The sequence below is a fragment of the Shewanella sp. YQ_9 genome, from assembly GCF_043103185.1.
GTDB classification, from domain to species: domain Bacteria; phylum Pseudomonadota; class Gammaproteobacteria; order Enterobacterales; family Shewanellaceae; genus Shewanella; species Shewanella algae.
The window spans coordinates 171,101-228,771 of record NZ_JBICJO010000033.1 but is presented as its reverse complement, the minus strand read 5'-3'; the positions used below and the strand labels follow the sequence as shown (position 1 = coordinate 228,771).

General features: G+C 53.5%; 42 protein-coding genes (1 of these 42 cut by a window edge). 28 read left to right on the top strand and 14 right to left on the bottom strand.

Annotation, left to right across the window (positions count from 1 at the left end; genetic code table 11):
- A protein-coding gene (locus ACF8D4_RS10435; protein ID WP_028781265.1) for an Ig-like domain-containing protein crosses the window boundary here: on the top strand, positions 1–2,200 show its 3' portion. 233 nt of this gene lie to the left of the window's left edge; 2,200 of the gene's 2,433 nt are visible here — the last part of the coding sequence; its start codon lies beyond the left edge, outside the window; its stop codon occupies positions 2,198–2,200.
- Positions 2,201–2,343: 143 nt separating this feature from the next.
- Here the strand turns inward: ACF8D4_RS10435 and astB are convergent, their stop codons facing one another.
- Positions 2,344–3,678 carry an N-succinylarginine dihydrolase gene (gene astB / locus ACF8D4_RS10430; RefSeq protein WP_025888740.1) on the bottom strand — a complete coding sequence of 445 codons (1,335 nt, stop codon included), beginning with the start codon at positions 3,676–3,678 and terminating at the stop codon, positions 2,344–2,346.
- 336 nt (positions 3,679–4,014) lie between these two features.
- Between astB and topA the strand changes: the two genes are divergently transcribed.
- The gene (gene topA, locus ACF8D4_RS10425; RefSeq protein WP_025011036.1) at positions 4,015–6,654 is read left to right on the top strand and encodes a type I DNA topoisomerase; all 2,640 of its coding nucleotides are present in this window, start codon (positions 4,015–4,017) and stop codon (positions 6,652–6,654) included.
- A 272-nt stretch (positions 6,655–6,926) separates the two neighbouring features.
- Here topA and ACF8D4_RS10420 read toward each other — a convergent pair whose 3' ends face one another.
- Positions 6,927–7,706 carry a hypothetical protein gene (locus ACF8D4_RS10420; protein ID WP_025011035.1) on the bottom strand — a complete coding sequence of 260 codons (780 nt, stop codon included), beginning with the start codon at positions 7,704–7,706 and terminating at the stop codon, positions 6,927–6,929.
- A 228-nt stretch (positions 7,707–7,934) separates the two neighbouring features.
- Between ACF8D4_RS10420 and cysB the strand changes: the two genes are divergently transcribed.
- Both cysB and ACF8D4_RS10410 read left to right on the top strand, forming a co-directional pair.
- Positions 7,935–8,909, top strand: a complete 975-nt coding sequence (gene cysB, locus ACF8D4_RS10415; protein ID WP_208124890.1) for an HTH-type transcriptional regulator CysB — start codon at positions 7,935–7,937, stop codon at positions 8,907–8,909.
- 218 nt (positions 8,910–9,127) lie between these two features.
- The gene (locus ACF8D4_RS10410; protein WP_392464359.1) at positions 9,128–10,393 is read left to right on the top strand and encodes a radical SAM protein; all 1,266 of its coding nucleotides are present in this window, start codon (positions 9,128–9,130) and stop codon (positions 10,391–10,393) included.
- Positions 10,394–10,548: 155 nt separating this feature from the next.
- Here ACF8D4_RS10410 and ACF8D4_RS10405 read toward each other — a convergent pair whose 3' ends face one another.
- Complete coding sequence (locus ACF8D4_RS10405; protein ID WP_345871847.1) at positions 10,549–11,925, bottom strand: L-serine ammonia-lyase; 1,377 nt, start codon at positions 11,923–11,925, stop codon at positions 10,549–10,551.
- Positions 11,926–12,224: 299 nt separating this feature from the next.
- Between ACF8D4_RS10405 and nagZ the strand changes: the two genes are divergently transcribed.
- The 3 genes from nagZ to ACF8D4_RS10390 all read left to right on the top strand — a co-directional run bounded on the left by nagZ (position 12,225) and on the right by ACF8D4_RS10390 (position 14,464).
- On the top strand, positions 12,225–13,241 hold the full coding sequence (gene nagZ / locus ACF8D4_RS10400) for a beta-N-acetylhexosaminidase (protein ID WP_345871845.1): 1,017 nt from the start codon (positions 12,225–12,227) through the stop codon (positions 13,239–13,241).
- A gap of 83 nt (positions 13,242–13,324) precedes the next feature.
- The gene (ycfP, locus tag ACF8D4_RS10395; RefSeq protein ID WP_392464357.1) at positions 13,325–13,885 is read left to right on the top strand and encodes an alpha/beta hydrolase YcfP; all 561 of its coding nucleotides are present in this window, start codon (positions 13,325–13,327) and stop codon (positions 13,883–13,885) included.
- A gap of 306 nt (positions 13,886–14,191) precedes the next feature.
- The gene (locus ACF8D4_RS10390) at positions 14,192–14,464 is read left to right on the top strand and encodes an acylphosphatase (protein ID WP_025011030.1); all 273 of its coding nucleotides are present in this window, start codon (positions 14,192–14,194) and stop codon (positions 14,462–14,464) included.
- Here ACF8D4_RS10390 and ACF8D4_RS10385 read toward each other — a convergent pair whose 3' ends face one another.
- The 3 genes from ACF8D4_RS10385 to ACF8D4_RS10375 are packed head-to-tail and all read right to left on the bottom strand — an operon-like array spanning position 14,465 to position 19,697.
- Positions 14,465–15,583, bottom strand: coding sequence for a CsiV family protein (locus ACF8D4_RS10385; RefSeq protein ID WP_392464355.1), 1,119 nt, complete (start codon positions 15,581–15,583; stop codon positions 14,465–14,467).
- Positions 15,583–19,047 (bottom strand): transcription-repair coupling factor, encoded by a 3,465-nt coding sequence (gene mfd / locus ACF8D4_RS10380; protein WP_392464353.1) that lies wholly within the window; start codon positions 19,045–19,047, stop codon positions 15,583–15,585. Before mfd ends, ACF8D4_RS10385 begins: the two co-directional genes overlap by 1 nt.
- Positions 19,048–19,100: 53 nt before the next feature.
- On the bottom strand, positions 19,101–19,697 hold the full coding sequence (locus ACF8D4_RS10375; RefSeq protein WP_236574391.1) for a hypothetical protein: 597 nt from the start codon (positions 19,695–19,697) through the stop codon (positions 19,101–19,103).
- A 96-nt stretch (positions 19,698–19,793) separates the two neighbouring features.
- Between ACF8D4_RS10375 and ACF8D4_RS10370 the strand changes: the two genes are divergently transcribed.
- From ACF8D4_RS10370 to lolE, 3 genes are read left to right on the top strand one after another with little or no spacing between them, the layout of a single operon-like run.
- Positions 19,794–21,026 (top strand): lipoprotein-releasing ABC transporter permease subunit, encoded by a 1,233-nt coding sequence (locus tag ACF8D4_RS10370; protein WP_039035104.1) that lies wholly within the window; start codon positions 19,794–19,796, stop codon positions 21,024–21,026.
- Positions 21,019–21,735 (top strand): lipoprotein-releasing ABC transporter ATP-binding protein LolD, encoded by a 717-nt coding sequence (lolD, locus tag ACF8D4_RS10365; protein WP_208135917.1) that lies wholly within the window; start codon positions 21,019–21,021, stop codon positions 21,733–21,735. The genes ACF8D4_RS10370 and lolD overlap by 8 nt, the downstream gene beginning before the upstream one ends.
- Positions 21,732–22,991 carry a lipoprotein-releasing ABC transporter permease subunit LolE gene (gene lolE, locus ACF8D4_RS10360; RefSeq protein WP_071237555.1) on the top strand — a complete coding sequence of 420 codons (1,260 nt, stop codon included), beginning with the start codon at positions 21,732–21,734 and terminating at the stop codon, positions 22,989–22,991. Before lolD ends, lolE begins: the two co-directional genes overlap by 4 nt.
- 166 nt (positions 22,992–23,157) lie before the next feature.
- Here lolE and ACF8D4_RS10355 read toward each other — a convergent pair whose 3' ends face one another.
- Positions 23,158–23,664: a DUF2062 domain-containing protein gene (locus ACF8D4_RS10355; RefSeq protein WP_025011025.1), complete on the bottom strand. Its 507-nt coding sequence runs from the start codon at positions 23,662–23,664 to the stop codon at positions 23,158–23,160.
- A gap of 29 nt (positions 23,665–23,693) precedes the next feature.
- Here ACF8D4_RS10355 and ACF8D4_RS10350 point away from each other — a divergent pair, with 29 nt between their 5' ends.
- The 5 genes from ACF8D4_RS10350 to ACF8D4_RS10330 all read left to right on the top strand — a co-directional run bounded on the left by ACF8D4_RS10350 (position 23,694) and on the right by ACF8D4_RS10330 (position 30,134).
- Complete coding sequence (locus ACF8D4_RS10350) at positions 23,694–26,093, top strand: DNA internalization-related competence protein ComEC/Rec2 (RefSeq protein WP_338326903.1); 2,400 nt, start codon at positions 23,694–23,696, stop codon at positions 26,091–26,093.
- A gap of 33 nt (positions 26,094–26,126) precedes the next feature.
- The gene (msbA, locus tag ACF8D4_RS10345) at positions 26,127–27,926 is read left to right on the top strand and encodes a lipid A export permease/ATP-binding protein MsbA (protein WP_392464351.1); all 1,800 of its coding nucleotides are present in this window, start codon (positions 26,127–26,129) and stop codon (positions 27,924–27,926) included.
- Positions 27,927–28,955, top strand: a complete 1,029-nt coding sequence (gene lpxK, locus ACF8D4_RS10340) for a tetraacyldisaccharide 4'-kinase (protein WP_028780480.1) — start codon at positions 27,927–27,929, stop codon at positions 28,953–28,955. It begins immediately after the preceding gene.
- A complete protein-coding gene (locus tag ACF8D4_RS10335) occupies positions 28,945–29,124 on the top strand; it encodes a Trm112 family protein (RefSeq protein ID WP_025011023.1) in 180 nt (59 codons plus the stop codon). Before lpxK ends, ACF8D4_RS10335 begins: the two co-directional genes overlap by 11 nt.
- A 284-nt stretch (positions 29,125–29,408) precedes the next feature.
- Positions 29,409–30,134 carry a phosphotransferase gene (locus ACF8D4_RS10330; protein ID WP_028780479.1) on the top strand — a complete coding sequence of 242 codons (726 nt, stop codon included), beginning with the start codon at positions 29,409–29,411 and terminating at the stop codon, positions 30,132–30,134.
- Between the two features lie 40 nt (positions 30,135–30,174).
- On the opposite strand, the gene ACF8D4_RS10325 is transcribed toward ACF8D4_RS10330, so the two are convergent.
- The 5 genes from ACF8D4_RS10325 to ACF8D4_RS10305 all read right to left on the bottom strand — a co-directional run bounded on the left by ACF8D4_RS10325 (position 30,175) and on the right by ACF8D4_RS10305 (position 40,466).
- Positions 30,175–31,059, bottom strand: coding sequence for an MBL fold metallo-hydrolase (locus tag ACF8D4_RS10325; protein WP_208124886.1), 885 nt, complete (start codon positions 31,057–31,059; stop codon positions 30,175–30,177).
- Between the two features lie 109 nt (positions 31,060–31,168).
- On the bottom strand, positions 31,169–34,240 hold the full coding sequence (locus ACF8D4_RS10320; RefSeq protein ID WP_144224638.1) for an efflux RND transporter permease subunit: 3,072 nt from the start codon (positions 34,238–34,240) through the stop codon (positions 31,169–31,171).
- A complete protein-coding gene (locus tag ACF8D4_RS10315) occupies positions 34,237–37,485 on the bottom strand; it encodes an efflux RND transporter permease subunit (RefSeq protein WP_392464348.1) in 3,249 nt (1,082 codons plus the stop codon). Before ACF8D4_RS10315 ends, ACF8D4_RS10320 begins: the two co-directional genes overlap by 4 nt.
- Positions 37,486–37,506: 21 nt before the next feature.
- The gene (locus ACF8D4_RS10310) at positions 37,507–38,562 is read right to left on the bottom strand and encodes an efflux RND transporter periplasmic adaptor subunit (RefSeq protein ID WP_109247412.1); all 1,056 of its coding nucleotides are present in this window, start codon (positions 38,560–38,562) and stop codon (positions 37,507–37,509) included.
- A 617-nt stretch (positions 38,563–39,179) separates the two neighbouring features.
- Positions 39,180–40,466 (bottom strand): citrate synthase, encoded by a 1,287-nt coding sequence (locus ACF8D4_RS10305; protein ID WP_025011018.1) that lies wholly within the window; start codon positions 40,464–40,466, stop codon positions 39,180–39,182.
- A gap of 412 nt (positions 40,467–40,878) precedes the next feature.
- Between ACF8D4_RS10305 and sdhC the strand changes: the two genes are divergently transcribed.
- The 10 genes from sdhC (at position 40,879) to ACF8D4_RS10255 (ending at position 51,763) form a co-directional block, all read left to right on the top strand.
- Positions 40,879–41,274: a succinate dehydrogenase cytochrome b556 subunit gene (sdhC, locus tag ACF8D4_RS10300; protein ID WP_025011017.1), complete on the top strand. Its 396-nt coding sequence runs from the start codon at positions 40,879–40,881 to the stop codon at positions 41,272–41,274.
- Positions 41,268–41,615: a succinate dehydrogenase, hydrophobic membrane anchor protein gene (gene sdhD / locus ACF8D4_RS10295; protein WP_025011016.1), complete on the top strand. Its 348-nt coding sequence runs from the start codon at positions 41,268–41,270 to the stop codon at positions 41,613–41,615. Before sdhC ends, sdhD begins: the two co-directional genes overlap by 7 nt.
- A complete protein-coding gene (gene sdhA / locus ACF8D4_RS10290; RefSeq protein WP_044734768.1) occupies positions 41,616–43,382 on the top strand; it encodes a succinate dehydrogenase flavoprotein subunit in 1,767 nt (588 codons plus the stop codon).
- Positions 43,383–43,394: 12 nt separating this feature from the next.
- Entirely contained in the window at positions 43,395–44,102 is a 708-nt protein-coding gene (locus ACF8D4_RS10285) for a succinate dehydrogenase iron-sulfur subunit (protein WP_025011014.1), read from the top strand.
- Positions 44,103–44,296: 194 nt separating this feature from the next.
- On the top strand, positions 44,297–47,119 hold the full coding sequence (gene sucA, locus ACF8D4_RS10280) for a 2-oxoglutarate dehydrogenase E1 component (protein ID WP_025011013.1): 2,823 nt from the start codon (positions 44,297–44,299) through the stop codon (positions 47,117–47,119).
- Positions 47,120–47,149: 30 nt separating this feature from the next.
- Entirely contained in the window at positions 47,150–48,346 is a 1,197-nt protein-coding gene (gene odhB / locus ACF8D4_RS10275) for a 2-oxoglutarate dehydrogenase complex dihydrolipoyllysine-residue succinyltransferase (RefSeq protein ID WP_392464345.1), read from the top strand.
- Positions 48,347–48,423: 77 nt separating this feature from the next.
- Positions 48,424–49,590 carry an ADP-forming succinate--CoA ligase subunit beta gene (gene sucC / locus ACF8D4_RS10270; RefSeq protein ID WP_025888715.1) on the top strand — a complete coding sequence of 389 codons (1,167 nt, stop codon included), beginning with the start codon at positions 48,424–48,426 and terminating at the stop codon, positions 49,588–49,590.
- Positions 49,590–50,462, top strand: coding sequence for a succinate--CoA ligase subunit alpha (gene sucD / locus ACF8D4_RS10265; protein WP_025011011.1), 873 nt, complete (start codon positions 49,590–49,592; stop codon positions 50,460–50,462). The genes sucC and sucD overlap by 1 nt, the downstream gene beginning before the upstream one ends.
- A 513-nt stretch (positions 50,463–50,975) precedes the next feature.
- The gene (gene rnk, locus ACF8D4_RS10260; protein WP_025011010.1) at positions 50,976–51,389 is read left to right on the top strand and encodes a nucleoside diphosphate kinase regulator; all 414 of its coding nucleotides are present in this window, start codon (positions 50,976–50,978) and stop codon (positions 51,387–51,389) included.
- A gap of 92 nt (positions 51,390–51,481) precedes the next feature.
- Entirely contained in the window at positions 51,482–51,763 is a 282-nt protein-coding gene (locus ACF8D4_RS10255) for a hypothetical protein (protein WP_025890086.1), read from the top strand.
- Between the two features lie 54 nt (positions 51,764–51,817).
- On the opposite strand, the gene fur is transcribed toward ACF8D4_RS10255, so the two are convergent.
- Positions 51,818–52,249, bottom strand: a complete 432-nt coding sequence (fur, locus tag ACF8D4_RS10250) for a ferric iron uptake transcriptional regulator (protein WP_025011008.1) — start codon at positions 52,247–52,249, stop codon at positions 51,818–51,820.
- 261 nt (positions 52,250–52,510) lie between these two features.
- On the opposite strand from fur, the gene cobB reads away from it, so the two are divergent.
- The 3 genes from cobB to ACF8D4_RS10235 all read left to right on the top strand — a co-directional run bounded on the left by cobB (position 52,511) and on the right by ACF8D4_RS10235 (position 56,193).
- The gene (gene cobB, locus ACF8D4_RS10245) at positions 52,511–53,245 is read left to right on the top strand and encodes a Sir2 family NAD+-dependent deacetylase (RefSeq protein WP_025890087.1); all 735 of its coding nucleotides are present in this window, start codon (positions 52,511–52,513) and stop codon (positions 53,243–53,245) included.
- 131 nt (positions 53,246–53,376) lie between these two features.
- Complete coding sequence (locus ACF8D4_RS10240) at positions 53,377–53,802, top strand: AAA family ATPase (RefSeq protein ID WP_243880763.1); 426 nt, start codon at positions 53,377–53,379, stop codon at positions 53,800–53,802.
- 357 nt (positions 53,803–54,159) lie between these two features.
- Positions 54,160–56,193, top strand: a complete 2,034-nt coding sequence (locus ACF8D4_RS10235; RefSeq protein ID WP_392464341.1) for a cytochrome C — start codon at positions 54,160–54,162, stop codon at positions 56,191–56,193.
- 102 nt (positions 56,194–56,295) lie between these two features.
- On the opposite strand, the gene bioA is transcribed toward ACF8D4_RS10235, so the two are convergent.
- Positions 56,296–57,612, bottom strand: a complete 1,317-nt coding sequence (gene bioA / locus ACF8D4_RS10230; RefSeq protein ID WP_392464340.1) for an adenosylmethionine--8-amino-7-oxononanoate transaminase — start codon at positions 57,610–57,612, stop codon at positions 56,296–56,298.
- Between the last annotated feature and the right edge of the window lie 59 nt (positions 57,613–57,671).

Below are 57,671 nucleotides of genomic sequence, written 5' to 3'. Positions count from 1 at the left end.
TACCCTAAGTAACGAAAACCTGGGCACCTTCAACCCAGCCATAGGCACAGCCCTGACTGATGCAGATGGCAAAGCCGTGATTTCGCTGGCAACGTCCAACATTGCCGGTGCCGGTACTGTTAGTGCTGCAATCAGCTCAGGAGAGTCTGCCTCGGTCGGTTTCACTATGAAAGGTGATGGCGGTCAAGCCGGAGGTGGCGCGCAAGTCACCTTAACTCTTACTGACGTTGATGGTAATACGACAGACAGCATTACCAGCACATCTCCCGGTATTCTTGTTGCCACAGTAACCGGCCTGTCAAAACCGGCCATAGTGACATTCGATGCCTCTTTGGGCGATCTCCCGATAAAAACTGCGATTACGGATGCCAACGGTAAGGCCAGCGTCAGTATTTATGCAGGAAGTACTCCAGGCGCCAGTTCTGCCACCGCCTCGTTGGCAACCGGTGAAAAGGCTGAGCATGTCTTTGTGATCGGTGCTTCAGATGTACAGATGGGGAGTGGTGATCCTTTTGTTTCCGGAAAAGCAGCAGTGAGTGCAGCGACTCTATCGGCGGGGGGTACCGCTACGATTTCGGTAATGTTGCAAGATAGCCAAGGTAAGCCGTTTACTGAACCTGTCGATGTGAGTTTTTCATCAACCTGTTCCAAAAAGACTTCTCCTGAAGCCGTAATTAGTAGCCCTGTAACGGCCATTAATGGCCTGGCGACCAGTACTTATCTGGCCAAAGGATGTGTCGGTGACGATAACATCACGGTTTCTGCCGATGTTGGTGGCAAAAACCTGTCTGCTACAGGGGTTGTGAAAATATTGGCAGCCGACGCCGGAAGCATAGTGTTTGTTGATGCTTCCCCTGAGAATATCGGTATCAAGGGTACAGGTTCGGATGAGTCCTCTATTATTCGCTTTAAGGTGTTGGATACCAATGGTAATGCTGTTGCCAACAAGGCTGTCAGTTTCAGCCTTAATACCGATGTAGGTGGTTTGAGTCTCAACCCGGCAACGGCGACAACCAATAACGAAGGGATAGTACAGACAGTTGTAAATTCGGGCACGGTAGCAACTACCGTTCGGGTGACGGCTGACATAGATGGGACCTCTCCGCTGATCTCCAGTCAGTCCAGTGTCTTGGTTATCTCTACCGGTAAACCGGATCAGGACTCCTTCTCGCTTTCGGCTGAAACCCTCAATGCCGAGGGATGGGATGTAGATGGCACGGCAGTGAAAGTAACTGCTCGTCTGGCCGATGCTTTCAATAACCCGGTTCCGGACGGCACGGCGGTTTACTTTACAACAGAGGGGGGCGCAATTACTCCTTCGTGTACCACCACAGGTGGTGTTTGCTCAGTGACTTGGACCAGCCAGAACGCTCGCCCTGAAGGCCAATTACTGGTCGATAACAGCGGCTCCCGTAACCCCATTGCGGAGCTTTCTGCAACCGGTGGCAACTTCTATGGCCAAAAGTATGGTGGCCGCGCAACCATCACAGCTACAGCCAACGGTGAGGAGTCTTTCCCGGATACCAATGGTAACGGCCGTTTTGACGCATCTGAAGTCGCTGCATTCCAAGGTACTGATGTCAGTGGCCAACCTTATGATCTGGCAGAGGCCTTTGTTGATCACAATGAAGATGGATTGTTCAATCCTCAGCAAGCCGGTGGTGAAATTGGCGGTGAGAATGAGGAACTGATCGACTTCGACAGCGATGGCGTATTTGACTCGGCCGATGGCAAATACAATGGTGTATTGTGCTCTATCCCCGCCCATGACGCTTGTGCCGATGGCATTAGTCATTCTCAATCCATCAACGTACGTTCCAGCTTGGTGATGGTAATGTCTGGCAGCACGGCTTATGCCACCGACCCAGCCGACATCCGCATCATTGATCGTGACGGCGATAATCTGGGAGGTGACATTGATATCAACGGTAAATCGAGTGCGACAGTCCAGTTCACTATTTCTGACCTGCATAATCAGCAAATGCCATCCGGAAGCGTGGTGACCTTTACGACATCTGCCGGTTCGGTAGCCAGTTCAGGAAGCTATACTTGGCCCAGCTCCAATCACAACGGTGGCCGTCAATTCAGCGTAACCTTGAAGGGGGCAGATGAACCAGATTCAGGTTCCTTCATTGTTAAGGTCAAAACTCCTGGTGGTGCAGAAACCGAAGTCGTTAACTTGAAGGTCAATATTTATTGATAAAATCAAGTGACCCAAAAGGCGCCATCGGCGCCTTTTTTATCAAGAGTGTTTGTACATGTCGATTGGTCTATAACGACTTGAAATACGTGCTATCTACAAAAAGACCACTCATTTGAGTGGTCTTTTCATTAAGAAGTTGCCTATCTCTGAAACTGATAGACACTACCGAGCTTCATTATCTGGGTCAGCTCATCCAGCGCGGTGCGAGACTCGACTATCAATTGTGGGTCGGCCAAGTCTGCGGGTAACAAGCGGTCGCGGTAGTGTTTGTCCACCCAGGCGTTGAGGCGAGTAAACAGGTTATCGTCGAGCAGTACATGCTGATTGATGGCTGCCAACTCGGCATCATTCATGGCGACCCTCAGACGAAGGCAAGCCGGGCCACCACCGTTTTGCATGCTTTGTTTAACATCAAAGTATTCAACTTTCTGAATCGGAGTATCCAGAGTCAGCAGTTCATCGAGGTAGGCCTTTACCGCAGGGTTCTCGGCACAATCGGTTGGCGCTATGATGACCATTTTGCCGTCACTCATACTCAAAAGTTGTGTGTTGAACAGGTAAGATTTGACCGCATCCTGAATACTGACTTTGGCGGTCGGTACTTCAATGAAATGGATATCACCTTCCAGCTTGGCCCGGATCTCGGCCAGCTTGGCCTTGGTATCGACAAAGGCTTGCTCGTGATGAAAAAGCACATTGCGGTTACCGACAGCAATCACATCATTGTGGAATACGCCTTGATCTATCACCTCAGGATTTTGTTGAATAAAGACAGTATTGTCTTCATCGAGACGATGTAAACGGGCGATAGCCTTTGAGGCTTCCAGCGTTTGTCTGGCGGGAAACTTCTTCGGCTTTATGGCCTGAGGGTTGGTAGCTTCCTGGCCGTAAACAAAGACTTCGACTCCGGCATGACCATATTCCTGACACAGGCGGGTGTGGTTGGCAGCGCCTTCATCACCAAAACTGCTGTGTTCCGGCAGGTGCTGGTGGTGTACAAAATAGCGACTGTCACTGAAAATGGCCTTGAGAATGTTGCCTGTGGTTTGCGGCTCGATTGAGCGATGCAATTTATCCACCAGGTTGGCCGGGGTAAAGTGCACGCGGCCATCATGGGTATCGGCGCTCGGGGATACGGTTGCTGCATTGGCGGTCCACATGCTGGAAGCGCTGCAACAGGCTCTTAGAACCGCCGGTGCCTGCTCGGCGGCCTTCTGCAGTACTTCTTTATCGGTACCGCTAAAACCTATCCTTCGCAGCGTATGCAGATCGGGGCGTTCTTGCGGTGCCAGCATGCCCTGGATCATCCCCATGTCGGCCAGCGCCTTGGCTTTTTGTAATCCCTGCTTGGCCGCAGCCTTGGGGTTGGCTGCCTGGGCAGCATTGTTCAGGGAGGCGACATTGCCGAACGACAGGCCAGCATAGTTGTGGGTGGGTCCCACCAATCCGTCAAAATTCGCTTCAAAATGCTTCATTGCTTGTCCTTTTGGGGTATTTGAGGTTGTTATAGGGGCCCAATCCAGGCCCTGGACTGGCCCCAGTATACTTGAGCTCCTAGGCTTAACAAGTCGCCCCACAGGGTGGCAAAAGTGCTTTTTCATCACAAATGCATAACTATTACTTGCTTGCAGTGAAATAATGAAATATTAGTTTTTAATTACGCAATATTATTTTGTACAAATTTTTAACCCTGCTTAAAAATTGAGTCGCCGGTACACATAAAAGAGGGATTAACTTGAAAGTCCGAGGACAACCCTCTATATATGGTGCCAATTTTCACCGTTCTGAGATCGTTTGGCGCAAATCACACTATGGGTAAATCGCTAGTTATTGTCGAATCGCCGGCCAAAGCCAAGACTATCAACAAATATCTTGGTAAAGAATTCATCGTTAAGTCGAGTGTGGGTCACATACGTGACTTGCCGACTTCCTCCTCCGCCGACGCCAACGGCAAGGCAAAAAGCGCAGCCGAAGTGCGTAAGATGTCACCTGAAGAAAAGGCCAAGTACAAGAAGGTGAAAGAGAAAAAGGCTCTGGTTGCCCGTATGGGGGTTGATCCTGAGCACGGCTGGAAAGCCAACTACCAAATTCTGCCTGGTAAGGAGAAGGTGGTAAAAGAACTGCAAGCGCTGGCCGATTCCGCCGATGAAATCTATCTCGCGACGGATTTGGATAGAGAAGGGGAAGCGATTGCCTGGCATCTGCAGCAGGTGATAGGCGGCGACAATTCCCGTTATAAGCGGGTGGTGTTCAACGAGATCACCAAGAGTGCCATCCAGGATGCCTTCAGCAAACCCAGCGATCTCGACAACAATATGGTCAACGCTCAGCAGGCTCGACGTTTCCTCGATCGGGTAGTGGGCTTTATGGTTTCGCCGCTGCTGTGGAAAAAGGTTGCCAGAGGCCTCTCTGCCGGACGGGTTCAGTCGGTAGCCGTGCGTTTGGTGGTTGAGCGGGAAGCCGAAATTAAAGCCTTCGTGCCTGAAGAGTTCTGGGATCTGCACGCCCAGTTGGCGACCGCTACCGATGATGCTCTGACCATGCAAGTGGTCAAGCAAAACGGCAAGGCATTTGAGCCGGTCAATCAAGCCCAGGCGCTGGCTGCTGTGGCAGCACTGCAATCGGCCAGTTATGAGGTGATCGGCCGCGAAGACAAGGCCACTCAAAGCAAGCCCAGCGCTCCCTTTATCACCTCGACACTGCAGCAGGCCGCCAGTACCCGTCTCGGTTTTGGGGTGAAGAAGACCATGATGATGGCCCAGCGTCTCTATGAGGCGGGTCATATCACTTATATGCGTACCGACTCTACCAATCTGAGCCAGGAAGCGCTGGATAACGTCAGAGCCATGATTGCCAAAGAGTTCGGCGACAAGTACCTGCCGGATGCGCCTATTCGTTATGGCAGCAAAGAGGGCGCGCAAGAGGCTCACGAAGCGATTCGACCTTCAGATGTCTCTGTACACGCTGCGTCACTGACCGACATGGAGCGTGACGCTCAGCGGCTCTATGAGCTTATTTGGCGCCAGTTTGTTGCCTGTCAGATGACTCCGGCTCAATATGATGCCACTCGACTCACGGTCAAGGCCGGTGAGTTTGAGCTGAAGGCCAGTGGTCGCACCCTGAAATTCGATGGTTGGACCCGGGTACAATCTGCGGTCAAACGCAAGAATGAAGATGAAGTCACCCTGCCATATCTGGCGGAGGGCGATAAACTGGATCTGAAACAACTGGATCCCAAACAGCACTTTACCAAGCCACCGGCGCGCTACAGCGAAGCCTCTCTGGTTAAAGAATTGGAAAAGCGCGGCATAGGTCGCCCTTCCACTTATGCCACTATTATTTCCACCATCCAGGATCGGGGCTATGTGAAGGTGGAAAACCGCCGTTTCTACGCCGAAAAGATGGGGGAAATTGTCAGTGAACGTCTGGTGGAAAACTTTGCCAACCTGATGAACTATGACTTTACCGCCGGAATGGAGCAGACCCTGGATAACGTTGCTCAGGGGCAACTCGACTGGAAACAGGTGCTTGATGGCTTCTACAAAGACTTCACCAAGCAGTTGCAACATGCCGAGCTGCCACCGGAAGAGGGTGGTATGCGCCCCAACCAGATGGTGCTGACAGACATAGCCTGTCCTACTTGTGGGCGCCCCATGGGGATCCGTACAGGCACTACAGGCGTGTTCCTGGGATGTTCCGGCTACGAATTGCCCCCGAAAGAGCGTTGTAAGACCACGCTGAACCTGACTCCGGGTGAAGAAGCGATCAGCGAGAGCGAAGATGCCGAAACCGAGGCGCTCAGGGCCAAGCATCGCTGTGGCATCTGTGGCACCGCCATGGACAGCTACCTGTTGGATGAAACCCGCAAGTTGCATGTTTGCGGTAACAATCCTGCCTGCCCGGGTTATGAAGTCGAGAAGGGACAGTTCAAACTCAAGGGTTACGAAGGCCCGGTCATTGAATGTGACCGCTGTGGCAGCGATATGGAGCTGAAGAACGGCCGTTTCGGTAAGTATTTTGGCTGCACCAACAGCGAGTGCAAGAATACCCGTAAACTGCTCAAGAATGGCGAAGTGGCGCCACCCAAGGAAGATCCTATTCCATTGCCCGAGCTCAAGTGCAGCAAGTCAGACGCTCATTTCGTCTTGCGTGATGGTGCCTCGGGTATCTTCCTGGCCGCCAGCACGTTCCCGAGATCCCGTGAAACTCGGGCACCACTGGTCTCCGAGCTGGTGGAGTACCGCGAGTTGCTGTGGCCCAAATATCAGTTCCTGGCCGATGCGCCGGTGAAAGATGATGAAGGTAATCCGACTCTGGTGAAGTTCAGCCGCAAGACTAAAGAGCAGTACGTGGCCAGCGAAGTTGATGGTAAGGCAACCGGCTGGGTCGCCCACTATCGCGATGGCAAGTGGTTTGCTGAAAACAGCAAGAAAAAGAAAGCCAAGAGCTAAGCTCAACTGAATACTTGAGCCAATAACGCCCTGCAATTGCAGGGCGTTATTGTTTGTGAAAGTGTAAGTTGACCCTAAACGGGCTGTATCGGCAGCCTGGATTATTCGGAATAAATTAATCGAGATAGAATTGGCTGAGAGAACTTTGGGGATGAGTTACTTGGCTGGCAGAGTTCACTTGGCTAGGCAAAACCGACAGCAGCAACAAAAAGCACCCAAGAGGTGCTTTTTGTTGGAGTTTACCGGTAGTAGCTTAAGCTCAAGTTGACGGCTTACCACTTCTTCTTAGGCTGGAACAACACATCGATATCATCTTCATCATTTTTCTGTTTGGGGGCGCTGGGCTGAGCCATCTTTTGCGCGCCCATGATTTCATCGAGCAGTTGCTTGGCTTCATCCACTTTTCGGGCAATAAAGGGATCATTCGGAGTTTGTGCCTTGATGGTATGCAGGGTACTGAGTGCCTTGGTGACCATCTGCCTCGATGAGCCGTATTGTTTCATGTAACTGGCGGCGCGGGCGCGTGACAGCATGCTCTCCACATTGATCCTGAGTTGCAGGCTGTCAATGCGTCCTTCTTCAGCGGCAAATACTGTGGGATCGACTTTGCCCTTGTTATGCTCGGCGCGCAAAATCGCCTTGAGCTTTTTCAAGGTCTGTACCAGCACCAATACCTGACGATCGTTGTCAGGCAGGCGAAAGTTTTCAATGGCCGGTGTTTGAGGGCCGCTGCTTTGCAGATTGTTGATCAGCGCCTCAAGATCAGTCAGCCTCCGCTCATAATCCCCTTTCTGATTGGCTTTGCTCAGGGTAACGGCGATTCTTGCCGCATCCTGAATACGCTTGTAGAGCACCAAAACCATTTGTGAAGAGCAAGGGAACATGCCGGTATTGGAGAGGACTTCTTCGGTTTCGTCCAAAATAGCCCGTTGGCGAGCCAGCTCGGTACGACGTTCGGCCTCGGCTCGCTCTTTTTGTTGCTGAATAACATTGATGCCGATCACCAGCAGAAGAAGCGCGCCAATCAGCACCAGTACAAGAGTAAATGCCATAGCCTTTCCGTAAATTTTATAATTCTGTTAATGCTACAATAAATCAATAAACTAGCCTAGTTATCTTAGTCCAGCATGAGGTATCTGTCCTGAAGATAGTTCGCATTCGTGGCTATATTCCTGTTTGATTTAGTTATTGCTTTATACTATAACCATTGATTATAGATGTCCGGCATTACAACATTCAAATTCTGCTCCTGAATGGGGCAGGAATTCAAGGATCTAAAGATGAAACTGCAACAGCTCAGATATATTGCAGAAGTGGTCAATCACAACCTCAATGTTTCCGCTACCGCCGAAAACCTTTATACCTCTCAGCCAGGGATCAGTAAGCAGGTACGCATGCTGGAAGATGAACTGGGGATCCAGATCTTCGGTCGCAGCGGTAAACACTTGACCCATGTGACACCGGCCGGCGAGCAGGTCATCAAAATCGCCAATGATATTCTCGGTAAAGTCGAAAGTATCAAGAAAGTGGCCGAAGAGTACACCAAGCCGGATCAGGGGGAACTGAATATTGCCACCACAGATACTCAGGCCCGCTATGCTTTGCCGCAAATTATCCGCCAGTTTATTGAACGTTATCCCAAGGTAAATCTGCATATGCATCAGGGCACGCCATCGCAGATAAGCGAAGCGGCTGCTCGCGGGGACGCCGATTTTGCCATCGCCACCGAGGCGATGCATCTCTATTCCGACCTGATTATGTTGCCTTGTTACCACTGGAATCGTTCTGTGGTGGTATCCAGAGATCACCCTCTGGCCAGCCGCAGTCAGATCAGCATTGAAGAGCTGGCGCGCTTCCCCTTGGTCACTTATGTGTTCGGTTTTGACAAGGCCTCGGAAATTGAGCGTGGTTTCCATGGTGCCGGGCTTGAGCCCAGAGTTGTCTTCAGTGCCACCAGTGCCGATGTGCTCAAGACTTATGTCAGATTGGGTCTCGGGGTGGGTGTAATAGCTTCCATGGCGATTGATCCAGTGATTGACAAGGATCTGGTGGCTATAGACGCCAGTCATCTGTTTGCTCACAGTACCACTAAGATAGGCTTTAGAAAGGGCAGCTTCCTGCGTAGTTATATGTATGACTTTATTGAACGATTTGCGCCGCACCTGACAAGGGATGTGGTGGAAAAGGCGGTTACATTGCGTGATGCGCAGTTGATAGAGCAGATGTTCGCCGATGTCGAACTGCCGCTGCGCTGAGACCACTGCTTAACAGAACCGTCCACAAGTTGGGCGGTTTTTTATGCAGTTACAAGGTTGGAGAAGTAACTGCGATCATTGCACCTTGGGGATTTTTTGACGTTCTCACTAAGCTCTTGGGTAAATTTCAGGAGCCGCTTCACAGTCTGTTGATCTGAATCAAAATTATGGTAATGATATTTATTATCATTTAAGTCTGTCGTTCAACGGACTTTCCGATGATTTTCACTCCCTCCATGACGGGGATCGCCAGCCCATCCCCCTTGCAGTTTGCTTTTAGCCCAAAACGTGCGCCCCATTCCCATGGCGGAGTCAGAGTTGAAGCTCAGCTTGATGCCGGCCAATGGCACGAGCTTTGGCAGCAAACCTCGACCAGCAGCCAGCGTGCTCTTTATCTGCACATCCCTTTTTGCCGAAAACGCTGTAGTTTCTGTAACTTTTTTGAAAATGGCGCCAAGCCGCAAAGAATAGCCGATTATGTTGAAGCCTTGAGCGCTGAGCTGCGCCGCGCCGGCCAAAATCCACTGGTGCAAAGCAGGCCTTTCCAGGCCGTCTACATAGGTGGCGGCACGCCGAGCGACATGACGGCCAGCCAAATCGCACTTCTGCTGCTTTCACTGACTGATTTCCCCTTGAGTGATGATGCGGAAATCACCCTGGAGGGGCGTCTCAACGGTTTTGGCGACGATAAATGGCAGGCGGCACTCAATGGTGGGGTTAATCGCTTTTCATTCGGGGTGCAGAGCTTTGATACCCAGGTGCGCCTTGCCGCGGGGCGTCTGGACTCAAGGGAAAAGGTCATAGAGCGTCTACAGCAACTCAGCCGCCGAAATGATGCACCTGTTATTGCCGATATTATCTTTGGCTTGCCCTGGCAAGATGAGCGGGTGTGGCAGCAGGATATTGCCGATGTGATTGAAAGCGGCATTCACGGAGTGGATCTGTATCAGCTGATAACCTTGAGTGGCAGCCGTATTCAGCGCCAGCAGCAGAGTGAGGCTGAAGCGCCGCGTGCTGACAGTGCTACTCGCGCGCGGATGTACGCTTATGGTGCCAAGACTCTTGAGGCCGGCGCCGAGATCATTCCCTTTGGTGCCGGTGCCGGCGGTAACATTCTCGGGTATGGCATCATGTATGGCCGTGAGCTTTCGGCCTGGCAGCAGGCGCTGAAGCTAGGGATCCGGCCACCGGCCCATATTACAGCGCCTGTGCCCAAAGGATTTGCCGGCACGATTAAGGGCGCTCTGGACTCAGGCTCCCTGGCATTTTCTCTACTGCCTGACAGTCTGGTCGGTCACTTGATGCCGCTGTTTTTACGTTGGCAAAGCCATGGTTTGGCCGAGCTCAGTCAAACGGCTTTGAAGTTGTCTCTGGCGGGGCGTTTTTGGAATGTCAGTATGCAGTCGGGCTTGTTTGAATACCTTGAGCGCAACCCGCCGGCGGAATATCCATCTGTTACACAGGAACGGGAAAATTGTGCTTAAGGTCTGCAAGCGATCAGAAAAAGAGGGTTACGGGCATAGGAAATCCTGTAAACAGGGGAGGCAGTAATGAGGCGTTGCCTGAGCAACGCCTCATATGAGCTTTGGTGAACGAATCTACTCTTACTATCCCCTGAGTCAGCGCAGGGCTGCACCAATCAACATTCGACGATATTAACCGCCAAGCCACCTTTGGCGGTTTCCTTGTACTTGCTGCGCATATCTTTGCCGGTATCCATCATGGTCTTGATCACCTTATCCAGGGAAACCTTATGATTACCGTCGCCGCGCAGCGCCATGCGTGAAGCGTTGATCGCCTTGACGGCGCCCATGGCATTACGTTCGATACAGGGAACCTGTACCAGGCCGCCGACAGGATCGCAGGTTAACCCCAGATTGTGTTCCATCCCGATTTCCGCCGCGTTTTCGACATGCTCGACCGTACCACCCATGATCTCGGTCAGAGCGGCTGCTGCCATGGAACAAGCCACGCCGACTTCGCCCTGGCAGCCAACCTCGGCTCCGGAAATGGAGGCGTTTTTCTTGTACAGAATACCTATGGCCGCGGCCGTCAACAGAAAGCGGCTACAGACATCTTCATCCACTTCCTGAACAAAGGTGTCGTAGTAGCAGAGCACGGCGGGGATGATACCGGCGGCGCCATTGGTCGGGGCCGTTACCACCCGATCGCCGGCAGCATTTTGCTCATTCACCGACAGGGCAAACAAGTCCACCCAATCCATGGCATTGAGGGGATCTATGTTGTTGCGGCCCTCAGCCTTGAGACGGCGATACAGCGCCGGGGCGCGGCGGCGCAGCTTGAGACCGCCGGGCAAAATACCTTCTTTCTGATAGCCTTTCTCCACGCAGGCCTTCATGGTTTGCCAGATATGCCACAGTTTGGCTTTGACTTCACTCTCTGGGGCTATGCTGAGCTCATTGGCCATCATCAGCGAAGAGATGCTCAGGCCATTGTCGCAGCACAGCTCCAAGAGTTCGCTGGCGGTATTGAAATCGTAAGGAGCCTGGGCAATGGGAGTCGCCGGAGAGGCGTTACGCTGCTGAATTTCATCCTCATCGAGAATAAAACCGCCGCCGACCGAATAGTAAGTGCGTTGATACAAACACTCTCCGGCCTTGAGGGCGTAGAGTGTCATGGCGTTGGCGTGTGCCGGCAGTGTCTTGCGTCTGTGGTAGGTGATGCCATCTTCGCGGGTAAACTTAACCTTACGGCCATCGCTGAGTGTCAGTGTCTGGCAGTCGGCCACCTCTGCCAGAATCGTCTCTATGCTGTCGGTATCGACGGTTTCCGGATCTTCCCCCATCAATCCCAGGATCACCGCCTTGCCCGTACCGTGGCCCTTGCCCGTTTGTCCAAGAGAGCCAAAAAGCTCGGCCTGCAGTTCGTCGACCTGTCCAAGTAAGTCATCTGCAGCCAGTTGTTCGATAAAGATTTTGCCCGCTTTCATCGGACCCACGGTATGGGAACTGGAGGGCCCTATACCTATCTTGAACATATCGAATACGCTAATCATTTGGTTAACCCTGTTGCTGTTTCGTTGTTATTTTAGTCATTGGGAGGCGCATTGCTCGCGCATACGCGGGTTTCGGAGTAACCTTGACCCCAGAGTTACTCTGCCCATAGGGCAAGTATCCCATACTTTTGGCCTGGAATATCATTAGTTATTTTTATCAAGCTATGGTCGGATTAGCCTTGCTAACAATGGGATTGACCCTAGTTGCGCTATCCTGGCAGCCATACCTGTATCGGGGCTAACACCATTTCGTACCTTTTTCAGTCGCTTTCATGCGCGGTACCCTGTTGGAGATGTTTATGAGTCACTTAATGCTGGATCTTGCCTCTGTCGAGTTGACGCCAGAGGAGGCCTCTGTCCTGCAGCACCCGGCCGTTGGCGGCCTAATCCTTTTCAGCCGTAATTACCAAGACAGAGAGCAACTGATAGCCCTGATCCGTGCGGTTCGCAGTGTGCGTCCCGAACTGCTGATCGCCGTCGACCATGAAGGGGGCAGGGTACAGCGTTTTCGAAAGGGGTTTACCGAAATCCCAGCCATGGGCGATATATTGCCGGCAGCCGCAGGCTCGCTGGAGCTGGCGACAACCTGGGCCAAAGAGCTGGGCTTCCTGATGGCCGTCGAGCTCTTGGCTTGTGATATAGATTTAAGCTTTGCCCCTGTGCTCGATCTCAATGGTATCAGCCAGGTGATAGGCACTCGCAGTTTCGGCTCGAGGCCCGAGCAGGTCACCGTACTGGCAGCGGCCTTTATTGAAGGCATGACTGAGGCCGGTATGGCCGCGGTGGGCAAACATTTTCCCGGCCACGGCAGCGTCGAGGCCGATTCCCATATTGCCCAGCCGGTCGACCCGCGCAGTTACCAAGAGATTGCCGAGTGTGACATGCAGCCTTTTTCACAGCTGATCGCCAAAGAGATGCTCCAAGGCATTATGCCGGCTCATGTCATTTATCCCGAAGTAGACCCTAACCCAGCCGGTTTTTCATCTTTTTGGCTCAAACAGGAGCTGCGCGGCAAATTGGCCTTTAACGGGGTGATTTTTTCGGACGATCTCGGCATGAAAGGGGCGGCGGTAGCCGGAGACTATCAGGCCAGGGCCAGAGCGGCACTGGATGCCGGCTGTAACATGGTATTGGTATGCAATGACCCTGAGGGTGCCAGAAGTCTTCTGGGGGACTTCCCTTGGCCAGAGAGCAATCCTTTCCCGGCTGCAACATTAAGGGCCGACCCCGTAAAGGTAATGCGTGCATTACAGGATGAAGTACGCTGGGACCGGGCCCGCGAGCTGGCGGCCAGAATTTCATCCACAAAAAATTGATTTGGCACAATATAGGTGCAAACTAACTTGGTTAGTTTGAAACCTGTATAACCATGACTGGAAATGAGACTTGAGGAAACAAAATGATTTTGTATTTTCACGGATTTGATGCCACCAGCCCGGGTAATCATGAAAAAGTCAGGCAGTTACAGTTCATTGATGATGATGTGCGTCTCATCAGCTACAGCACCCAGCATCCCAGACACGACATGCAGCATCTGCTGAATGAGGTCAGTAAACAGCTTAAACTCACCGATGACCCCCATCCATTGATCATAGGTGTGGGGCTGGGTGCCTATTGGGCCGAGCGAATCGCTTTTCTGTCCGGGCTCAAGGCTGTATTGGTCAACCCCAATCTGTGGCCGGAGGAAAATATGCCCGGCAAGATAGACAGGCCGGAAGAGTATGCCAATATTGCCAGCAAATGCGTGACCGATTTTCGCAGCAAGAACCGTAACCGTGCCCTGTGCCTGCTGTCGACCGAGGATGAGGTCTTGGATAGCACCCGCAGTCATGCCTTGCTCAGCCGCTATTATGAAGTGATTTGGGACAAACAACAGAGTCATAAGTTTGCTTCGCTGGCGAGCCATTTAACTCAGATAAAAGCCTTCAAGCAAACAGAGGGGGTTGAACGGGTAGGATAAATATCCACTCATACGGTAAATTGAGTGCTTTTTGTGATCCAAGTCACGAGAGTGCCTCCGGGTTGTTTTTCAGTTTGTTTCGCTGGTTGCATCGGGCCATTGACTGTGTAAAGTTACCAATCATGGCGAGTTTGATACAGAATGTTACATTCGGTTATTCATACAGTGCCAGACCTTTTGCGTATGTCGCCCGATGCAGCTAACACTCTTTTGTTAGCTGTTTTTTTTGCTTTTTTGTTAATCAACTGCTTGATTTATAAGCATGGCAACACAAGGCCACCAAGACAAGTCTACAAGGAGACGCCCATGAAGCGGGTGCTGCTGACTGTGAAAGGCAAGGTGCAGGGAGTCTGTTTCAGACGCTTTACCCAGCAAAAGGCTCAGTCACTTGGGGTGACAGGCTATGTGCGCAACAAAGAAGATGGTTCGGTGGAGGTGTTGGCGCAGGGCGCCTTCCCGGCGGTCGACCACTTGATTGCCTGGTGCGAGCAAGGGCCACCTCAGGCTCGGGTCGATGGGGTGTATGTAGAGGAAGACGAGGCAGATGAGATCTACCTCGACTTCTCTATCAGTGATTGATCAGAGCTCTTCGCCACCATCGGCTTGAGTTTGGCTGCCTGGCTGGGCCATACGCCTTACCTGTAGGATCATCCCCATTCTTGGATGATCGAAGTAGTGTATTTCCCCGCTGCGAATACGGCGATTCTGTTCCATGGGAATGCTGTAAAGAAAGGGGGTTTGCAGCTCAGGTTCGCCTTCTTGGGTGGCCAGAGATTTATAGCCGGCCTCCCTCAAATTAAAGCGGGTTTCCACATAGAGATAATGGCTGAGATAGATATTTAAAAGCCCATCGAACTCCCACACCGCCTTGGGTGTTTTGGGGACCATCAAGCTCCCAAGCGCTGCGTATTCCTCACTGCCCATTTGATTTGGTTCACTTAGGCCATTGCCTATCGCCTGCCCAGGCAGTTTGTCTTCCGACAAGCCATTCAAAGAGGAGCTTGAAGTCGTGTCCAACTGGCTCTGGGGTAAACCTGACTGCCTGAACTGCGAGCCAAAGTTACGGCCACCAAAGAGATGCATCGCCTCTGCTCTATGGCGAGGTTTCATCTGTTGCTGCCAGGTGAGGTGCAAAAGCCCTTTCAAACCGCTCTGCCGCTTGAGGGTATTGATAACACCGCCAAATTGGGCCTGGTTCTCACTGAGCAGCAAGGCGCCGGGTTGGCTGGCTGTGCTGCTGTCTCTGGGACTGATATTCACAGGCAACTGTTTGGGCATACGGATTTCCGCTTGCTGCTGTTGGCAAGGCAAACCGGCGGCATCCGCTTGAGTCGTGTTATCGGTCTGGGCCAGAGATATCACTTGGCCTGCCTGAAGGGGACGGCCGCGCTGTGAGTCAAAGGTATCTTTATTGAGAGCCTTATCTGCTGCGCTGTCTGCGGATTGAGATTGCCATTGCGGATCACAGTCTCCCACAGTCATGCTGCTTGAGCTGATTTCGGTGGCGACCTGGGGAGTGATCAAGTCTATGGTCTTGTTCAGCTTGAGCTCCAGCGGCGTATCCGGCCACTTTTCCGTGCTTGGCCCGGGGCGCTCAAACAGGTATACCTCGACTTCGTACCAAGGGTATTGTGCCGCCTGCAATACAGGCGAAAGTGTCAGCCCCAGAGCCAGGGTTGCCAGCATATTTCGATACACTATTTTTCTCCCACAGTGTGTTGTGCCAGTTGTTGCAGCAGTAGACCCACTATCTCCAGGCGTTCTTTACTGCTTTCGGCCGCCAGGGTGAACTTTAACTTATTCGGTCCATCCATTCGATAGATTTGTGGCTGGGATTGCAACAGGCCAATGATAAAGCCGGGATCGATAATATGATCGTCACCGAACTCGACACTGCCGCCGCGGGCGTGAAAATCCAGTTTCTTCAGCCCGAGCGCGGTGGCCTGATGCTTGTACAGTGTCAGTTGCATCAGGTTACGGGTGGCTTCAGGCAACAAACCGAAACGGTCAATCAATTCTACCTTGAGCTCATCCAGCGCCGATTCCGTAGTGCAGTTGGCTATCCGTTTGTAGAGCGACAGGCGAATATTGACATCGCCCACATAGTCTTCCGGCAACAGCGCCGGGATCCTCAGCTCGATTTCACACTGCTGGTTGAGCATCTGCGCCAGGGATGGCTCCTTGCCCTGTTTCAGCGCCTTGACCGCCGACTCCAGCATCTCCATATAGAGGCTGAAGCCTATCTTGGAGATATGGCCGCTCTGCTCATCCCCCAGCAATTCACCGGCGCCGCGGATCTCCAGATCCTGAGTCGCCAGCATAAAGCCGGCGCCAAGATCCTCCAGGGCGTCAATCGCTTCCAGGCGCTTGCGGGCATCTGAGGTCATGCGTTTCGGATGCGGGGTCATCAGATAGGCATAGGCCTGGTGATGGGAGCGGCCAACCCGGCCCCTGAGCTGATGCAGCTGCGCCAATCCGAAGGTGTCGGCCCGCTCTATGATGATGGTGTTGGCGCTCGGCACATCGATACCGGTTTCAATAATGGTGGTACACACCAACACGTTGTAGCGTCTGTGGTAGAAATCGGACATTACCCGCTCCAGCTCGCGCTCGCGCATCTGGCCGTGGGCTACTACCACTCTGGCATCGGGCAACAGCTCGCGCAGCTCTTCGGCGCGTTTCTCTATGCTCTCCACATTGTTGTGCAGGTAATAGACCTGGCCGCCGCGGAGGATCTCCCGCTCTATGGCTTCACGGACACTGGCCTTGTCGTATTCGCGCACGAAGGTTTTCACCGCCAGGCGTTTGGCCGGCGGGGTGGCGATAATCGACAGATCCCGCATGCCGGACATGGCCATATTCAGGGTGCGGGGAATTGGGGTCGCCGTCAGGGTGAGAATGTCCACATTGGCCCTGAGCGCCTTGATCTTCTCTTTCTGCCGTACCCCGAACCTGTGCTCCTCATCTATGATAAGCAGGCCGAGGGCGTCAAATTTTACCTCGCTGTTGAGCAGCTTATGGGTGCCGATAACAATATCCACCTTGCCGTTTGCCAGGTCGGCAATCACCTGTTGCTGCTCTTTGGCGGTGCGAAAACGGGACATGACTTCAATCTGCACCGGCCAGTCGGCGAACCTGTCCTTGAAGTTTTCATAGTGCTGCTGAGCCAGCAGAGTCGTGGGCACCAACACCACCACCTGCTTGCCGGCGTTGACGGCAACAAAGGCGGCGCGCATGGCCACTTCTGTCTTGCCAAAGCCCACGTCACCACAGATCAGACGGTCCATAGCCACCGGTGACTGCATATCGGCGAGAACGGCGGCGATGGAAGTTTCCTGATCCACTGTCTCTTCGAACGGGAAACCCTGGGCGAACAGGGCGTATTCGGCCTCATCCAGTTCACAGGCCTCGCCGGGGCGGGCCTGACGGCGGGCGTAAACATCCAGCAGCTCGGCGGCCACATCGCGAATGCGCTCTATCGCCTTCTTCTTGGCCTTGGCCCAGCTCTCGTTACCCAACTTGTTGAGGTTGGGGGATTCATCCGGTGCCACGGCGTAGCGGCTGATGAGGTGCAGCGATGACACAGGCACATAGAGTTTGTCGCCACCGGCGTATTCCAGCTTGAGGTATTCGGCCACCACGCCGCCGGTATCCAGGGTTTCCAGCCCCTGATAGAGGGCGACCCCGTGCTCCAGGTGCACTATGGGTTGGCCGACCTTGAGCTCGGCGAGGTTTTTAATCAGGGCATCGCTGCTGATCTGGCGCTGTTTTTCCCGCCGTCTCTGCTGGGAGATCCGCTGACCGAAGAGCTCGGTTTCGCAAATTATGCTCAGCTTGGGCTCATGGAGTACGCAGCCCTTGGCAAGGGGCGAGACGATTAACCCCAGCGGTGCATCCGAGTCGATAAACGCCTTGAGATGCGGGAACAGTACCGGGCGCAACTCTATCTTGGCCAGCAACTCCATCAGCGCCTCGCGGCGGCCTTCGGATTCGGCGCTCAGCAGGACTCTGCCCGCCGAGGCGATATAGTCGGCCAATGCCTGCAAGGGCTGCTTCAGCTTATGGTTGACTGAGATATCCGGCAGCGCGCTTACTGCAGCCAATTGCTGCTGTTTTTGGGCATCCACCTGGCTCAGCTGCAGTCTTGGCCAGCGCTTGAAGGCGGCAAACAGCTGCTCGGTCAACAGATATAGGTCGGCCGGGGCCAGCAAGGGCCGCAGCGGATCGACCCGCCTGTCTTCATAGCGATTGCGTACCTGCGTCAGATGTGCATCGGCGGCCTGCTGCAGGTCGCCCAGCGTCAGCAGTTGCACATCGCCGGCAAAATAGTCGAATAGGGTCGCGGTTTCATCAAAGAACAAGGGCAGGTAGTTTTCGATACCGGCGGGCATCAAATGGCGGCTCACCTGCTGATAGATGGACTCGGGCTCTTTAACCAATACTTCAAAATAGCGCCGATAACGCTGGCGGAAGCCTTCTATGGCCCGTTCATCTGTGGGGAACTCCTTGGCCGGCAGCATCCGTACCTGCGACAGGGGTTCCTTGGATAGTTGGGTTTCAGGATCGAAATGGCGAATAGATTCCACTTCATCATCGAACAGTTCAATTCGCAGCGGCTCGGCTGAGCCCATGGGAAAGATATCCAGAATCGAGCCGCGAATGGCAAATTCGCCATGTTCATAAACCTGACCGACCAGATGATAACCGGCGCTGACCAAGTGCTCGCGCATCTGTTGCAGGCTGTAGTTGTCGCCCTTGTTCAGCAACATCACATTGGCCGACAGGAAAGACTTGGGCGGCAGTCGCACCATCAGGGTGTTGATAGGCACTATTACCAGGGCGCGCTTGGCACTTGGCAACCTTGACAGGGTTTCCAGCCGCTGGGAGATCAGATCCTGATGCGGCGAAAAGCTGTCGTAGGGCAGGGTCTCCCGGTCGGGAAACAACCACACGGGCAGGGCATCACCCAAAAGGTATTTAAGTTCGGCTTCCAGTGTCAGGGCGGTTGGCGTATCCGCTGTTACCAACAGGCTGACACCTTGATGTTGGCGGGCGAGGTTGGCCAAGGTCAGCGCGCGCTCCACGCCTTCGCCGAGGCCGAGATGGCGGATCTCGCCGGCCTTTGGGGCACCCTCAGGCGCCAGTACAGAAAACTTATTCATTGAAGATGTGATAACAGATTCATTCTGAATGGATTGCGCACCATTGTAGAGATTTAGGATGGCTCATGCCAGTTGGGATCCTGACTGGCCTTACGCCGCTTGAGCTGCTTTTGTTGCACGCTGAGACTGGCCTTGACCAAGAGTTCGATATCGGCATCCTGGATCACCCGATAGTCGAGATCGGCCAGAAACTGGCCTTCATGGCCTGGGTCGGCGCGGCATTCCCGCACCGAGGCGATGCACTGCAAGGACAGGATTTCATCGCGAATAAACAGGGTCAGCTTGCAAAATGTACCGGCGTCCAGTGCCTGGGGTAACTGCACCCGCACGCCGCTGCCGCCAAATTGCACCCCGGGGCAGTGTTGGCCTTCGCGGCTCTCCTGCTCCAATACGTGCTGTAATACCAGATCTATCTTACGGGACTGGAGTTTGAGGTAGTCGACAATCGCCCGGCCCTCATCGCCGAGTTGCCTCAGCTGCAACAAACAGCCGGCTTCCAGCGCCTTGACCTCGCTCATCAGTTTCAAGCCGGTGGATTGCATCGCCAGCAGTTGGCTCTCGGTCGGCAAGGGAGCGTCCTTGGGCCAGAGGCTGAGATAGACATCGAAGGCGTGGGGCACGCTGAAGTATGGATTGGATTCAGGAAACAAGGTCCCGCCTCTTGTATTTACCCGGTCAATCCACCTATTATCGTGCCCACTTCATTGATTTAGCAAGCGCAGCGCACAGGACATGCTATCCCTCTCATGAATCCGGGACTCTCATTTTACATAGGTTATCGTTACTGGCGTGCCCGCAAGGCCAACGCTTTTGCTTCCTTTATTACCTTCTTCGCCGTCAGCGGGATTTTTCTCGGGGTGGCAGCATTGATTATTGTCAGCTCTGTGATGAACGGCCTGGAAGGCCAGCTCAAGACCCGAATCCTGGGGGCCATTCCACAACTGACGGTACATACAGACAACTCTTTTGACGACTGGCAGAGCTTTAAAGGCGATTTGCAACAATTGCCCGGCGTGCTTGGGCTGGCGCCCTCGGCGACCACCCAGGCGATGGCCCAGTCGGCCGATAATATCAGTGCGGTGCAGCTCTATGGCATCTACCCCGAGGCCGAGAAAAATCTCTCGGTTGTAGCCAAACACGCCTATCTGGATGCCTTCGATTCGCTCAGCAGCGGCAGCTACCGGGTGTTGTTGGGCTCGGAGCTGGCACGGCGGCTCAATGTTGCCACCGGAGACAAACTGCGTCTGCTCAGCGGTGATGGTGTGGTGTACTCGCCGCTTGGGCCTGTTCCCAGCCAGCGAATTTTTGAAGTGGCGGGTATTTTTGAGATGGGTTCTCAGGTCGATGCGGGAGTGGCTTTTCTGCACTATGAAGATGCCCGCCGCTTGATGCGTCAGTCGCCAAAGCAAATTCAGGATCTCAGGCTGTTTCTGAGCGACCCCTTCAGCGCCCCGGCGCTGGCGCCCAAGGTTGAACATTTGTTCGAAGATAAGGGAGTTGAGGTGAGCGTCAGCGACTGGCGTGACAGTTATGGCCATCTCTTCGCCGCGGTGAAGATGGAAAAGAACATGATGTCTTTGATGTTAAGCCTGATTGTTGCAGTGGCAGCCTTCAATATCGTCTCGGCGTTGGTGATGATGGTGGTGGATAAAACTGCCGATGTCGCCGTGCTCAAGACCCAGGGGCTGGGCAGGCTGGATATCATGACCATTTTTATCTCCCAGGGCTCTCTCAATGCCCTGATAGGCCTGGCGCTGGGTTTGGGGGTTGGCATAGTGGCCACCCTCAACATCAATCCGCTGCTGTCGACCCTGGGGATCGCCGTATTGGGTGCCGGACAGAGGTTACCCGTGCAGCTGGAACCGCAGCAACTGGTGCTTATCGCCATCGGCACTCTGCTGATGACCCTGGCCGCCACCTTGTACCCGGCTATTCGGGCCGCCCGGGTAGAACCTGCGACTGCACTTAGATATGAATAAGAGAATCAATACCATGCAACAAGCCGCGCTCCTTGAAGCCAAAGCCGTCAGCAAGAGTTATCAGGAAGGCAAGCTCAGCACCAAGGTGCTGGAGCAGGTCGACCTCAAGGTGTATCCGGGGGAGCAGTTGGCGATTGTCGGCAGTTCGGGCTCGGGCAAGAGTACCTTACTGCATATTCTTGGCACCTTGGATAAGCCCTCTGCCGGTCAGGTGTTGCTCGAAACCGAGGACTTATACAAGGCCTCGGCTTTCCGCCAGGCACAGCTGCGCAATCAGGCGATGGGCTTTATCTACCAGTTTCATCATCTGTTACCCGAATTCAACGCCCTGGAAAACGTGGCCATGCCGGGGCTGATTGCCGGTCGACCCAAGGCGGAAGTGCGAGCACAGGCCAGGGCTTTGCTCGAAAGAGTGGGGCTGGGACATAGATTGGATCACACCCCGGCGGAGCTTTCCGGTGGTGAGCGCCAGCGGGTGGCCATTGCCAGGGCCTTGATCAACAGCCCCAAAGTGGTACTTGCCGATGAACCTACGGGTAACCTGGATGCCCACAGCGGCGAGGCTGTCTATGAGCTTATCCGCGAGCTGGCTTCACAACTGGGCACGGCTTTTGTGGTGGTAACCCATGATCATCAACTGGCGGTCAGGATGGATAGGCAGCTGCAGATGGTCGATGGTCGTTTGTCGGCGCCGGAGGCGGACCAATGACGGCGCATCCTGCCTTGCTGCCCCTGGTCATCGGCTGGCGCTTTTACCGTGCCCGCCAGAGCAGCAGTTTTATCAGTTTTATCTCTTTTGCTTCCACCGCAGGTATCGCTCTCGGGGTTGCCGTGCTTATTCTGGTGCTGTCGGCGATGAACGGCTTTGAGCGCGAGCTGGAGCAGCGCCTGCTCGGGGTTGTGCCCCAGGGGGAGTTGAGCCAGGTCCGTGAACCTATTCATGACTGGCGTCAGATAGTGTCGGACGCCGAGCAAATCGACGGCATCAGCGCCGCCGCTCCGCTGGTACGCATGCAGGGGTTGGTGCAAAAGCCGGGCGGTTTTGTCGGCTTGTCTGTGGTGGGGGTTAACCCCGAGGCCGAAGCGCGGGTTTCGACCCTGAATCAGTATCTGACACAGGAAAGCTGGCAGAGCCTTGCGGGCGACAGCAATCATATAGTGCTGGGCCAGGGGATGCTGGACAAACTGGGACTTAAAGTGGGTGATCGCCTGACCCTCTATCTGCCATCACCCCATGGCAAGGGCAGTGGTCAACTGGCGCAGGCCCGCAGTCATTCGTTGTTGATAAGCGGCAGTTTTCGTCTCGGCGGCGAGCTTGAATACACCACGGCTTATGTGCCCATGGCCTATGCCCAGCGCCTGCTTGGGCTTGCAGACGAGGTGACCGGGGTGAGAATCAAGGTTGAACGTGTGTTTGAAGCGCCGCGGCTGATTCGCGAGCTGGGTTATGCCCAGAGCCAGACTTTGTATCTCAACGACTGGACCCGCACCCAGGGGCATCTTTACCAGGACATTCAGCTGGTGCGCACCGTCATGTATCTGGTGCTGGCATTGGTAATAGGTGTGGCCTGTTTCAACATAGTCTCCACCCTGGTAATGGCGGTGCGTGACAAGGCTTCGGAAATCGCCATCTTGATGACCATGGGACTTAAGCGCGGCGCCGTGATGCTGGTATTTATTGTCCAGGGTGCGCTCAATGGTGTGCTCGGCTGCGCCATAGGAGCTCTACTGGGGGTACTGCTGGCCAAGAATCTCTCGGCCATCGCCAAGGGGATTGAGCAGTTGACCGGGCATAAGTTGCTCTCGGGGGATATCTATTTTATCGATTTCTTGCCATCCAGGCTCGAGTTGGCAGACGTACTGGTCGTGGTGGCTATGGCGCTGCTGATGAGTCTGCTGGCTACCTTGTATCCGGCGTTCAGGGCCAGTCGAATCGCCCCGGCAACCGCCCTGGCCGGGCGCTGATAAGCGACAGGCACATCCTAAATAGCAGGAACCCGGCCATCGCCGGGTTCCTGGTTTTGGTTGGCTGAACATGCTTTGGGTTGCCAAGTTTGGTCAGCGCTAAAACCATGTATTCCTAAAGTATCCCTGAATTGTGTCGCTTCAGTGACGTTACTGCCAGCAGCAACTATTTGCGTCGTTTTTGCCACTGCAGATAGATGGAGTACTGCCAGGCACTCTTGATCACAAAATATCCCGTCAGGGCACTGACCACACCCAATACCAAACAACCGAGCAGGAAAGGTGGGCCTATGGTACTGATGGAAGATTCTATCCAGGCCCAACTGGCTTCGAAGGTAAACTGCTGCGGCGGGTGATTGAGCAGCTTGGCGCCTATCAAATAGGCCAGATAAAACATGGGCGGCATGGTCACAGGGTTGGTAATCCAAACCAAGGCGACCGACACCGGCAGATTGACGTGGAAGTAGATTGCCAGCGCGGCGGCCAACACCATTTGGAACGGCATCGGCATCCAGGCAACAAACAGGCCTATGGCGAAGGCGCCGGGGGCAGAGCGGCGATTCAGTGCCCAGAGGTTGGGTTTGTTCAGCAGGCTGCCGAAGATCTTGAGGTGTTTATGATTCCTCAGTTTCTCCGGATCGGGCATGAATCTCTGAATGATCTTTTTTGGCATAGGCTTGGATTGCTGTCTTAAATTACTCAATGATGAATCAATGCTTATCGGGCTTTTGCATCGCTGTACTCTCGGCCATGCTTTGGCCTTGGATACCGCCCTTATTCTCATTGCCAATTATTGCAGTGCTGCTGGTCTTGTGCCTCAGAGTCTTGAGCGGGAGCTGGGTTCCCAAGGGAAGTGCTTTGCTCTATGGTGCTTTGGGCGGCGTGCTGTGGGTCAGTGTTTACTGTCAGTTAGTTATTGATATTAAAAGCCTTACTGACTCATCATCCAGCTCTGAAACGTCTGTTACTCAGACACTGCGGGGCGAAATCATATCACTAGTTTCTGCAAACGGCGACTGGATCCGTATGGATATTCGGCCAATTGATGATAATTCTCCAACCCTGTTGGCACCCCTGGCCTCCATGTGGCGTTTGAGCTGGCAGGGGGATGCATTGCCGTCACCGCAATTGGGTGAGGTGTGGCAGTTTGAAGTCAAACCCAGAACCTTCGCCGCCGTGCTTAATCAGGGCGGCTTCAATCGTCAGCGCTATCTGCTCGGCGAGCGAATAGCTGCCAGAGGCCAGGTGATATCAGGTGAGCGGCTGTTGCCATCAACTGGGCTCAGGGCCCGATTGGTCACAGAGTTAACTCCAATATTGGCCGAAATCGATGGCGGCGATCTGCTGCTGGCGCTGACCTTGGGTGAGCGGTCACTCTTTTCCAAGGCGCGCTGGCAAGAGCTGCGCCAGTCCGGCAATGCCCATCTGGTGGCGATTTCTGGGTTGCATCTTTCGGTGGTCGCTTTCTGGTGTTATCTGCTGAGTTTTGGAGCGCTCAAACGTTGGGCACCCACCTATGGGCGGCGCAATTTGGTGTTGGCATCTTTGGCGGCGTTGCTGATGGCACTCTTTTATGCCTATCTGGCGGGCTTTGCCATTGCCACCCAAAGAGCCTTGCTGATGCTGTTTTTGCTGGTGCTCTCTTCATTAATGATGCGCTATGCCTCGGCCTGGGATCGGCTGCTGTGGGCGCTGGCCTGTGTGCTCTTGATTGACCCCTTGGCCAGTCTCAGCGGCGGCTTTTGGTTGTCATTCTCGGCACTGGCGTTAATTTTGCTGAGCCTTAACCATCAAGTTCATAATCCTAACGCTCTGGAGCAGGAGCAAGTGCTGACCCACTGGCCTGCCAAGCTCAAGCGCTGGGCCTTGGCATTTTGGGCGATACAGTGGCGCCTTTGTCTGGGGCTGTCGTTACTGCAGGCGGTACTCTTTGGCGCCGTGACAGTTCACAGCCTGTGGCTCAACTTGCTGCTGGTGCCTTGGTTCAGTTTACTGGTGATCCCTCTGGCGCTACTGGCACTGCTGCTGTGGTCGATTTTTTCCGCTCTCGGCATGGATGCAGTGGCACTCATGCCTTGGCAATTGGCGTCTCTCAGTCTCTGGCCGGTGCAAAAATTATGGCAGTTCAATAGTCAGCTTCCCGGCGGCTGGCTCATGTTGCCGCAGGCTCTCAGCGCCGCGGCGCTGTTGCTGTTTCCGGCATGGCTTTGTTGGCGTTTACTGCCCAAGGGGCGGGGAGTGGCCATGCTGCTGATATTGCCCTTTGTACTGCAGCTCGGGCTATGGCTTGGACTGCTCAAATCCAAGGGCTGGCAGTTACATATGTTGGATGTGGGGCAGGGGCTGGCTGTGGTGGTACAAAAGGGGCCTAATGCATTGCTCTATGATACAGGTGCGGCTTTTGGCGAGCGTTTCAGCTACGCAGAGCGGGTGATAGTGCCTTTCCTTGGCGCCAAAGGCGTGACCAAGCTCGATTTCCTTATTGTCAGCCATGGCGATAATGACCACGCCGGTGGTACCCAAGTGCTGATGCAGGCCTTTGACCAGGCAGGGTTGATAACCGATGTCCCTGAGCTCAAGAGCAGTCATCCAAAGCGTTGGCACAGGGGCTGCCGTCCGGGGATGTTCGAGTGGCAAGGGATAGAGCTGAACTTTCTCGGCCCCGAGCAGGCAGAGCCAGGCAACAACGGTTCCTGCGTGCTGCAACTCTTCGATGGACATCATAGGGTGCTGCTGCCGGGGGACATAGAGCTGGCCGCCGAGGTTGCCTTATTGCACAAAAAAGGCTCACTTGAGAGCGATATTTTACTGGCGCCCCATCATGGCAGCCGCACTTCATCTCACCCTGAGTTTATCGGTGCTGTGGCGCCGAAATGGGTGTTGTTTGCTGCCGGGCATGGCAATCGTTGGGGGTTTCCCAAAGAGGAGATACGTTTGAGATATCACGCCTTTGGGGCCCAAGCCTTGATTTCCGGCGAGCTGGGGCAGGTGAGTATCCACTTTGATAGCCAAGGTTATACAGTGCACAGTTACCGCGAGGATCTGGCGCCATTTTGGTATAACCGCTTGTTTGGGTTTGGTATGGCAGGGAATCCAGAGTAGAATGGCGACTTTGTCATAAATATAGTTTCGCTGATGAGCACATCTCAACAACGTGAAGTCTGGACGGTTTTCAGACGTTTGCTGTCCTACCTCAAGCCTCTCAAAGGGGTATTTATCATCTCGATTCTGGCGTTGATCACCTATGGGGTTGTGGACGCTACTTTTATCGCTTTTGTGAAACCTTTTATTGATGAAGGGTTTGCCAATAATTCGGTCGTTGCCGGCGTGGAGCTGGGCACCTCCAAAGGGTTTAATGCCAGCTCGGATGTGTTGACCATGGCCCCCTTCGTGGTAGTGGGGCTGTTCAGTCTTAGGGGATTGGCCAACTTTGTCTCTACCTATGGCATCTCTTATATCAGTGCCAAGCTTATTCAGGATATGCGTCAGCAGGTGTTTGAACACATACTGTCGCTGCCTGTCAGCTATATGGACAAGGAAAACACGGGTTCCTTGATCTCCAAAGTAACCTTTGACACAGAGCAAATTGCCAGAGCCTCCGGCAGCGCGCTGATCACTCTGGTGAGAGACAGTGTCACTGTCATCGGCATGCTGGGGTTGATGTTCTATTACTCCTGGAAGCTGTCGCTTTGCATTCTGCTCATTGGTCCTTTCATCGGGGTGGTGATTGCCGTTGTCAGTCGCCGCTTCCGTAAGGTATCGCGGCAGATCCAGGGCGCCATGGGGTCAGTGACTGCAGTGACTGAGCAGATGATCAAGGGCCACAAGAACGTGTTGTCTTTCGGCGGTCAGAAGACTGAGGCTGAGCGTTTTGCCAAAGTTAACGATCAAAACCGCTATCAGAACATGAAGTTGGCAGCGGCCCAGGCCATCAGCCAACCGCTTATTATGATCATAGGTTCCTTTGCATTGGCCTTTGTACTCTATGCTGCCAGCTTTGACAGCCTGAAGGATGAACTGACCGCGGGTACCTTTGCCACTATCCTGGGTGCCATGCTCGCCATGCTGCAGCCCATCAAGAACCTCACCCGGGTTAACGCCGAGTTTCAACGCGGTATTGCTGCCTGTACCACAGTGTTTGAGTTGCTGGATACTCCGGGGGAGTCCGATAGCGGCACTCACACAGTAGAGCGGGTTGAGGGTAATCTGCGTTTCGATAACGTCAGCTTTGGTTATCCGGGGCAGGAGCGTCTGGCGCTTGAGAATATCGACTTTGAAGTGCATCAGGGGCAGACTCTGGCGCTGGTGGGTCGCTCAGGCTCGGGTAAGTCGACCATCGCCAGTCTGGTGACCCGTTTTTACACTGGGCTGAAACAGGGGGAGATCACCCTGGATGATGTCAGTATTTACGACTATTCACTCAAGTGTCTGCGTAGCCAGGTCGCTTTGGTGTCGCAACAGGTCACTCTTTTCAACGACACCATAGCCAATAATATCGCCTATGCCTATCCAGGTGAGGCGACTCGCAAACAGATAGAAAACGCCGCCAAATTGGCCTATGCGATGGAGTTTATCGAAACCTTGCCCCAAGGACTGGATACCGAGATAGGTGAAAACGGCGTGATGTTGTCCGGTGGTCAACGCCAGCGGATCGCCATTGCCAGAGCCATCCTCAGGGATGCCCCTGTGTTGATCCTCGATGAAGCGACCTCGGCACTGGATACCGAATCAGAGAAGGCGATTCAAAAGGGGCTGGATAACCTGCGCCGCAATCGTACCTCGATAGTTATTGCCCACAGACTGTCGACCATTGAAAGTGCCGATCAGATTTTGGTGGTCGATCAGGGCAAGATCCTCGAGCGCGGCACGCATCAGAGCCTGCTGGAAAAGGATGGGACGTACGCCAAGTTGTACCAGATGCAATTCGGAGGTTAAGTGGAAGCTCTGCTTAACCGTATCTGGTATCAGAAGCATTGGGGAAGGTGGTTGCTTTGGCCGCTTTCCTGGTTGTTTGCCTTGCTCAGTGGCCTGAGACGCCTGGGGTTTAAACTTGGGCTCAAGGCCTCGCAAGCTTTGCCCGTACCCGTGATCATTGTCGGCAACATTACCGTCGGCGGCAGTGGCAAGACGCCTACCGTTATCTATCTGATTGAGTTGCTCAGGCACTATGGTTACCACCCAGGGGTAATAAGCCGTGGTTATGGCAGTGGTCAAACCGAGCCGAGACTGGTGCCCCAAGGCGCCAATCCAACGGATTTTGGTGATGAGCCGGCGATGATAGTGGCCCGCACTCAAGTGCCTATGGCTGTGGGAGTGGATCGTATAGCCACCGCCGAGTTGCTGCTGGCGTCCGCTGATGTGGATATTATTATCAGCGATGATGGTTTGCAGCATTATCGACTGGCGCGGGATATTGAAGTGGTGGTGCTCGATGCCAGCCGCCGCTTGGGTAATGGCATGTTATTGCCTGCAGGTCCCTTGAGAGAGGGTGAATGGCGCTTGGAGAGTGCCGATTTCGTTATTCACAACGGTGAAGCCAGCGATACTGTCAGAGAGTTTGGTATGCAGCTCATTCCCGGTGCAGTACTGAGTGTCGCAGGGGAAAACCAGACTCAGGCCCCCACAGCGCCTATGGCGGTAAAAGCCATGGCTGGTATCGGTAATCCGGAACGTTTTTTTGAAACTCTCTCTCAGATGGGGTTCAAGCTCGAAGCTCAAGAGGTCTTTGCCGATCATCAGGCCTACAGTCTGGAGGCCTTGGCGCCACTTGGCGATGAACTGCCGCTGCTGATGACAGAAAAAGATGCGATCAAGTGTCGCGAATTTGCAAAACAACACTGGTGGTATTTGGCCGTCAATGCCAAGCTATCACCCCAATTCGATGCCCAATTGCTGACTCGGGTGCGAGAGGCAATGGCAAGCAAACAAAAGGCAAACCAAAAAGGACAGTCTGATGGCGTTTGATAAGAAACTATTGGAAATCGTAGCCTGCCCCATATGTAAAGGCAGACTGGAGTATGACAAGCAGGCACAGCAACTTATCTGTAAGGCAGATAGGCTGGCTTATCCTATCAATGATGGGATCCCTGTGCTGCTGGCTGACAAGGCCGAGCCTTGGCAGGAAAAGCAATAACAGCCCCTGTCCGATCCCCCCAATCCGCAACAGCGGATTGGGGTCTACATTTCTACTTCCCTCCCTGGCATCGTCTCCCTCTTTTGTATTAGTTGTTGTGTTTGGAAATTGTTAATTTCATTCATCAATTGTTTTTATCATTAAGCCTCTGTGGTATTAGTCTCTGAAAATGCGTTAAATAGCAGGGTTTTAGCCTAAGTGAATTTGCTTTAATAGCCATTCCCTAAGATACTAATAAGAATTTTCTGTGAACCACCACCAATTCTTGGAAGGGAGTCCTGTCCATGGAGCAACCTAAATTCAATCAATATGTTCTGCGGGTGCTGGAAGCTCATCCCGGGGAGCGTATTTGCTCGTTTGAATATGAGGGTAAAAAATACTGGCTCAAACAGGCAGAGACTCTTCAGGGGGCCATGCGGGTGTTGAAACCCAATCCTCAACTGGCGCTGGAAAAAGAGAAACAGACTCTGGAACATCTGGCCAGCCGCTCAGCTCCTGTGCCGCGCATTGTTCAGTCCGATAAGGGCTACTTTGTCGTGGAAGATGCCGGTGTGACAGTCAAAGACTGGTTGGCACTCAAATCGCAGGATCAGCAAGGCATGCAGCAGATCCTCAATGACAGCGCCGCTGCTTTGGCGGGTTTGCACAGTATGGGCTTGGCCCACGGCCGTCCGGCACTAAGGGATATCAGTTGGCAACAGGGACAGGTAACCTTTATCGACTTTGAAGCCAATCAAAAGGGTAAAGACATGCTGATGCAGCAGATAAGGGATCTGCTGGTGTACATTCACAGCTTATACCGCTACATGGGGCCGGCCAACGAAGCGATTGCCCAAGCGATAGCCAGTTATCGCCAAGCCGGTGGTGAAGCTATCTGGCATGAGACCAGAAGTTTCCTGGTCAGTTGGCAGTGGCTCTATCTGTTGCTGAGGCCGTTTCGCGATATAGGCGGCCGTGATCTCAAGCCCATCTATTGGGTGTTGTGGCATTTTCGCAATATTCCTGCCTGAGCCTTGCCGAGTCAATAAACGCCTACAACTGAGAGGGCAGTCATTCCTCGGTTAATCCCTGATACAGGGTCTTGACCCAGCGCTCCTTGGGGATGAACTGCCAGCCCCATTCCCGCCATGCTTGGGGCAGTTCCATTGCCTGCATCTGTTCGAGAGTCATGCCGCGCTGCTTGCCCTCTTTCATCCAATTGATGCAGTCATCCAGCATATGTTTGAACCTCAGGAGATCGGCCTTATTGGCCAGTTCACCATGACCTGGGATAACCAAGGTATCCTGATCTATGAGTTCAAGCACGGCCGCGACATTGTCTCTGTAGCCGATGACTGAGCCGCCGTGGTCGAGATCGATAAAAGGAAACCTGTCTTTAAAGAAGAGATCGCCCATATGCACCAGTTTGCGATCCTGCCACAGCACCAGGGTGTCACCATCCGTATGCCCTGGGCCCAGATGAATAAGTTCCAACACCTGGTTGTTGAAGTGAATTTTCAGTCCCTTGTCATAAGTGATAACAGGTAGCGCCTTCTTTTGGGTTGCTTTCTCATTCAACCGCTTGAGCACATTCTCGTGGGCAATAATGTTGGCGTTTTGGCCAAAGTACAGATTGCCCCCGGTATGATCGCCGTGAAAATGGGTATTGATGACAAAAGCCGGATGGCCCGGCTTGAGACCTTGTAGTGCCGCAGAAATCTTCTCTGCCAGCGGCGCAAACTGGTCGTCTATGATGAGCAGTCCATCCTCCCCGGCACTGACACCTATGTTGCCGCCGGCGCCGGTCAACATATAGCGACCTGGCAGCAGTTCATGAGTGGTTATCTTGACCTCGGCATAGGGATTCTTGGCATAGGAATTGTTTTCCGCCGCGGCAGCCAAGCTGACAAGTGTAAACAGCACGAGTGATGTAAAGCGTTTAAGCAAACCTGGCATGGGAACTCCAAATAGTTGAGTGCTGGGATAAAGCTAGTTCGCTATTGATGTCCGGGCAATAAAAAAGCTGCCATGGCAGCTTTTTTATCTGTTCTGCGGTGTTTTGGGCTCAGGTCCAGGGCAGCAGGCGCTGACTGAGTTTGAGCGATTGCCCGAGCCTGATGGCCGCATTATGACGCAGGCGGAAGAAGGCCTGGTAACACAGAGGCACCAAATAGAGACTGGTCAGGGTGGAGAAACTCAAGCCGCCTATGATGGCAATCGCCATAGGTGAGTATGGCGGGCCACCGCCGCCTATCTGAGTGTCTCCCAGCGCCAGAGGAAGCAGGCCCAGAACTGTGGTCCCAACCGTCATCAATACCGGCCGCAAGCGGGTGACACAGACAGAGGCGATGACCTCAGACAACTGCTCCAGTGGCGGCGTCATCTGATTGATTTGATCCACCAGCACTATGCCGTTGTTGACCACTATCCCCATCAGGATCAGTATGCCTATCATGGCCATCACGGACATAGGCGTGCCGCTCAGCCACAGGGCCCAGAATACCCCTGTGATGGAGAAGAGTATGCTGGTAATGATGGCGCTCGGCAGCAGCAGCGACTCAAACAAAGCCGCCATCACTATATAGATCATGGCAATCGCCAACACCATGTTGATCAGCATGACAGACTCTTCCTCGTCCTGACGTTGAAAGCCGCCTCTGAGTGAGTAGTCATAACCATGGGGGAAGTTGACATGCTTGAGCGCCGCCATGATCTGTTTCTGTGCCTCTTCCATACTGAGATCTTCAAGGTTAGCGCCTATGGAAAGTGCCGTCTGGCGATCATAGTGACGAATGACATCGAATCTGGGGACAATTTCCACCTTGGCCAGACTCTCCAGCGAATAGACCTTGTTGTCCTGCCGCACTATGGGCAATTGTTTTAGCCGCTCCAGCGACTGACGCCAATCACGTTCAAAGGCCAGTTCGATTCTGAGCTCACCACTGGGATCGTGGCGAAATGAACGCAGTGCCGCGCCCCGCAGTGCCAGGGAGATACTGCCGGCAATATCCTTGATGCTCAGCCCCAGGCGGGCGGCCAGCTCTCTGTCTATCTGTACTATCACCTCCTGCTGGGCACCGTTGAGCTCTGAGCGCACATCATGCAGGCCCTCTATGTTGGAGAGCAAAGGGATCACCTGTTCACTGAGGCGAATAAGCTCTGAGGTGGAGCGCCCGGTCAGTGTGACTCTGACGCCGGACTCATCGCTGCCCCAGCCAAACTGAGGCTTGGCAATGGAGAACTTGGGAAATCCTTCGCGGATCCGCTTTTTCAGCTCGGCGACATCTTCCTCCAGATCCGGCTTCAGCAGTATGGTGGAAGAGGCATCCTCGGGAGAGTAATAGCTGTAGACGGCATCTATGTGGAACTCTTCCTTATGGGCATAGAGGTAGTCTTCCATCTGGCTGACCATGGCCTCGGTGACCGCCAGGCTGTGACGTCCTTCCAACTGGTAGTTGATGTAGAAGCGCTCCTTGCTTTGGCTGTCCTGACTGTCCTGTTTCACCAACGACAGCGGCAGGGCGGTTGACAGCAACATCAGCAGTGCCAGGCAAGTAGCGGTTTTCGGGTGCTGCAATATCCAGTTGAGACTGGTGTGGTAAGACTTCTGCAGCCGCGATGCTTTCTCGACCCGCTCAAACCTGAGTTGCAGTTTTGACAGCATCAAGGGGATCAGCGTCTTGGCCACCAACAGCGAGGCTGCCAGCGAAATGCAGATGGCGATGGCAACGTGTTCGAGGAAGATGGTCAGCTCCACTTTGACCCCGAAAATATTCGGCAGGAACACTATCGCCGTGGTCAGGGTGCCGGCCAGCACCGCCAGCGCCACCTTGTCGACCCCGTTGAGGATTGCCCGATCGCCAGTGTTGTTGGGGCTGTCATCAGTATTGTTATCGACAGCGCCATGTTGCTGCTCCTGCAACACACTCTCTGTGACCACCACGGCATTATCAATCAGCATACCTATCGCCAGCAACAGCCCCATCATAGAGAGGATATTGAGGCTGTAGCCGAGAAAGTACATGCCGGCCAATGTCATGCAGATGGAGATGGGTACGGAGGAAACCACCACCAGGGTCATGCGCAGGTTGCGCAGGAACAGGTACAGCACGGCAAAGGAGAGCAGGGCGCCCAGCAGGCCGGACATCAACAAGTCCTTGAGCGACGATTTCACTCCATGGGCCTGATCTTCCATGATAAACAGCTTGATCCCCTGAAATTGCTTATCCTCTCTTGCGGCCTCAATCACTTTAAGCACCCTGGTCGAAACCTCCACCAGATTGGCACCGGATTCCTTGAACACATCCAGGCCGACGGCATATTTCTTATCCAGATGGCGGCCCTCGGTGGCTTCAGGCAGGGCGAAATTGACTTCGCTGATATCGCCCAGGGTCAAACCCGGCAGCAATACCAGCGCCTTGATCTCTTCGAGATTACGGAACTCGCCCTTGGGAGACACCTGATAGACCCGGCCGTTGTCCCTCAGGTTGCCGCCGCTTATCACAAAGTTTTCTGCCGCCAGACGCTTGTGAATGGCGGGAACACTCATGCCACTGGCAGCCAGGCGCTGGGCATCGAGACGTATCTCTATCTGTTTTTGCTCCACGCCATAGAGGGTGACCTTGGAGACGCCTTCCACCCGCTCCAGTGGCCGTTTGAGCTGTTTTTCCAGCAGATCGAAGGCGCCGGAGAGTTCCCGCTCACTGGAGATCCTGATATTCAGCATAGGCATGTCGGCGGTGGAGAACTGCATGATAAACACCCGCTCCACGTCGGTTGGCAACAGATGGCGCACCGCATCCACCTTCTCCCGCGCCTCCAGGCTGCGGGCGGCGACGTTTTCACCCCACTTCATTCTCACTTCTATCTCGCTGCCATCCTGGCTGGAACGTGAGCGCAGCTCATCGAGTCCACCCATGGTGGCGAGTGACTCTTCCAGGACATTGGTGATGTCGCGTTCCACTTCCGCCGGAGAGGAGCCTTTGTAAGGCACCTGGATGAAGATCCGCGGTATCTCTATCCCGGGGAACATCTCCAGCGGCAGCAAGCGGCTGGCGGCCAGACCAAAGAGCAGAATGGCCACAAAGAACATGCTGGTGGTCACCGGGCGCTTGAGCGCCAGTTTGGTCAGGTTCATGCGCCTTCTCCCATGGTGGCCGGCTCGGCGTACTGTTTGCGGTCGAACAGGGCATAGAGCACAGGAATAACCACCAGAGTCAGCAGAGTCGACAGGCTGAGGCCGAAAATGACAGTGATCGCCATGGGGGCACGCACTTCACTGCCGTCCCCTAAGCCTATTGCCATGGGCAGCAGCCCCAGATTAGTGGTCAGTGTGGTCATCAGTATGGGTCTTAAACGCGATGCTGCCGCTTGCTTGATGGCGTCGAGACGTTGTTTGCCGCTTTGCCTGAGCTGATTGATCCTGTCTACCAATACTATGGCGTTATTGACCACTATCCCGGCCAGCATGATAAGGCCGATAAAGACGATGACAGACAACTGGGTGCCGGTTATCGCCAGGCCGTAGATACTGCCGCTCAGTGCCATGGGTACAGCCATCAGGATAAGCAAGGGGTGCAGCAATGACTCAAACTGACTGGCCATCACCAGATAAACCAGGAATACCGCCAAGATCAGCGCTATCTTCAACGACTGGAACGAATGCTCCATCTCTTCATTCTGACCGCCGAATCGGCTCTGCACCGAGGCGGGCAGCGTCAGTTGGCTGAGAATACGCTTGGCACTGGCCACCGTCTGATTGAGATCGCCATAGGCCAGATTGGCCGACACTATGGCTACCCGCTGCTGGCTGATGCGATTGATTGCCGAAGGTCCCAGAGTCAACGATACATCGGCCACGGCGCTCAAGGGGATGGGCTGCGGGCTGGATGGGTTGATCAGCATGGCATCGATATCGCTTATCTGATTGCGTTCATCCAACTCGCTGCGCACTAGAATATCTATCTTGCGCTCCCTGAGAGTGTATTTGCTGGCTACGGTACCGCCAACCCGCTGGGCTATGCTGGTGGCCACGGTTGGTGCATCCAGGCCAAGGGCGGCCATTCTGGCGTGATCAAAACGGATACTCAGCTCCGGCTGACCGTCACGCAGGCTGCTGCTGACATCGACAAAGCGGGGATCGCCCTCCAGCGCCTTAACCAGTGAAGCGGCCGAGGTTTTCAACTGTTCCAGTTCATAGCCGGACAACTCTATCTCCAGCGGAGTCTTGAAGCTGAACAGCTCGGGATATTGGATCTGCGCTTCCAGCTCGGGAATAGTGCGCAAAGTGCTGCGCAGTTTGGCGGCAACTTGGTCAAACGCGCGGTGATCGGCCAGCACCACCTGCAGACGCCCCCAGTTTTCACCGCCGCGCCGGGTATCCGAGGTCATGAGACCACCGCTGCCGGCCTGGCTGTATGCGTGTTTCACTTCCTCTCTGTCTTTGATAGCCAGCGCCAGACGCTGCAATACGGCATCGGTTTGGCTCACCTCACTGCCGGGAGGCAGCAGGATTTCCACATAGAATTCGCCTTGATTCATCGGTGGGATCAGCTCCATTCCCAGGCGGCTCATCAAGACGCCAGAGATGGCGGTGACCGCAATGGCCAGCGCCAGAGTGATGCCACGGAACTTGAGCGCCAGGTTCAGCAGCGGCCGATAGCCATCGGCCAGCCAGCCGTAGCAAAGGTTAAACAGTCTGGACAGCGGCTTCATCACCAGGGATACCAGCCACACCAGCAGCCGGGTGACGATTAATACCAGCGTCAGCAGCAATCTTGGCAGATAGCTGAGCAGCAACAGGAAAGGGAAGGTAAACACAGTGGCGCTGTAATGCTTGAGCTTGCCAAGCTTACCCGCCGGAGGCTGCGGTTTGTCACGCTTGACCAGTTCCGGCAACATTGTGAAGCCTTCGCGGGAAGCCAACATAGGAATCGAGGTGAGGGCAACCAGCAAAGAGGCCAGCAGGGCGAAAGTAACGGTCAGGGCCTGATCGGCAAACAGGGCTCCGGCAATGCCGTCGACAAATACCAAGGGTACAAATACCGCCAGCGTGGTCAGGGTGGAGGCAAAAATCGCCCCGGCCACCTCTTTGGTTCCTGTGATGGCGGCCTGACGGCGATCCATCCCCTGGGCCTTGCACCTGTCGATGTTTTCCAGCACCACGATGGCGTTATCCACCAACAGCCCCACCGCCAGCGCGATACCGCCGAGCGACATGATGTTAAGACTGATATCGGCAAAATACATCATGTTAAAGGTGGCTATCACAGAGAAGGGGATAGAGATGGAGATGATCAGGGTAGGGATGATGTCTCGAAGGAACAGGTAGATCACCAGCATCGCGAGCAGACTGCCGATAAGGGCTGATGAAGTCACTTCACTGACGGCGCTTTCGATAAACTCCGACTGATCGTAAATTATCTCGGGCACTGGCGTGGCGCTGTCTTTGGCCTCGGAGCGCATCTGTTGCAACTGGCTCTTAAGCTTACTGGCTACGGCTACCGTATTGGCATCGCCCTCCTTATAGATGGCGAGCTCAATGGACTCCTTGCCGCCGATGCGAGTAATATCGCTGCGCTCTTTAAAGGCATCCGTCACCTCGGCTATCTCGCCAAGACGTACCAGGGTATTGCCCTTTTGATAGACAATCACATTGGCCAGCTCATCGAGGGAGTGGAACTGGTTAACGGTGCGCACCAGATATTCGCGGTCGCCCTGGATCACCTTACCGGCAGAAAGGTTGACGTTTTCTTCACTGATGCGATTGCGAATAGCTTCACTGCTGAGATCCAGCTGCGCCAGTTTCTCTTGATTGAGCAGAATATGCACTTCCTGCTCCAGCCCGCCGGAAAGGCGCACGGCAGCGACTCCGGAAAGTGACTCGAGATCCCGCTTAAGCTCCTCTTCGGCATAAGTCCGCAGCCGCTTGAGCTCGGCTTCCGTGGCCTTGGGGGCCGGCAGTGCCAGGCGCATGATGGGATCGAGATTGGGATTAAAGCGCAGCAACAAAGGCTTTTTCACATCCAGCGGCAGTTCTATGGTGTCGAGTTTTTCCCGCACATCGAGACTGGCCATATCCATCTCTGTGCCCCATTCAAATTCGAGCACCACATCGGACATACCGGAGCGGGAAATCGAACTTATCTGCCTCAGCCCTTTAACAATACCGACCGCTTCCTCGATAGGTTTGGAGATAAGCTGCTCCACCTCCACGGGTGCCGCGCCCTCGTATAGGGTGCGTATGGTGAGTGTGGGGTAGCTCAAGTCAGGCAACAGCTTTACCGCCAGACGGGAGAAACCCACCATGCCGAACAGGATAACGGCCAGCATAAACATCCAGACGGTCACCGGACGCTTGACCGAAGTGGTAATAATAGACATAAGAGGTGGTCCTTGTGACAGTTAGTTGGCCTTGGCCAGATCCAGCGGAGCTATCACTTCCACCAATGATTGATCCTTGAGATTGTGTTGACCGCGAACCACCACTTGTTCACCAGGACTGATGCCCTCGGTGATTTCCACTTTATCGTCCTGGCGGTAACCCAGTTTGACCTCGCGGCGCTGCGCCTTGCCCTCTTCGATAACATAGAGCGCCTTGCGATCATCTTGATTGATGACGGCGTTATAGGGCACCACTATCACATTATCGTGGGTGTCGTATCTGAGTTCCACCCGGGTAAACATCCCGGCCTTGAGACTGGCATCCTGATTGGGGATCGAAAGGGTTACCTTGAAAGTACCGCTGGTGGCTTCCACCACAGGACTTATTCTAAGTACCTTGGCCGCCACTTGCTGCTGGCGGGAACTGATGACTTCGGCTTCCTGACCTATGCGCAAACTGCTCAGTTGCTGCTCCGGCAGATTGACTATGCCGTAGAGCTCATCCTGATTGACCAGGTAGAACAGCTCTTCAAACTCCTTGGCCATATTGCCCTGTTTGACAAAACGTTTGGCGACGATGCCATCTATGGGAGAGCGGATTTGGCTTTCTTCCACCTGCAGTTTGGCCAAGTCCCGACGCGCCTTGGCGGCTTGCAGGTTGAATTCCAGTTTGGCCATGGCATCGGCACTGACAAACTCACGGTTATTCATTTTCTTCAGCCGGTTGAGCTCCTGCTCGATGATTTGCACCTCGGCTTCGGCCTTATCCAGTTCATAACGTTGGCGACGGGAGTCTATCACCGCCAGCAACTGCCCCTTGGTGACTCTGTCACCTTCCTCGACTTGCAGAGCTTCTATCAACCCGGCAATACGGCTGACCACATGAGCTTCTTGTGGCGCTTCCAGTGTGGCTGTGGTGGCGTAGAAGGAGGAAACCTGGCCTTGAGTGACTATGCTGGTCTCGACCGGAATGGCAAAGGCTTGTTGTTCTTCTTCCTGCTGCTGTTCGCTGCAGCCGCTGGCCAAAGACCCAAGCAGCAAAACAGTGCTCAGGGTGTAGGTGAGGTTACGCTTCATGTGAAAGTCCTTATCTTGATCTTTGTTGCGATAAAGCAAAACCAATGCCAATTTTTAATTTCCTTTTAAAACAATGACTAATGATATTTTGGTGTCTACCTCATTGAGGTGTTTGATGCCGATGTAGCAAAAAAGTTTATTTTGTGATGATTTTTACCAATGTTGCTCAGTATAGCGTCTGCGCAAGCGGCTGAGTTGAGGCCTGGGAAGTGACCGCACTGCGCAGAGCTGATGGTGTAATACAGTTCACGGCAAGCGAGGGAATCACTCATTCGCTAAAGGCGGCGCTATTGAGGCTTGGTAACATGAAGTGGGCACTAAGGGTTGGTGACATTAGGGTTGGCGGCATTAAGAGTTAGTGGCGGTAGGAGTTAGTGACATGAAGAGTTGTACAGGATGCGGCTTTAGCGGGTGAACCGGCTTTTGAGAGGTGAGACAACAGCAAGTGAGCTTAAGAGATAGTGGGTTAGGCGAGGGCCAATTTGCAGAACAAAGTTAGCAGCTGGCTGTCGAAAGTGAAGCCTGGCTGGTTTCCCCTTGATCACGCGACATGCTTGAACACAAAAAAGGCGCCTAAGGCGCCTTTTTTCAATGAGTTAGACTTAGCGTTGTCAGGCTCAGCGTTTGTCCAGTTCCACGAAGTCGCGGGATGTGGCACCTGTGTAGAGCTGACGTGGACGGCTGATCTTGTGACCAGGCTGATCCAGCATCTCTTTCCAGTGAGCAATCCAGCCAACGGTGCGGGCCAGGGCAAAGATAACGGTAAACATGGAGGTTGGAATACCAATCGCCTTCATGATGATACCTGAGTAGAAGTCGACGTTTGGATAGAGCTTCTTGGAGATGAAGTACTCATCTTCCAGTGCGATACGCTCAAGTTCCATGGCGACATCCAGCAGAGGGTCGTTAACCTTGAGTTCAGCCAGCACTTCGTGACAGGTTTCACGCATCACTTTGGCGCGTGGGTCAAAGTTCTTGTAAACCCTGTGACCGAAGCCCATCAGACGGAAAGGATCATCCTTGTCTTTGGCGCGTTCGATAAACTCAGGGATGCGATCCACAGTGCCGATTTCTTCCAGCATACGCAGACAAGCTTCGTTGGCACCACCATGGGCAGGTCCCCACAGCGAAGCGATACCGGCAGCGATACAGGCAAATGGGTTGGCACCCGAAGAGCCCGCCAGACGCACGGTAGAGGTTGAAGCGTTCTGTTCATGGTCGGCGTGCAGGATAAAGATGCGATCCATGGCACGTTCAACTATCGGGTTCACCTTGTACTCTTCACAAGGTACCGCGAACATCATCGACAGGAAGTTACCGGCATAGCTCAGATCGTTGCGTGGGTACACGAACGGCTGACCTATGGAGTACTTGTAGCACATGGCGGCAATGGTCGGCATCTTGGAAACCAGGCGGAAGGCTGCAATTTCACGATGACGGGCATCGTTGACATCCAGAGAGTCCTGATAGAAAGAAGACAGGGCGCCTGTTACGCCACAAAGCATGGCCATTGGGTGAGCGTCACGACGGAAGCCTCTGAAGAAGAAGGCCAACTGCTCATGCACCATAGTGTGAGTTTTAACTGTGTAGGCAAACTTCTCATACTCTGCCTTGGTTGGCAGCTCGCCGTACAACAGCAGGTAACAGAGATCCAGATAGTCGGATTCTGTCGCCAGTTGATCTATCGGATAGCCACGGTGCAACAATACGCCCTGTGCGCCATCGATATAGGTAATTGCAGATTCACAGGAGGCCGTCGCGAGAAATCCTGGATCAAAGGTAAAGTAGCCTTTACTGCCGAGTTTACTGATGTCGATTACGTCGAAACCAGCAGTTCCTTGTTTCACTGGCAGTTCAATCGAGTCGTTCCCTGGTAATTCCAATTTGGCTTTTAAATCAGCCATACCCCGTTCTCCTTACTTCATTCTTATGTGAGTGCGGCATGTCAAACGGCCATTACTTTACAGCCAATCTAGATCACATTTCAATTTAAATAAGCGTTTAAATTCGTTAGACCATGGTATAGGTAAGACCAATTTCCCTGATAACACCAGCACTTATCCTGAAAAAAGCTCAAAAAAACAAAATTTGGATAATGTGATGTTTGTATTTGACATTTACGGCGAGTATACTTGCTCCGGCTCGCAAGAGCTGCAAACGGCGGGCTTGGTTAGCATATCACTAATTAACTAATTTTGTGTGTTGTCAACAAGTTAGCTTTTTGTTTCAACTTTCTTTTGTGAAACCCTTCTCTGTGACTTCAGTCACGGAACTGTGTAAGAGCAAAATCGGTTCACATAACAAAAAAAATGCTCAATGGAGCTGAGTGAGCAGAACGTGAAAAAGCAAAGACCTGTCCATTTAGATCTGCAGACCATTCGCTTCCCGGCGACTGCAATTGTGTCCATTCTGCACCGGGTTTCCGGTGTCATCATGCTGTTCGCTGTTGGTATACTCCTGTGGTTGCTGAATGCCTCGCTGGCATCGGCCGAGAGTTTCCAAGGCGTACAATCTCTGTTAGACAACTTCGTGGTGAAGTTTATCCTGTGGGGCATTCTGACCGCACTGGCTTACCACTTGCTGGGCGGCTTGCGTCACCTGGTAATGGATACCGGTCGTTGGGAAGAGTTACCTTCGGGTAAAGCATCGGCCAAGGCAGTATTTGTCCTGACCGCAGTGTTTTCTGTATTAGCGGGGATCTGGGTATGGTAACCAATGCAGCGAGTTTTGGACGCAGTGGTGTTCATGACTTCATCCTATTACGCGCAAGCGCCGTTATTCTGGCCGTTTACACTATATTCCTGGTCGGATTCGCAGCTTGCAGTTCACCTCTCACCTACGACGTCTGGCATGGGCTGTTTGCTTCACTGCCGATGAAGGTCTTTACTCTGTTGGCGCTGATTGCGCTGCTGATCCACGCCTGGATCGGTATCTGGCAGGTACTGACAGACTACGTCAAAAACGTAGCACTGCGTGGGGTTTTACAGTTTGTCTTTGTCGTGACCGCCTTTGCTTATCTGGCGTCAGGCATAGTAATAGTGTGGGGTGTTTAAGTGGCTATTCCAGTACGCGAGTTTGACGCTGTCGTGATTGGTGCCGGTGGTGCCGGCATGCGCGCAGCACTGCAGATTTCCCAAGAAGGCAAGAGCTGTGCGCTCCTGTCCAAGGTTTTTCCTACACGTTCTCACACGGTTTCGGCTCAGGGCGGGATCACTGTTGCTCTGGGTAATGCCCACGAGGACAACTGGGAACACCACATGTACGACACGGTAAAAGGTTCCGACTTCATCGGCGACCAGGATGCCATCGAGTACATGTGTCAGACCGGCCCCGAAGCTGTTATCGAGCTGGAGCAGATGGGTCTACCATTCTCACGCTTTGAAAACGGCACTATTTATCAGCGTCCTTTCGGCGGTCAATCCAAGAATTTCGGTGGTGAGCAGGCGGCCCGTACCGCGGCTGCAGCTGACCGTACCGGCCACGCTCTGCTGCACTGCTTGTACCAGCAGAACGTCAAGAACAAGACTCAGGTATTCTCCGAGTGGTATGCCCTGGATCTGGTTAAAAACGAAGACGGTGCCATCGTAGGTTGTACTGCAATCGAAATTGAAACCGGTGAAATCGTTTACTTCAAAGCCAAGGCCACTGTATTGGCTACCGGTGGCGCCGGTCGTATCTTTGCCTCTACCACCAATGCTCACATCAACACAGGTGATGGAGTTGGTATGGCTGCCCGTGCCGGGGTTCAGCTGCAGGACATGGAAATGTGGCAGTTCCACCCAACCGGGATTGCCGGTGCCGGTGTTCTGGTGACTGAAGGTTGTCGTGGTGAGGGCGGTTACCTGCTCAATAAGGACGGCGAACGCTTTATGGAGCGCTATGCGCCCAACGCCAAAGACCTGGCATCCCGCGACGTGGTTGCCCGCTCCATGATGACAGAAATTCGTGAAGGCCGCGGTTGTGAAGGTCCTATGGGCCCACACCTGAAGCTGAAACTGGACCATCTGGGCAAAGAAACCCTGGAAGCGCGTCTGCCTGGCGTATGCGAACTGTCCCGTACCTTTGCTCACATAGATCCCGCCGATGGCCCAATTCCGGTTATCCCGACCTGTCACTATATGATGGGTGGTCTGCCAACCAAGGTATCCGGTCAGGTGATCCACAAGAACGCCGATGGTACTGAAGAAGATATCACGGGCCTGTTCGCCGTGGGCGAAATCGCCTGCGTATCGGTTCACGGTGCCAACCGTCTGGGTGGTAACTCACTTCTCGACTTGGTGGTGTTCGGTCGTGCGGCCGGTCAGCATCTGGGTAAAGCGCTGGATGAAACCGCAGATCCCAAGGCTGCGACTGAAGCCGACATACAGAAGTCTCTTGAGCGCCTGAATCGTTGGGAAAGCAATAAAGACGGTGAAGATCCAGCGGTTATCCGTAAAGATCTGCAGATGTGCATGCAGCTGAACTTCTCGGTGTTCCGTAGCGGTGATGCCATGGCCGAAGGCCTGAAAGAATTGCAGAAAATTCGTGAGCGTCTGGCCAATGCCAAGCTGTCTGACAATTCCAGAGAGTTCAACACTCAGCGTATCGAGTGTCTGGAACTGGATAACCTGATGGCGACAGCAATCGCTTCTGCTTACGCAGCCAACTTCCGTACCGAGAGCCGTGGTGCTCACAGCCGTGAAGACTTCCCTGAGCGTGATGATGCCAACTGGCTGTGCCACAGCCTGTTTGACCCTGTCAACGAAACCATGTCCACCCGTGAAGTGAACATGGCGCCCAAGACACGTGAAGCCTTCCCGCCTAAGAAGCGTACCTACTAAGGAGTTGCGAAGATGAAATTGGATATTGCAGTTTATCGCTACAATCCTGATGTAGATACCAAGCCCTACATGCAGGATTACAGCCTGGAAGTGGCTGAAGGTTCAGATATGATGGTGCTGGATGCCTTGCTCAAGCTTAAAGAGCAGGATCCAAGCCTGTCTTTCCGCCGCTCTTGTCGTGAAGGGGTTTGTGGCTCCGACGGCATGAACATGAATGGCAAAAACGGTCTGGCCTGTATCACGCCTGTGTCTACCTTCAAAGGCAAGAAGATTGAAATCCGTCCTCTGCCCGGTATGCCAGTGGTGCGTGACCTGGTGGTTGACCTGAGTCAGTTTTACAAGCAATACGAGAAGATCAAGCCGTACCTCATCAATGATGAGAAGAAGCCGGCCCGTGAACATCTGCAATCACCGGAGGAGCGTGCTCACCTGGATGGCCTGTATGAATGTATCATGTGTGCCTGTTGTTCTACGGCTTGCCCATCATTCTGGTGGAACCCGGACAAATTTGTTGGCCCCAGTGGTCTGCTGCATGCCTATCGCTTCCTGATAGACAGCCGTGATACTGCGACCGAAGAGCGTCTGAGCGAGCTGGATGATGCATACAGCGTCTTCCGTTGCCACGGCATCATGAACTGCGTGGATGTTTGTCCGAAAGGCTTGAACCCAACCAAGGCCATCGGACACATCAAGTCCATGTTGCTGAAGCGGGCTGTATAAATGCAAGACGACGAGCTTAATCCAATAACTACATAGGCTCGTAGGGAGTCACTTTCTCTGGGCAGGAAGTGGCTCTTTTGTGTGTAAAGGACTACAAAAGGCCGTAACATCCGGATGTCCCAGGGGCGGCTGAGACCCTGCCAAGGCAGGGAAAATATGGCTAAGCACGTGTATCAAGTTTGAAAGGATAAGAAATGCACCAAGGCAGCATGAAAGCCTGGCTCGAATCATCTCACTTGAGTGGGGCGAACTCGACCTACGTTGAAGAGATGTATGAAGCCTACCAAGAAGACCCCACCTCGGTATCTGATGACTGGCGTGCGGTGTTTGAGCAACTCCCTCCCGTGAACGGTGCCTCTGCTGATGTACCCGAAGCTTCTCACTCCAAGATCCGTGACTATTTTCGTTCTCTTGCACAGGAAGGCCGCAGCAAAGGTACCAGCCGTGTGTCCGATCCTGATGTGGACGCCAAGCAGGTAAAAGTTCTGCAATTGATCAACGCCTACCGTTTCCGTGGCCACCAGAATGCCAATCTGGACCCACTGGAGCTGTGGAAGCGCGACACAGTTGCTGAATTGGATCCGGCTTTCCACGGCCTGAGCGGCGAGGATATGGAGCGGGAGTTCAACACAGGTTCTTTTGCTTATGGCGGTGATACCCTGAAACTGGGTGAGCTGGTGAAGGCGCTCAAGGCGACTTACTGCGGCTCTATCGGCGCCGAATATATGCATATCACCGACACCGAGGAGAAACGTTGGATCCAGCAACGTCTCGAACCTTCACTGGGTAAGGGCAGCTATGATAAGGCCGTCAAGACCCGGATCCTTGAAGGATTGAATGCCGCCGAAGGCATGGAAAAATATTTGGGTGCCAAATTCCCCGGTGCCAAGCGCTTCTCCCTAGAAGGGGGCGACTCGCTGGTGCCTATGATGCGCGAAATTATCTATCGCGCCGGTGAAGCGGGTACCAAAGAGATAGTCGTGGGTATGGCTCACCGTGGCCGTCTTAACGTTCTGGTTAACATTCTGGGCAAGCGTCCTGCCGAACTCTTTGACGAGTTTGCCGGCAAGCATCATGAGACGCTGGGTTCAGGGGACGTTAAGTACCATCAGGGCTTCTCTTCCGATTTTGAAACGCCCGGTGGCAATGTCCACCTGGCTTTGGCGTTTAACCCTTCACACCTGGAAATCGTTAACCCGGTAGTAATGGGTTCGGTACGCGCCAGACTGGATCGCCGCGGCAGCGAAGATGGCCTGCAGGTCATGCCTATCACCATCCATGGTGACTCGGCCATTGCCGGACAGGGCATAGTGCAGGAGACATTCAATATGTCTCAGACCCGTGGCTTTAAAGTCGGCGGCTCTATCCGCATTGTGGTGAACAACCAGGTGGGCTTTACCACCTCCAACCACCAGGATGTGCGCTCAACCGAATACTGTACCGATATCGCCAAGATGGTGCAGGCGCCGATTTTCCACGTCAACTCTGACGATCCAGAAGCTGTGGCTTTCGTATCTCAGCTGGCGGTGGATTATCGCAACACCTTTAAGCGTGACGTCGTTATCGACCTGGTGTGCTACCGCCGCCATGGTCACAACGAGGCCGATGAGCCAAGCGCGACTCAGCCACTGATGTACGCCAAGATCAAGAAGCACCCAACGCCACGTAAGATCTACGCCGACAAGTTGATTGCCGAAAACAGCATTGCGGCCGACGATGTCACCGCCATGATCAACAGCTATCGTGACGCGCTGGATCAAGGGGATTGTGTGGTCAAAGAGTGGCGTCCAATGACGCTGCACACTGTGGACTGGACTCCTTATCTCAACCGCGAGTGGGATGAGTCTTTTGAATCCGGTATGACCCGCGAACGTCTGCAGAATCTGGCCGACAAGATAAGCTATGTGCCGGAGAGCCACAAGCTGCACTCCCGGGTTGCCAAGATATATAACGACCGCGTCGCTATGGCCAAAGGCGAGAAGCTGATGGACTGGGGCTTTGCCGAGACTCTGGCCTATGCCAGCATCCTCGAAGACAAGCAAAGAGTCAGGATCACCGGTCAGGACTCGGGTCGTGGTACCTTCTTCCATCGCCACGCCGTGCTGCACAACCAGAACGATGCCACTACTTACCTGCCGCTGCGCCATGTGGCCGAAGAGCAGGGCCCTATCGACATCACTGACTCTGTGTTGTCTGAAGCCTCAGTGCTGGCGTTCGAGTACGGTTATGCCACTGCTGAGCCAGGCGGCCTGACTATCTGGGAAGCCCAGTTCGGTGACTTTGCCAACTGTGCCCAGGTGGTTATTGACCAGTTCCTGTCATCCGGTGAGCAGAAGTGGGGCCGTCTGTGCGGTTTGACCATGTTACTGCCTCACGGCTATGAAGGTCAGGGTCCGGAGCACTCCAGTGCTCGTCTGGAGCGCTTCCTGCAGCTGTGTGCCAACCACAATATGCAGGTGTGTGTGCCTTCGACTCCGGCTCAGGTCTACCACATGCTGCGTCGTCAGGTGGTGCGTCCAATGCGTCGTCCGCTGGTGGTAATGTCTCCCAAGTCACTGCTGCGTCACCCGCTGGCAGTGTCTTCCATGGATGAGCTGGCCAATGGTCAATTCCAGAACGTTATCGGTGAAATCGATACATTGGATGCCGCCAAGGTTGATCGCGTGGTGTTCTGTAGCGGTAAGGTTTACTACGAGCTGCTGGAACGTCGCCGTAAAGAGAATATCGATAACGTCGCTTTGGTGCGGGTCGAGCAGTTGTATCCCTTCCCACACGAAGAGATGGCAACAGCACTGAAAGACTATCAGCATGTGACCGACTTTGTTTGGTGTCAGGAAGAGCCTCAGAACCAAGGTGCCTGGTATTGCAGCCAGCATCACTTCTGGGCAGCCATTCCCAAAGGTGCCCAGCTCAGCTACGCTGGCCGTGACGCCTCTGCAGCGCCGGCCTGTGGCTACCCTGAGTTGCATACGCATCAGCAGGAATCACTGATCACTAGCGCATTAAAACTGAAGTAATAGAAATTTATACAAAAAGGAAAGCTTTCCATGAGTATCGAAATCAAGGTACCTGTACTGCCCGAATCTGTTGCCGACGCGACTATCGCCACTTGGCACGTTAAGCCTGGTGAGCCGGTTTCCCGTGATCAGAACCTGGTTGATATTGAAACAGATAAAGTGGTGTTGGAAGTTGTAGCACCCGAAGATGGCCAGATCAGCGAACTGCTGTTCCAGGAAGGGGATACCGTCCTGGCAGAGCAGGTTATCGCCAACTTCGTCGCCGGCGCAGTTGCCGGCCAGGAAGTGAGCAAAGAGCAGGCTGAAGCCGCTGCACCAAAGGCTGAAGAAGCCGCGGAAGAAGGCAACGATGCCCTGAGCCCATCCGTACGCCGCCTGATAGCCGAACACAACCTGGATGCCGCTAAAATCAAGGGCACAGGTGTGGGTGGCCGTATCACCAAGGAAGATGTGGAAGCCTTTGTTAAGTCCAGCTCTGCCAAGCCTGCTGCAGCTGCTGCCACAGCACCTGTGACCCTGGCGGGCGATCGCAGCGAGAAGCGCGTACCTATGACGCGTCTTCGCAAGACTATCGCCACTCGTCTGCTGGAAGCCAAGAACTCCACCGCCATGCTGACCACCTTCAACGAGGTCAACATGAAGCCTATTATGGACATCCGTAAGAAGTATCAGGAAGTCTTTGAGAAGAAACACGGCATCCGTCTTGGTTTTATGTCTTTCTATGTGAAAGCGGTAACCGAAGCGCTGAAGCGTTATCCAGAAGTCAACGCTTCTATCGATGGCAGTGACATCCTGTACCACAACTACTTCGATGTCAGCATCGCCGTTTCCACGCCTCGCGGCTTGGTAACGCCTGTACTGCGCGACACAGATACCATGAGCCTGGCCGATATTGAAAAAGCGGTTCGCGAACTGGCTATCAAGGGCCGTGACGGCAAGCTGACAGTGGAAGATATGACAGGTGGTAACTTCACTGTGACTAACGGCGGAGTGTTTGGCTCCTTGATGTCGACCCCTATTCTTAACCTGCCACAAAGTGCAATCCTTGGCATGCATGCCATCAAGGACCGCCCAATGGCAGTCAATGGTCAGGTGGAAATCCTGCCCATGATGTACCTTGCTCTCTCATATGACCATCGCATCATTGATGGTCGTGAGTCAGTTGGCTTCCTGGTGACCATTAAGGATCTGCTGGAAGACCCAACTCGTCTGCTGCTGGACTTGTAAGCGCCGCCAGACAATAACCTCGTGACTGGCCCCTCGGGGCCGGTTGGATTTAAAACGTAGTATACGGATAGATCATCATGAATTTGCATGAGTATCAGGCAAAAGCCCTATTTGCCGAATATGGTTTACCAGTGTCAGAAGGCTATGCTTGTGACACAGCTCAGGAAGCTGTTGAAGCAGCCGGTCGCATTGGCGGAAACATGTGGGTAGTCAAGTGCCAGGTGCACGCTGGCGGCCGCGGTAAGGCAGGTGGCGTTAAAGTTACTGGCGACAAAGAAGAGATCAGAGCCTTTGCCGAACATTGGCTGGGCAAGAATCTGGTAACTTATCAGACTGATGAAAAAGGTCAGCCAGTTGCCAAGATCCTGGTTGAAAGCTGTACTGATATCGCCAACGAACTCTATCTGGGTGCCGTTGTCGACCGTGGCACTCGCCGCGTCGTGTTTATGGCTTCTACCGAAGGTGGTGTGGAAATTGAAAAGGTGGCCGAAGAGACCCCTGAGCTGATCCACAAAGCCATTATCGACCCTATCACAGGTCCTCAGCCTTACCAGGCGCGTGACCTTGGCTTCAAGCTGGGTCTGAACCCAACTCAAATCAAGCAGTTCACCAAGATCTTTATGGGTCTGGCGACCATGTTCCTGGAGCATGACTTTGCCCTGCTGGAGATCAACCCTCTGGTGATCACCACCGAAGGCAACCTGCACTGTCTGGACGGCAAGATTGGCGTAGATGGTAACGCTCTGTTCCGTCAGCCAAAGATCAAAGACATGCATGATCCTTCTCAAGATGACCCACGTGAAGCCCACGCCGCCAAGTTTGAACTGAACTATGTGGCTCTGGACGGTAACGTAGGTTGCATGGTAAACGGTGCCGGTCTGGCCATGGGTACCATGGATATCGTTAACCTACACGGTGGCAAGCCAGCCAACTTCCTCGACGTAGGTGGTGGCGCGACCAAAGAACGTGTTGCCGAAGCCTTCAAGATCATTCTGTCTGACAGCAATGTGAAGGCCGTTCTGGTGAATATCTTCGGTGGTATCGTGCGTTGTGACATGATCGCCGAAGGTATTATCGGTGCAGTGAAAGAAGTCGGTGTGAAAGTGCCTGTGGTTGTGCGTCTGGAAGGTACCAACGCCGAGCTGGGCTCTAAAGTTCTGGCCGAATCAGGTTTGGATATCATTGCTGCGACAAGTCTGACCGACGCTGCTCAGCAAGTAGTTAAAGCTGCGGAGGGCAAATAATGTCTGTTTTAATCAACAAAGATACCAAGGTTATCTGCCAGGGTTTTACCGGCGGTCAGGGTACTTTCCATTCTGAGCAGGCGATTGCCTATGGTACTCAGATGGTCGGCGGTGTGTCTCCAGGTAAAGGCGGCACCACTCACTTGGGCTTGCCAGTATTCAACACTGTGAAAGACGCTGTTGCCGCCACCGGCGCCACTGCATCTGTTATCTATGTACCTGCGCCTTTCTGTAAAGACGCTATCCTGGAAGCCATCGATGGCGGTATCGAGCTGATCGTTTGTATCACCGAAGGTATCCCAACTCTGGATATGCTGCAGGTAAAAGTGAAGCTGGAAGAAACCGGCGTGCGCATGATTGGCCCTAACTGCCCGGGTGTTATCACCCCCGGCGAATGTAAAATAGGCATCATGCCGGGTCACATCCACAAGCCGGGTAAGGTGGGTATCGTTTCCCGCAGCGGTACTCTGACTTACGAAGCCGTTAAGCAGACTACTGACGAAGGTTTCGGCCAGTCTACCTGTGTCGGCATTGGTGGTGACCCAATCCCTGGTACCAACTTCATCGACGTACTGGAAATGTTCCAGAACGATCCTCAGACAGAGGCCATAGTGATGATAGGTGAAATCGGCGGTACCGCCGAAGAAGAAGCGGCGGCTTACATCAAGGCCAACGTCACCAAGCCTGTGGTCTCTTACATTGCCGGTGTGACTGCACCAGCAGGTAAGCGTATGGGCCATGCCGGCGCCATCATTGCCGGTGGTAAGGGGACAGCCGCTGACAAGTTCGCCGCTCTGGAAGCCGCGGGCGTGACTACCGTACGCTCGCTGGCCGAAATCGGCAGCGCGCTGCGTGAGAAGACCGGCTGGTAAGCACAGTCGTTAAGCTCACAAAAGGCGCCGCAAGGCGCCTTTTTTGTTGGCTGCTGTGATGAAGCTCAGATGCCCCCGGCTGGATATTTGATTGGGAAAAGGTTAGATTGGGGCTAGGCTATCCCTTCGGGGAGTCTTGGTGCATTAATGCGCTAAAAAATTAAAAAATTCAAATTGTTATCAATCATCTTTCTCTGGGTTGTGGGTTTGTTGTTATCAGGAGCCGGGTAATGGGTTGCGCCAGAGCAGCCACTGGCGCGGGTATCCGGATAAACCCAGAGGGTTTGATGCAGTGTTAACACAGACTTCAGCGCCGTATTGGTTCGCCCGATGCGGCGCTGAAGTGCAATTCGGGGGCGAAAGACCTCGAGATAGTTGATTCAAGCTGAATGAGTCTGAAACGCCTGTCAGGCGATTTTCAGCGATTGGGTATTGGTGTCAACCCTCAATGGGGGAAGGGATGACCCGATTTGGGGCCGCTCAGGCGGCTTTTCTGAAAAGTAGAGGATTGCTGTGAGTACACAACCTAATATCGTAATTTCTGAAGTGGATCTGGAGCGCCTGGAGCGTTTACTGGATTCATTGCCGGCCAATGCCTTTCCCGGCCATCAAGCGCTTGAGGCTGAGCTGGAGCGGGCGGAAATCAGGCCATCCAAGGAGATGCCGGACAATGTGGTGACCATGAACTCTGAAGTTCGTTTTCGTATGTCTTCCTCCAATGAAGAGTTCACCTTGCGTCTGGTTTACCCAAAAGATGCCGATGGCAGTGCCGGTAAAATTTCAATTCTGGCTCCGGTTGGCGGCGCCTTGTTGGGCTTGGCCCAGGGTGATGAAATTGAATGGCCGGGCCCGGGTGGCGGCACAGTGAAAGTGCGGATTGAAGAGATTATCTATCAACCGGAGCGCTCAGGTGATTTTCACCGCTGAGCACCGGAGCCGGTAAGGCTCTTGAACGGATACGGGAGTGATATACAACTAAGTCACTCAGAATGCACCAACGACAGGGAATGGAGATAAAGATGAAGCAGTACTTTGTCCACAATGGTTTTTCTGCCGGCAGCGGTAAATTACCGGCGGATCCACAGTTGATCAGTGAACAGGACGCCGACAAACTGATGCAGTTTGCCGGTTTGGAGCCCAAGCACGTAGGGAATTTGACCCCACCGGCGCAGTTTGCCGAAGAGGGGGACTGGTTGTTCAGGCTTTTCGCCAATAACCGTTTTCTTTGCTATGCGGATCCAACACTTTTCAGCCATGCCTGCCCAAGGAAGAAGGGCGAGCCTCTGGCTTTAAACTGGTAACTCCAAGGTTACCGGCAATAAAAAACCAGCGCTTGGCGCTGGTTTTTTTAATTATCACTCTTGGCCGTGATCGCACTTGTCGTTGGTGCAGACGCCATAGAGGTAGAGGCTGTGATTGGTGAGCTTGATATTGTGACGCATGGCGATTTCATGCTGACGACGCTCGATAAGATCATCGGAAAACTCGATCACTTTGCCACAGCTCAGGCATACCAGGTGATCATGATGATGTTGGGTGGAGAGTTCAAACACGGCTTTGCCGCTTTCGAAGTGGTGACGGCTGACAATGCCGGCATCATCAAACTGGTTCAGTACCCGATAAACGGTAGCCAGACCTATCTCTTCGCCGATATCCAGCAATTTCTTATATAAATCTTCGGCACTGATATGCTGGTTCTCCGGTTCTTGCATCAGCTCCAGGATTTTGACTCGTGGCAGGGTGATTTTCAAACCCGCTTTCTTCAGCGCTTGATTTCCATCTGTCATGGCTAATCTCTTGATTGCAGAACCCTTGGTATTACACATAGGTTCGTCCGTGGATAATAGACCCCATTATATGTGTACTGTTCTAAAACTTAAACCTCTGATCCGGCTTTTGGTACTTCTGTGGGGTAACTTGACTATAATCGGCATAAATTTGAATAAAAACAAGCAATTTAAGCATACTTTTTGTATGGTTATACCAAGGCATAATTGCAGTGTTTGGTTATCGTTGGCAGGATGACAGAAAAACAAAAAGGACACTAGATGCATCGTCGAATCGTGGTTTTAACCGGCGCCGGGATCTCTGCCGAGTCCGGATTACGTACCTTCAGGGATCAAGATGGCCTGTGGGAAGAGCATCATATTGAAGATGTGGCGACTCCTGAAGGCTATGAGCGTGACCCTGAATTGGTCGAGCGCTTCTACAATGGCCGCTGGCAACAATTGCATGCGGGCAATATAGAACCCAACGCCGCCCATACGGCGCTCTCTCGCCTTGAGCAGGAGTTTGAGGGGGAACTGCTTATTGTCACCCAAAACATAGACGATCTGCACGAGAGAGCCGGTTCCAGGCGCTTGCTGCATATGCACGGTGAACTTTCCAAGGGGCGTTGTCCGCGCTCGCGGCAAACCTTTACCCTGCACGAACCCTTCGGGCCGGAGAATACCTGCACCTGCTGTATTCCGGCGCAGCGTTTGCGGCCTCATGTGGTTTGGTTCGGTGAAATGCCCCTGGGAATGGATAGAATTCACGATGCTTTGGATCACTGCGATCTCTTTATTGCCATTGGCACTTCAGGCACTGTCTATCCCGCTGCCGGTTTTGTCGACAGCGCCAATCATCATGGTGCGCTTACCGTCGAGGTCAATCTGATGCCGGCAGACAGACACAGCCAGTTTCAAATTCACCTGCAAGGCAAGGCCAGTGAGATGGTACCGGCACTGGTGGAGCGTATCCTTGCCGGTCAGTCTATCTGCAATCAAACCGGCCAGAACTGATGCCTGAGCCCAAAACAGGTGCCAGCCTGCTTGAGCCGCCTGTCGGTATTTCAAGCGCGGGTAATATCCAAGAGATTAAGGGGGTTATTGACCCCGGGGCTATTGATGGCAACAGCCGCTTGGCGATCATCATGCGCGGTCTGCCGGGCAGCGGCAAATCTTACTGGGTTCGGCAGTTTATCCAGGAACTACCAGCGAGGATTGCCCAGAATGTCACTGAGAGAGGCCTGTGTTCAACCGACAGCTTCTTTTACCAAAATAACCGCTACTGCTTCGACATTGCCCGTTTGCCGGAATTTCATCAGCTCAACCTGAGCCGCTTCATCGAGGCGTTGGCATCTGGCGTGCCTGTGGTTATCTGCGACAATACCAACATGGCACTGTGGGAGTTCGCGGCCTATCAGGCGGCAGCAAAGGCCTTGAATTACCGGGTGCATATTCAACAGATTGGTGATGTGCGCAGCAAAATTCACCAGCGTGAATGTGCCAAGCGAAACAAACATGGCGTAAGTCTTAACTCCATTCAACGAATGGCCAGTCAATTTCAAAGAAATTAAAAATAACTTTTGCAAGTAAATTAAAATATCTGATTTCATAAATTGCAATATATCGGTATAAGATGAGTATGATTAAAGAAATTCCGAGTTGATATATTTCTTTAATAAAGCCAGTAATTCACCTATTAATATTTTTAAGTTTATTTTAATAATTGCAATCGTATTAAAATGTTTCATAGTCACATCTTGTGTCTTTGCTCACTCTTTTGTTTTATTTTTAGTCATATTATCTGCTCGGGTCAGAATAGACCCGTTAATCATTATTATAACTTTCGTTTGAGTTTCGGGAGTCGGATTGTTCCTCTTAAAAATAAAGAGTGAGCAAGCGGTATTCCTTTGCTCAAACAGGAGAGAAAGATGACCATACTTAAAAAGAAAAGAGTTGCGCTGATGGTGATGGCGATACTGTTGGCCGGTTGCAGTGATGGTGAAGATGGCCGTGATGGAGCGCCAGGTGAACCGGGAACCCCCGGAGAACCTGGGAAGCCGGGGACGAATCCCCCAGTGACCCAATCGGTCGAAACCCAAGTTAAAGTGATTAATTACACATTGGGCGAGGGTAAGGTTAGCTACGAATTTGAAGTAACAGATGAAAATGGCGACTTAATTAATGAACTGACAGATGTTCAGGCAAAAGTGGCTGCTTTGACTGCTAAAGGTTTTATTCTCAATCGGGATGAAAATCCTATTAACGGGGTTGAGGACAATGTTCATATCGGCGGTGCAGTAACTCAGGCAACAGAAGGTGCAACGCTGACTCAAGTAGATGATGGTCATTATATTTTTGAAGCCCCAATGGCAGGTGTTAATGCCTCCACTGAAGGCATTGTTTGGCTGCGTGTCGGCGGTAATGATGCCATTGCCCGTTCAAAGGCGTTGGTCGTCAATAAGCCGGAAGGTCAATTCAGTACCACAACAGAAGCCTGTTATGCCTGTCACGTGGATTATTCACTCAGTCCTCGTCGTCACGCCAGCTACGTGGCTGAAGGCATGGACGGTGAAGTGGATTTTGTGGCAGGTTGCTTGGTCTGTCACGGCTCAGTCAGTCGCGCAGCGACCAATGATGAAGGATTCTCCATCGGTGGCTATGCCACCAATACCTTATCCAAGATAGGTCACATCAATCACAGGGAGTTCAGCAAGGACTTCAGCGTGCTCAACTGCAGCAGTTGCCATACTGATGCGCCCATCAACAGTAACTTTACCGGCCCTGGTTGTATCGATTGTCATGGTAAAGAAGGGACACCGGCCGGAGACATAGTGCCTTCAAATGGTCTGGACTTCCGTGAACTGCATGAACAGAAAGCCGGGATCACCAAGTTGCAAGCGCTGCGCCTTGGTTACACAGTGGCGCTTTCTACCCCTGAATCCGATGGTGCCGGTGGTTGGTGTTCTACCATCAGTGTCAAGGATAAAGAGGGCAATCTGGTCAATATCGGCAACAACTATAATGCCGATTATGCCACCGCAGGTTATGTTGCCGCCAAGCCGATAGTCTATGCGGGCGCATACCTGCATGCCTATGACAACCATGGCTTGGTGGGCCGCCCGGGCGCCCGTAACTCAGAAACCAAGACGGACAATGCCGATGGTACCCGCACTGTGTGTTATACGGCGGCCAACATAGCCGCAGGTTATGAGAATGCCGGTTATATGTTCTCGGCGCGGGTGACTTTCTCCAGCGAAGGTTGGCAGTACTATGATGGCAAGGTACGTGGTCAGACAGGTGATCGCATTCGTGCCAATGGTTATGACGGCTCCATGGGGGTCTCCTTCACAGCTTACTCAGATGTGATCAGTCCGGCCGATGGCAGCAAGATCTCCGGCTTTGATCGGCGTCAGGTGGTGGCCGACAGCAGCTGTATCACCTGCCATAACGATGTGACTGCCTTCCACAAGAACGGTGAGTTCGATAACGGTGGTAAGGGTTGTATCGCTTGTCACGGCAACGGAATGGCCCGCACCAGCGCCGATTATGGTGCCGGCTTCGGTCCCATGATCCACAGCTGGCACTGGGGTAAGGGGGCAACTGTCGGTGAAGTGGCTCAGGATGCCGATGGTAACTGGAGTCAGACAGGAAAAGCCAACGGCGCCGCAGCGATTGCACCGGCCAGCAGTTGTGTAGCCTGTCACCAGGATGGCCTGTCGCTGGCCGCTGTGCCCAACCAGTATATTCTGGAGCCCGGCAGCAAGATGACCAGCCCGGTCACCGCAAACTGTTATGCCTGCCACACCAGTGATTCGGCCAAGGCGCATATGAGCCAAAACGGCGGTGATATCAGCGTGGATATCCCGGCTGTTGAGTGGTTCAAGCAGCCAAGTGCCGAATCCTGTGCGACTTGTCATGACACCGGCAGAACCTTTGGTATCGATAAGTACCATAAGTTCTAAAAGGGTTTTATTGAGTAAACATTCCCTGCAAGGCTTGGTTTACCTCAAGACAAAGCGGCTCGTTTGAGCCGCTTTTTTTAGTACAGTTGAGGTGTAGCGGGCTCAGCCGTGGCTGACGAAGGCGTTGTCATCTTGATTTTGCTCGCTCGTCAGTGCTGCCACTTCCAGCATGGCCCGGCTCAGGCAGCTCAGCTCTTCTGCGCTGATACCATAGGGCGGCATGATATAGATGAGTTTACCAAAGGGGCGGATCCACACGCCGCGGGCAACAAATTCGGCCTGCAGCGCCGCGGTATTGACCTGTTTGTGCATCTCCAGTACCCCAACGGCGCCAAGCACCCGTACCGCTTTGACTCCCGGCAGTACCGCTGCCGGTGCCAGTTCCTGTTTAAGCTGAGTTTCAATGGCCTTGACCTGAGCTTGCCACTCACCGCTTGCCAGCAGTGCCAGGCTGGCGCGGGCGGCGCTACAGGCCAGAGGATTGGCCATAAAGGTCGGCCCATGCATAAATACGCCGGCAGGGGAGCTGTCTATACCCGCCGCCACTTTATCGCTGCACAGCGTCGCCGCCAGACTGATATAGCCGCCGGTGAGCGCCTTGCCGACACACATGATGTCCGGTGCTATGTCTGCGTGTTCGCAGGCAAACAGCTTACCGGTACGGCCAAAACCTGTGGCGATTTCATCCAGGATCAGCAGCACATCGTACTTGTCGCACAGGGCTCTAGCCGCCTTGAGATAGTCGGCGCTGTAAAACCACATGCCACCGGCACCTTGCATTATGGGCTCGAGGATCAGCGCGGCGGTTTGTGTGCCGTGCTCGGCCAGCATGGCCTCGAGTCCGGCGATGTCATCTGCTTTAGCGGCTTCACCAAAGGGTGTGCTCGGCGCCGGGGCAAACAGTTGCCGGGCCACATTGTCACCAAACATGGTGTGCATGCCGCCCTCCGGGTCGCAGACGCTCATGGCGGCGAACGTGTCGCCATGGTAGCCCTGTTTGACCGTCATGATGCGGTTTTTCTCAGTCTTGTTTTGTCCTTGCCAGTACTGCAGCGCCATTTTCAGCGCCACTTCCACCGAAATGGAGCCTGAGTCAGCCAGAAACACCTTGGTCAGTGGCTCAGGGGTGATATTGATGAGTTGGCGACACAGTTCGATGGCGCTCTCATGGGTGATCCCTCCGAACATCACATGGCTCAGGCGTTTGAGTTGCTCTTCCATGGCGCTGAGAATTGCCGGGTGGCTGTAACCATGGACGCAGGCCCACCAGGAGCTGGTGCCGTCGATAAGCTCGCGACCATCCTCCAGCGTCAGGCGTACGCCCTCGGCGGCTTTAACCCCATAAACGGGTAGGGTGTGGCTCATGGAAGTGTAGGGATGCCAGATATGCTGACGGTCAAAACAATAATCTATGCTCATATATTAACCAAAGGTAAACCTGCACAACTGGTTGGCGTTGACAGTGAGGGCGTCGCGGG

Excerpts from the sequence above, each read along its gene's own strand:
- ACF8D4_RS10305 (WP_025011018.1), bottom strand. The coding sequence starts at position 40,466 with ATGGCTGATTTAAAAGCCAAATTGGAATTACCAGGGAACGACTCGATT.
- sucD (WP_025011011.1), top strand. The coding sequence starts at position 49,590 with ATGTCTGTTTTAATCAACAAAGATACCAAGGTTATCTGCCAGGGTTTT.
- ACF8D4_RS10420 (WP_025011035.1), bottom strand. The coding sequence starts at position 7,706 with ATGGCATTTACTCTTGTACTGGTGCTGATTGGCGCGCTTCTTCTGCTG.
- ACF8D4_RS10320 (WP_144224638.1), bottom strand. The coding sequence starts at position 34,240 with ATGAACCTGACCAAACTGGCGCTCAAGCGCCCGGTGACCACCAGCATG.
- mfd (WP_392464353.1), bottom strand. The coding sequence starts at position 19,047 with ATGAATAAGTTTTCTGTACTGGCGCCTGAGGGTGCCCCAAAGGCCGGC.
- cysB (WP_208124890.1), top strand. The coding sequence starts at position 7,935 with ATGAAACTGCAACAGCTCAGATATATTGCAGAAGTGGTCAATCACAAC.
- sdhC (WP_025011017.1), top strand. The coding sequence starts at position 40,879 with ATGGAGCTGAGTGAGCAGAACGTGAAAAAGCAAAGACCTGTCCATTTA.
- sucA (WP_025011013.1), top strand. The coding sequence starts at position 44,297 with ATGCACCAAGGCAGCATGAAAGCCTGGCTCGAATCATCTCACTTGAGT.
- ACF8D4_RS10370 (WP_039035104.1), top strand. The coding sequence starts at position 19,794 with ATGAATCCGGGACTCTCATTTTACATAGGTTATCGTTACTGGCGTGCC.
- ACF8D4_RS10325 (WP_208124886.1), bottom strand. The coding sequence starts at position 31,059 with ATGCCAGGTTTGCTTAAACGCTTTACATCACTCGTGCTGTTTACACTT.
- ACF8D4_RS10310 (WP_109247412.1), bottom strand. The coding sequence starts at position 38,562 with ATGAAGCGTAACCTCACCTACACCCTGAGCACTGTTTTGCTGCTTGGG.
- topA (WP_025011036.1), top strand. The coding sequence starts at position 4,015 with ATGGGTAAATCGCTAGTTATTGTCGAATCGCCGGCCAAAGCCAAGACT.
- ACF8D4_RS10235 (WP_392464341.1), top strand. The coding sequence starts at position 54,160 with ATGACCATACTTAAAAAGAAAAGAGTTGCGCTGATGGTGATGGCGATA.
- astB (WP_025888740.1), bottom strand. The coding sequence starts at position 3,678 with ATGAAGCATTTTGAAGCGAATTTTGACGGATTGGTGGGACCCACCCAC.
- ACF8D4_RS10405 (WP_345871847.1), bottom strand. The coding sequence starts at position 11,925 with ATGATTAGCGTATTCGATATGTTCAAGATAGGTATAGGGCCCTCCAGT.
- bioA (WP_392464340.1), bottom strand. The coding sequence starts at position 57,612 with ATGAGCATAGATTATTGTTTTGACCGTCAGCATATCTGGCATCCCTAC.
- ACF8D4_RS10285 (WP_025011014.1), top strand. The coding sequence starts at position 43,395 with ATGAAATTGGATATTGCAGTTTATCGCTACAATCCTGATGTAGATACC.
- ACF8D4_RS10390 (WP_025011030.1), top strand. The coding sequence starts at position 14,192 with ATGAAGCGGGTGCTGCTGACTGTGAAAGGCAAGGTGCAGGGAGTCTGT.
- cobB (WP_025890087.1), top strand. The coding sequence starts at position 52,511 with ATGCATCGTCGAATCGTGGTTTTAACCGGCGCCGGGATCTCTGCCGAG.
- sdhD (WP_025011016.1), top strand. The coding sequence starts at position 41,268 with ATGGTAACCAATGCAGCGAGTTTTGGACGCAGTGGTGTTCATGACTTC.
- ACF8D4_RS10355 (WP_025011025.1), bottom strand. The coding sequence starts at position 23,664 with ATGCCAAAAAAGATCATTCAGAGATTCATGCCCGATCCGGAGAAACTG.
- lolE (WP_071237555.1), top strand. The coding sequence starts at position 21,732 with ATGACGGCGCATCCTGCCTTGCTGCCCCTGGTCATCGGCTGGCGCTTT.
- ACF8D4_RS10350 (WP_338326903.1), top strand. The coding sequence starts at position 23,694 with ATGATGAATCAATGCTTATCGGGCTTTTGCATCGCTGTACTCTCGGCC.
- ACF8D4_RS10410 (WP_392464359.1), top strand. The coding sequence starts at position 9,128 with ATGATTTTCACTCCCTCCATGACGGGGATCGCCAGCCCATCCCCCTTG.
- lolD (WP_208135917.1), top strand. The coding sequence starts at position 21,019 with ATGAATAAGAGAATCAATACCATGCAACAAGCCGCGCTCCTTGAAGCC.
- fur (WP_025011008.1), bottom strand. The coding sequence starts at position 52,249 with ATGACAGATGGAAATCAAGCGCTGAAGAAAGCGGGTTTGAAAATCACC.
- ACF8D4_RS10335 (WP_025011023.1), top strand. The coding sequence starts at position 28,945 with ATGGCGTTTGATAAGAAACTATTGGAAATCGTAGCCTGCCCCATATGT.
- ACF8D4_RS10255 (WP_025890086.1), top strand. The coding sequence starts at position 51,482 with ATGAAGCAGTACTTTGTCCACAATGGTTTTTCTGCCGGCAGCGGTAAA.
- msbA (WP_392464351.1), top strand. The coding sequence starts at position 26,127 with ATGAGCACATCTCAACAACGTGAAGTCTGGACGGTTTTCAGACGTTTG.
- ACF8D4_RS10240 (WP_243880763.1), top strand. The coding sequence starts at position 53,377 with ATGCGCGGTCTGCCGGGCAGCGGCAAATCTTACTGGGTTCGGCAGTTT.
- sucC (WP_025888715.1), top strand. The coding sequence starts at position 48,424 with ATGAATTTGCATGAGTATCAGGCAAAAGCCCTATTTGCCGAATATGGT.
- nagZ (WP_345871845.1), top strand. The coding sequence starts at position 12,225 with ATGAGTCACTTAATGCTGGATCTTGCCTCTGTCGAGTTGACGCCAGAG.
- ACF8D4_RS10330 (WP_028780479.1), top strand. The coding sequence starts at position 29,409 with ATGGAGCAACCTAAATTCAATCAATATGTTCTGCGGGTGCTGGAAGCT.
- ACF8D4_RS10315 (WP_392464348.1), bottom strand. The coding sequence starts at position 37,485 with ATGTCTATTATTACCACTTCGGTCAAGCGTCCGGTGACCGTCTGGATG.
- ycfP (WP_392464357.1), top strand. The coding sequence starts at position 13,325 with ATGATTTTGTATTTTCACGGATTTGATGCCACCAGCCCGGGTAATCAT.
- odhB (WP_392464345.1), top strand. The coding sequence starts at position 47,150 with ATGAGTATCGAAATCAAGGTACCTGTACTGCCCGAATCTGTTGCCGAC.